Source organism: Paenibacillus sp. Soil522 (assembly GCF_001428245.1).
Lineage (GTDB): Bacteria > Bacillota > Bacilli > Paenibacillales > Paenibacillaceae > Pristimantibacillus.
In genome coordinates this window covers 115,344-173,014 of sequence record NZ_LMRV01000110.1, presented here as the reverse complement: position 1 = coordinate 173,014, position 57,671 = coordinate 115,344, and the positions used below count along the sequence as shown (strand labels likewise).

Genomic DNA, 57,671 nt, shown 5'->3' with positions numbered 1-57,671 from the left:
AGGTGGCGTTCACGCCGGGAAATGCCGGCAGCAGCGACGGATGAATATTAATCATCCTGCCGTAAAACGGCTCAACGAGCACCGACGTAATAATGCGCATATAGCCTGCAAGCACGATCAGCTCTACGCCCCGGCGCTGCAGTTCGTCAATTATTTCCGTCTCGTAAGCTTCGCGGGACGGATACTCCTTCGGCGTGAACAGGAACGTGTCCACGCCGGCCTTCCGGGCGCGCTCCACAACCGGAGCGGCAGGCTTGTCACAAACAAGAAGCTCGATGGTTACATCGAGCTTCCCCTCCTGCACCGCATCCACAATCGCTTGGAAGTTCGTACCTTGTCCCGAAGCGAAAACAGCGATGCGAAGTGCTCCCATTATACGTCCGCTCCCGTAAATGTCACGATGCGGCTTCCTTCCGTAACCGTTCCGATACGGTAAGCCTGCTCACCAAGCTCTGCTGCAACGCGAAGCGCCTCATTTGCTTGATCAGCCGGAACAACAACAACTAGTCCAATGCCCATATTGAAAGTCGTGAACATGTCACGATTCGTAATGCCGCCTTTATTTTGCATCAGCTCGAAGATCGGCAAAATCGGCCAAGAGCCATATTCCACGTCAACGTTTACGCCGTCAGGAAGAACCCGCGGAATGTTTTCGATAAAGCCGCCGCCCGTAATATGCGCCATGCCTTTCACTTCCACTTGCTCGATCAGCTTAAGCGCCGATTTCACATAGATGCGCGTTGGTTCGATCAATACGTCGCCAAGCTTCGCGCCGCCAAGCTCTTCAAGCTCTTGATCAAGCGAGTAGCCGGCTTCCTCCAGCAGCAAGCGGCGAACGAGCGAGAAGCCGTTGCTGTGAATACCGCTCGAAGCAAAGCCGATTACAGCGTCGCCAGCTGCGATGGTGGAACCGTCAATCATTTTTTTCTTATCCACAATACCAACCGTAAAGCCTGCAATATCGTATTCTCCGCCTTGATACATGCCCGGCATTTCAGCCGTCTCGCCGCCGATTAAGGAACAGCCTGCTTGTACGCAGCCTTCCGCAATACCTTTGACGATGGCTTCGATTTTCTCAGGCACAACTTTGTCGCATGCCAAGTAATCGAGAAAGAACAATGGCTCCGCGCCTTGCACGATGATATCGTTCACGCACATTGCAACGGCATCAATGCCGATCGTGTCATGCTTGTCCATTGCAAAAGCAAGCTTCAGCTTTGTTCCGACGCCGTCCGTTCCAGACACGAGCACAGGCTCATCGTACTTGTCCTTGTTTAGGCTGAACAGTCCGCCAAAGCCGCCAAGCTCTGCCAGCACCTCTGGACGGTAAGTCCGCTTTACGTGCTTCTTCATCCGTTCAACCGCTTCGTTGCCTGCCGCGATATCGACGCCGGCTTTTTTGTACGCTTCTGACACTCTCGGTCAACTCCTTAACTAATTTAGAGCAGCAATCGCTCCATAAGGTTAATCATTTATGCTGTTAACAGCTGCAGCTCTTATCCGATTCTTCATTAACCGGCGTTGGGTAATCGTTATCGAAGCAAGCTAAACACATGCCGCGATTATACGCACCGTCATTGCCGCCAACCGAATCAACAAAACCTTCGTTGCTTAAAAAAGATAAAGAATCCGCATTGATTTGTTTCCGTATTTCTTCGACAGTACGGTAAGAAGCGATGAGCTCCTTACGGTCTGGCGTATCTATGCCGTAGTAGCAAGGGTTTTTGAAAGGCGGCGATGTAATCCGCACATGCACCTCAGTCGCTCCCGCTTCACGAAGCAGGTTAACGATACGAAGCGACGTCGTGCCGCGTACGATCGAATCATCGATCATGACGACGCGCTTGCCTTCTACCACTTTACGAACGGCGGACAGCTTCATTTTTACGCCCTTCTCGCGAAGCTCTTGAGAAGGCTGGATGAACGTCCGGCCGGTATACTTGTTTTTGATCAAGCCAAGCTCGTACGGAATTCCGGTTTGCTCCGCATAACCGATCGCTGCCGAAATACTCGAATCGGGAACACCCGTTACAATATCGGCATCAACGAATGATTCCGACGCAAGCTGACGCCCCATCCGTTTGCGCGCCATATGAATGTTAGTGCCATTAATATCACTGTCCGGGCGGGCAAAATAAATATATTCCATCGCGCAGGTCGCGCGGCGTTCCACTTTGGCGTATTGATCCACACGCATGCCGTTTGCGTCCAAAATAAGGAGCTCTCCCGGTTGAACGTCGCGCTCATATACCGCGCCGATCGTCTCGAACGCACAGGATTCGGATGAGAATACGTAGCCGTCTCCGATGCGGCCCATTACGAGCGGACGCAAGCCGTGCGGATCAGACGCAACGAGCAGCTTGTCATTCGTCATAATAAGGAATGCAAAACCGCCGATAATACGCTGCAAAGCTTCCTTGGCAGCCGTCTCGAAATCCTTCGGCGAGCGTGCGATGAGATGCGCGATTACTTCCGTGTCGCTGGACGTTTGGAAGATCGAGCCCGACATCTCCAGCTCATTTCGAATTTCAGGAGCGTTTACGATATTGCCGTTCGTAGCAACCGCAAGGTCACCGTCACGGTAGCGGAAAATGAGCGGCTGCGCGTTTGCAAGCTTGCTCTCCCCTGCTGTCGAGTAACGAACGTGACCGATGGAACGGTCGCCGGCCAAAATGTCGAGCTTATCCTTATCAAACACTTCTTTCACGAGACCCATGCCGCGGTGATACGCAAACTTGTTGCCGTTCTTCGTATCAACCGTACAGATTCCCGCGCTTTCTTCACCGCGATGCTGAAGCGCATGAAGACCATAATAGGAAATGTTGGACGCTTCGGGGAGATTGAATACCCCGAACACGCCGCATTCTTCACGCAGTTTATCAAAAATATCGTCACGGCCAATGCCTTCGTTATAGTGATTTCCCGTCCACAGCAAAGGCTCCTGTCTTATTTCATCAGACATGGAATCGCATCCTTCCAGACCTTCTCCAGTTGTTGTACCGGCGCCTGAATGCCGGATTTTCCATTTACGCTTATGGTCAGGCTGCTGCCTTTAACATTACCGATTTGAGCATGAACAACGCCTTGCTCTGTAAGCCATGCTTGCAACGCTGCCGCTTGCTCCGGTTTAGCCGACAGCAAGATACGGGATTGCGATTCGCTGAACAAGAGGTGATCAGCGCGCAGATCAGAAGTTAAAGCGACTTCTGCGCCAAGACGTCCGCTGATGCAGGATTCTGCGACAGCAACCGCGATACCGCCCTCGGACAAGTCATGCGCCGATGCTACGAGACCTTTTTGAATAGCGCCAAGCACAGCATCAAGAACCTTCTTCTCTGTAGCCAGGTCAATCTCAGGAGGACGGCCGGCAGCAGCTCCTTGCAATACGTATTGCAGCTCGCTTCCGCCAAGCTCCGCTTTCGTCTCGCCAACGAGAATAATAACGTCGCCTTCTGCTTTAAAGCCTTGTGTTGTAATGTGATCGATGTCGTGTACGAGACCAACCATACCGATAACCGGCGTCGGGTAAATTGCACCCTTCGCATTTTCGTTGTACAAGCTCACATTACCGCCGATAACCGGGGTATTCAAAATCACGCAAGCTTCGGACATGCCGTCAGCCGACTTCTCAAGCTGCCAGAATACTTCCGGTTTCTCCGGATTACCAAAGTTCAGGTTATCCGTTACGGCAAGCGGCTCTGCGCCCGAGCAAACGATGTTACGTGCAGCTTCCGCAACTGCAATTCGTCCGCCTACTTCAGGATCAAGATATACGTAACGGCCGTTACAGTCCGTCGTCATCGCAAGCGCCTTGCGCGTGCCGCGAATCGTCACGACTGCCGCATCTGAGCCCGGTTGAACGGCTGTCGATGTACGGACCATGTAATCATACTGATTGTAAACCCACTCTTTGCTGGCAACCGTCGGGGAAGCCAAAACCTTCTCCAGAGCGCCAGTCAGATCGGTTACTTCGTCGTACGCCGCTGTGTCTACCGCTGCATTTTCGCTGTAGTAAGACGGCTCTTGCGAAGGCTTGTCGTATACAGGACACTCGTCAACGAGCGCTTTAACCGGCATATCGGCAACCTCTTGCCCTTGATGGAACAAGCGAAGACGTCCGTCATCCGTTACTTTACCTACTTTGGCGCAAATAATGCCCCATCGGTCGAAAATTTCTTTCGCCTGCGCTTCATGCTGCGGCTCTACGACGAAGAGCATACGCTCTTGCGACTCGGAAAGCATCATTTCATAAGGCGTCATGCCTGTTTCGCGCTGCGGCACCTCATCGAGGTAAAGCTCCAGGCCGTTACCTGCTTTGGAAGCCATCTCTGCGCTGGAGCAAGTAAGACCCGCCGCTCCCATATCTTGAATGCCAAGCACGATGCCGGAATCGATAAGCTCAAGAGTCGCTTCCATAACAAGCTTCTCCATGAACGGATCGCCGACCTGTACCGCCGTACGCTTCTCTTCGGATTCCTCGGAAAGCTCAACGGAAGCGAAGGTAGCGCCGTGAATACCGTCGCGGCCGGTTGCAGGACCTACGTAAAATACCGGGTTGCCTACACCTTTAGCGACACCTCGCTGAATTTTATCATGATCAATAAGACCGACACACATCGCGTTAACGAGCGGATTGCCCTCGTAGCTTTCGTCGAACATGACTTCGCCTGCTACCGTCGGAATTCCGATACAGTTACCGTAGCCTGCAATGCCGCTTACGACATGCTCGAACAAATATTTGACGCGTTCATTCTCAAGACGACCGAAGCGCAAGCTGTTCAGCAAAGCGATTGGACGGGCGCCCATGGAGAAAATGTCGCGAATGATGCCGCCCACGCCAGTAGCAGCGCCTTGGAAAGGCTCAACCGCAGATGGATGGTTATGCGATTCGATTTTGAATACAACCGCTTGGTTGTCGCCGATATCGACGATGCCCGCGCCTTCGCCCGGCCCCATCAGAACGCGAGGTCCTGTAATCGGGAATTTCTTCAGGATCGGCTTGGAGTTTTTGTAAGAGCAATGCTCTGACCACATGACGCTGAATACGCCAATCTCTGTGTAGTTAGGCTGACGGCCCAGGAAGCCGCAAATCAGCTCATATTCGTAATCGGATACGCCAAACTGGCTGTAAATCTTTTGCTCGGCAATTTGCTCTGCCGTCGGTTCCTTAGCCGTTAACTGCTGCGCCATGTTGTTCCCTCCATGCATTCAAAATCGATGTAAACATACGTTTGCCGTCTTCCGAGCCGAGCAATTGATCGATCGCGCGCTCCGGATGCGGCATCATTCCTACTACGTTACCCGCTTTGTTGCTAATCCCCGCGATGTTCTCTACGGAACCGTTCGGATTCGTGTCGCCCGCATAGCGGAAAACGATTTGGTTGTTCGCTTTTAGCTCAGCAAGCGTTGCGTCGTCGCAATAATAGTTGCCTTCGCCGTGAGCGATTGGTATATTGATCATTTCGCCTTGCGAATATTGGTTTGTAAATGCTGTGCTGCTGTTCACAACTTCAAGCTGCTCCTGCTGGCACACGAATTTAAGTCCGTTGTTGCGGATCAATGCGCCAGGCAGAAGGCCAGCTTCCGTCAAAATTTGGAACCCGTTGCAAATGCCCAAAATATACTTGCCGGCTGCAGCCGCTTTTTGCACTTCGCTCATAACGGCTGCGAATTGCGCGATCGCGCCGCAGCGGAGGTAGTCGCCGTAGGAGAAGCCTCCCGGAACTAGAATCGCGTCATATGCGGACAAGTCCGTAGCTGTATGCCATACATAGTCAACCGACTGGCCGATCGTGTCTTCGACAGCTTTATAGCAATCGATATCACAGTTGGAGCCAGGAAATACGAGTACCGCAAACTTCATCGCCTTATCCCTCCAGCTCAAAACGGTAATCTTCTACAACCGTGTTCGCGAACAGCTTCTCGCACATTGCTTTGATGCGTACTTCCGCTTCTGCGCGGTCAGTTGTATCAAGCTCAACTTCCAAATATTTGCCGATGCGTACTTTTTCGACTTCGGAGAAGCCGAGTGTGTGAAGCGCGCCTTGTACAGCTGTTCCTTGTGGATCCAAAACGTTTTGCTTGATGGTGACGTAGACGGTTGCCTTCATAATAGCCTCCTGAAAATGTGAGTTTTTCTCGCTGCAGATTTATGGAAATGTGATGGCCGCTCGGGCGCGGGGGTTATTGCCTTCGCCGCTTTCGAAGCCGGGAAATTTTGATTACACGCTATGCGGTAATTTCCCGGCTTCAAGAAGCGATCGCTGTCGCTCTGCGGCAACAACTCCCCGCTCTCTGAGCTCACACATTTTCATAAAACCCTACGCGAGGGTGGTCGGTGAAGCAATTTGGGGGCGGCCGCGCTATTGCTGGCCGCCTGTTGATTGTACAGCCTGTGCTTGCGCTGGCCGCTTTGAAATTTATGGGGTGCAGCAGCGCTCTCGCTGACTGCCTGCCTTGCTGCAAGCAATATGGCGCCCCTTTGTCAGCGCCGTCGCTTTCGCTTGACGTTGTTTATGTTGAACTCAGCCTGCTGTGCGAGCTAAACGTTCCTTGGTTGCCCATGTAGATTAGCGGTATATGTTGGCGTTATTTAAAGTGAAGTTGCTGATTAGCTGAGATTAGCGGTCATTTGAGGCGTTATATGGCTCGTTTCGGCGTCCTAGCTCGATTTTGTACCAAATAAGGCCGTTAATTACCGTTACTTCACTAATCGCATACGCTGCTTAAGGAATAGCGCCTTTATTTACCGCAATTCAAGCCGCTCATGCCGCTCAACGAGCGGCACGTGCTTTGAGAGCAGCCATTACGCCAGCTCAACGCCAGTCAGACGGCGGTAGATGTCACGGTAGCGGGCCGTCGTTTCGGCTACTACCGATTCAGGCAATGGCGCCGGCTTGCTGTCGCGGTCCCAGTCGGAGCCGAGCAGGTACGTGCGCACCGGTTCTTTGTCCATGCTGTCGATCTCGATGTCCAGGGCGTAGTTTCCTTCGGCCCAGAAACGAGAGGAATCCGGCGTAAAGATTTCGTCGATCAGGATGACTTTACCGTCAATTAGTCCGAATTCGAATTTACAATCGGCAAGAATAATTCCGTGCTCGGCGCAATAGCCGTGAGCAAATTCGTACAGCTTGATGCTGCGGTCGCGCAGCTCTTCAGCGAGCTCAGCGCCGACCATTTCCGCCATTTTCTCGAACGGGATGTCCTCGTCGTGGCCTACGTCGTTTTTCGCTGCCGGCGTGAAGATGGGCGCAGGAAAACGTTCGTTTTTGCGCAAGCCAGCCGGAAGCCCAATTCCGTTGATCGCAGACGTTTGCTGGTATTGTCTCCAACCGCCGCCCGTGATATAGCCTCGAACGACACATTCGATATCGATACGCTCCGCTTTGCGCGTAACCATAATACGATTTTTCAGCAGCTCGGGCTCCGTTACGAGGTCGCCAAGCTTCTCTACATCGGTATGAACGACGTGATTGACTTGAATATCGGCCGTTTGCTCGAACCAATAAGCGGATAGCCGGTTCAAAACGTTGCCTTTGTCGGGAACGGCCGGGTCAAGCACGTAGTCGAACGCGGAGATGCGGTCGGTTACGACGATCAGGAGATGCTCGCCCAGATCGTAAAGCTCACGGACCTTGCCTTTGTAAATTAGCGGAGCTTTAATATAATCGACAGCCGTCGATAGTGCTTGCGTTGGTGCAGTCATCAGGCCAGCCTCCCCTTAGATCAATCCCAAACGTGTGAAAATCGTATTGACATGCTTCAAATGCCATGCCGGATTGAAAGCATCATCGATTTCTTCGGCAGTCAGCACGCTCGTAATTTCCTCGGTCTCGCCGATGATATCGCGGAATTGGCGTTGGGTTTCCCAAGCCTGCATCGCGCGCGGCTGCACCGTGTCATAAGCTTTCTCACGGCTAAAGCCCTTATCGATCAGCTTTGTCAAAACGCGTCCCGAGAACGGTACGCCGTATGTCGCTTGCATGTTGCGCTTCATGTTTTCCGGGAACACAGTCAGGTTGTTGATGATATTGCCCAAACGGTTCAGCATGTAGTTAAGCAGCATCGTTGCATCCGGCAAAATAATACGTTCAACGGACGAGTGGCTAATATCGCGTTCATGCCAGAGTGTTACATTCTCATAAGCTGTGACCATATGTCCGCGAATAACGCGGGCCAAGCCGGAAATGTTCTCGCAGCCGATCGGGTTGCGCTTATGCGGCATTGCGGAAGAACCTTTTTGACCTTTCGCGAACGGCTCTTCGACTTCACGGAATTCACTCTTCTGCAAAGCGCGGATTTCGGTTGCGAATTTGTCGAGCGACGAAGCGACTAGCGCCAATGTCGCCATATATTCAGCATGACGGTCACGCTGAAGCGTTTGTGTCGAGATTGGAGCGGCGGAAATGCCGAGCTTCTTACAAACGAACTCTTCAACAAATGGATCGATGTCTGCGAAGGTTCCTACGGCGCCGGACATTTTACCGAACTGCACGCCCTGAGCGGCATGGTGGAAACGCTCCAGGTTACGCTTCATTTCCTCGTACCAAAGCGCCATTTTCAGACCGAAGGTCGTTGGCTGCGCATGCACGCCGTGCGTACGGCCCATCATTGGCGTATCTTTGTATTGCAGCGCTTTGTTTTTCAAAATTTCGATAAAACGCTCGATGTCTTTGACGAGAATTTCGTTCGCTTGAAGCAGCAGGTAGCCGATCGCTGTATCCACAACGTCTGTGGAAGTCAGGCCGTAATGCACCCATTTGCCCTCCGGGCCCGCTTTCTCCGATACAGCGCGCGTAAACGCGATTACGTCATGGCGGGTATCCTGCTCGATTTCGTAAATGCGGTCAATGTCGAAGTCAGCGGAAGCGCGAAGCGCCACTACGTCTTCCTTCGGTATAGCACCCAGCTCGGACCAAGCCTCGCATGCGCAAAGCTCAACCTCCAGCCATGCTCTAAATTTGTTTTCCTCTGTCCAAATCTCTCTCATTTCCGGTCTGCTGTAACGCTCTAACATTAATTATTCACACCTTCCAAATAGTTGTTTCTTCAATCCAGCTAAGTGCAGCGTCCGTATTCTCTGCCAGAACGTTGACATGTCCCATCTTCCGCTTCACAACTGCTTCCTTCTTCCCGTACAAATGCACCTTCGGCGACACCTTCAGTCGCTCAGCCGATTCATCAAGGCGTCCCATCCGCGCAAGAAGCGGTTCAACATGCTGGCCGAGCACATTGACCATTACGACCGGACTCATCAGCGTCGTATCGCCAAGCGGCAGATTGCATACGGCGCGAACATGCTGCTCAAACTGCGACGTCCGGCAAGCCTCCATCGTGTAGTGTCCGCTGTTATGCGGGCGAGGCGCAAGCTCGTTCACGAACAGCTCGCCTTCCGCTGTAACAAACAGCTCCACTGCAATCAAGCCGACTACCCCAAGTCCCTCAGCAATCCGCATCGCCAGCCGTTCCGCTTCACGCTGCAGATCCGTGCTGATTCTTGCGGGAACGATAGACAAATGCAATATATTATCGACGTGTATATTTTCCGCAACAGGGAAAGCTTTTATTTCACCCTGCGGATTTCTCGCCGCTATAACCGATAATTCCTTGTCGAAGCGGATAAACTGCTCGAGCACAAGCTGGACTTTCGCGCGCGAGAGCGTATCGTACGCTTCCTCGATTTCATCTGCGCTGCGGATGACCCACTGACCCTTGCCGTCATAGCCGCCCATAGCCGTCTTCAGCACGCATGGCATACCGAAGGCTGCGACGGCCTCCCGAAGCTCGTCCGTACTGCGAATTTCGCGATACGGAGCAACCCGCACCCCGGCCGCTTCGATTGCTCGCTTCTCGCGCAGCCGATGCTGCGTCGTATATAGCAGCTCGCTGCCTTGCGGCACATACGATTCAGCCATTAGCATCGCTGCCACGCCGGCGTCTACATTTTCAAATTCGTACGTAATGACATCCGAACGCTTTGCAAGCTCACGGGCCGCCTCGCGATTGTCGTAGGCCGCAACGATTTGCTCCGTCACCTGTCCTGCCGGCGAATCCGGCGTCGGGTCAAGCGCGATGAACCGGTAGCCCATCGCACTGCCCGCATTCGCCATCATCCGGCCAAGCTGGCCGCCGCCAAGGATGCCGATCGTGCCGCCCGGCAGCAGCGTCTTCGCCTGCTGCTTGTCCGAATCATTGCTCATAGCGTTTCACTGCTTTCCAGCACTTCCTGTTTGATGCGCTCGCGGCGCGCTTCCACGCGCGCTTGCACCTCCGGATCGAATGCTCCGAGCATTTGCGCTGCAAGCAGTCCCGCGTTCGTTCCGCCCGCATTGCCGATCGCAACCGTTGCTACCGGAATACCGCCCGGCATTTGAACGATGGAGAGCAGAGAATCAAGCCCGCTCAAATTCGATGATTTCACGGGAACGCCAATAACCGGCAAAATCGTCTTCGCAGCGACCATGCCGGGTAAATGTGCAGCTCCGCCAGCCCCGGCGATAATCACCTTAAGCCCGCGTTCTACTGCAGTTTCCGCGTATTCAAACATTAAATCCGGCGTCCGATGCGCCGAAACGACCTTTTTCTCATAAGGAATTTGCAATTCCTCCAGAACGTCGCAGGCTAGTTTCATTGTATCCCAATCCGATTTGCTGCCCATGATGACGCCCACCTTCGCAGACATGCGATCAAACCCACTTTCATATATAAGATGATAAACCATTTAAACCAGCTAAATGACTTAAAGCAACAAAAATAGAAAAAGCCCGCCAGCAACCATATTATGGAGGATGCCGCAGGACCGGAGCGGAAGCGTAAGGAACTGGCCTGCATTCTTGCGAATCCGAGGCCAATCAAGCTTCACTTCGATGAAACCTGCAAGCTGCGCCGCAATGCCCGGGAGACAACAGTAGGCTGCCCCGTAAGAGAGGCAACCTATGTCCAATTGAAAGGGCATCTATATGCTGAGAACTTGCTTTATGGAGATCCGAACCTTGCTATCGTCAGCCGATTCATGAGGCTCGGTCTCGCTTGTCGTTTCATCTTGCTCGTAGTCCGAAAATTAAGGTTTCCGGGTAGAAACATTCGGGCCTTATCCCAAATATATACGAGATGACTTTAAATGAAATTAATTAGAAAATAATCATTCCGTCTCAAACCTATTCTAGTTTATCTAATCCCCAAACTACTGTCAATGAAATACGAACATTAAAAGTGAATGTTCTATAAAGGTTCGTTTTTTTAAATAAAATAACCGGAAATTCAGTACTGTATACCCAAAATAAGGTGATTCACCTCTTGTCATTCGACTTACAAACCGTATTTTTTATGCGCGCCGCTATTCTTGCATGCTGCGAACCCGTTATTTCTTTCCTATTCCCGTATTATTCCCATTACTCGCCATTACTTCCCCTTCCTGCTGCATTTTTTTCTGCCCAAAATCCAGACGGCTTCAACCTGAAGCCGAAGGCTTGTGAAAGTGCTCTGGATCATAAGCCGTTCCTTATCATTTAACTGACTAGGAACAGTTCTTTTTGAATATGGTTATATTGGAGAGTTATTGGCATACGCAGCGAAAAGGCGACGAAGCCGTGCAGGCAATAGGTTTGGATTCGAAAAGGAGGTTCGGCAAGGGTGCAAATTCATGTCGTGCAAAAGGGCGATTCGCTTTATAAACTTGCTCAAAAATACGAAGTCTTCATAAATGATATCGCTGATGCGAACGAAATGGACGATCAGAATATGCTCGTCATCGGTCAATCGGTTATTATTCCGAGTGAAGTAAGCCGCCATAAGGTACGTGCAGGTGAAACGCTGTGGCTGATCGCCCAGCGATACGGCATTACGCTTCAGGAGCTGGTTGCGGCGAACCAGATCGCCAATCCCGCCCTCATCCACCCCGGACAGACGATCGAGATCCCGCAGGCTGCACGGCCAACGATCGAGGTCAATGCTTACACGGAGAAATTCGGGCCCGCCGGCATTGAAATCGTCGACGAATTCGGCCCATACTTAACGTATTTAAGCCCTTTCAGCTACCGCATACAGGCGGACGGCACCTTTGCGGTTTTAGATGATTCAGCCCTTATCCATAAAGCCTGCGAGAAGCGCGCGGCTCCGATGATGGTCATTTCAAATTTCGAAAATGGCAATTTCAACCCGGAAATCGCTCATGCCGTATTGGCTAATCCCGCTCTTCAGCAGCAGCTTATCGCAAACATTCTCGCGACGATGAAACAAAAAGGCTATCGGGCGCTCCATGTTGATTTCGAATACGTGCCTCCCGCCGACCGCGAGCTGTATAACGTTTTCTTGCAAAATCTCGTGGACAGCCTGCATCCGCAAAATTATCTCGTATCCACCTGCCTCGCCCCAAAGCTTAGCGCCGGTCAGAAAGGCACGCTCTACGAGGCGCATGATTATGCGGCACATGGCCGAATCGTTGATTTTGTCGTGTTGATGACCTACGAATGGGGCTGGGCCGGCGGCCATCCCATGGCCGTTGCCCCGCTCAATGAAGTCGTTAAAGTGGTGAGCTATGCCCTTAGTGTTATGCCGCCGCAAAAAATCATAATGGGCATGCCGTTATACGGCTATGATTGGACGCTGCCATATGTGCAAGGGGCGAAGTGGGCGTCAACCGTCAGTTCGAAAGCAGCGGTGAACCTTGCTAACCAATACGGTGCGAACATCAAATACGATGCCGAAAGCCAATCGCCCTATTTCAACTATTATGATAAGGAAGGCCGCGAGCATGTCGTCTGGTTCGAGGATGCCCGGAGCGTACAGGCCAAGTTCAACATCGTAAAAACATTCCATTTGCGCGGCGTCAGCTACTGGGTGCTCGGGGTTCCGTTCCCGCAAAACTGGTATGCGCTGCATGCAAACTTTACGATTAAAAAGCTTGTTTAAATTTCTCTATTTACATAAACAGGGATTCTGGTTATCACGGATAACCGGCATCCCTTTTTTCTGTTTTCTCTTATAGCAAACCTGACTGTCTTGCAACCCAAGCAATCGACAAAAAATATAAACAGCTTAAAGGATTTTCGGGAAATATGTCGAAATAAATCGTAATCATCGCAAGCTAGGAAAAATGACCTACTTTGGTTGGCAGTGGCATCCCCCGCAATTCATGGTCTGTGGGATACGGAGGACAGAGCTATTCTAGTCGATTGAGATATTTAGCAATACCCGCAGACATGCTCAAAGTACATACATGGGATAGGGGATGGTCATTCATGAAATACACCGGTAGAATAGGGCTGCCGATACTGGCATTCATCAGTTGGATGTTCTTAATCTTCTATTCAAATCTGGCCTATGGGAACATAGACAACATCTATATTGCATGTGCAATACTTTACATTACATTTGGTTGGTTTTTAGGCAAAAACTATGATATTGCGAAGTTTTATTCAGAGAAAGATTTTCTGACCCAGAGCTATACCCGGAGATATGCCTTGAATACATTGCCTAAGCTTCTAGCAAAGATGGACCAGAAAAAAAAGCAATTAAGTTTATTTGTCGTGGACGTAGACCGCTTTAAACAGATCAATGACAAATATGGGCATAATATGGGGGATAACGTTTTAAAAAGTATTGCTGCGCTTTTTAAAGGCTGTACAAAAAAACCGGTTTTTGTTACGCGTTGGGGCGGAGATGAATTTCTTATTGTTGCCCCCTATACAAATAAAATGGATGCTTATACGATTCAAAGTAAAATTGAGGCGCAATTGCTGGAATTGTCGATGAAATTTAATTTAGAGCTTTCTCTATCGATAGGCGCTTCTGTTTATCCGAATGATGCGCTGGAGATAGATGAATTGATAACGATAGCAGACAAAAATATGTATGTCATAAAACATGAAAAGTCATATCAACAAAAATCGGAATTAGTAACTACCGCTCCTATCCGATAACTGCTATAGCCGGCAAAGGGTGCCCCGGAAGTCATAACGACTTACTAGGCACCCCTTTTTTCATTTCCTACACCAGCCATACCGTCTTCGCAGTAGCTGGAATACGCTGCGGCTGTGGCGCTGTCATGTCCGGATAACCGATATAAATAAAGCCTACGATATGCTGCCCGCCGCTAAGCCCGAAATTTTCTTTCATAAGCGGATGATACATCGGATCACCGGATCGCCAAATCGCGCCAAGTCCATTCGCATGCGCTGCGAGCAGCAGATTTTGCACCGCTGCTTGAGCGGCGGCAAGCTCTTCTGCCAGCACCGCGCGCGGATCATCCGAAGGCGAGCATACGGCAGCAATGACGACCGGTGCCCGGTACGCTTTCATACGCTCCTTTGCCAAACGCTCCTCAAGCGTCTGGCCGCTCAGCTCAGGAACAGCTGCAGCGGCTACGCGCGCGTAGCCTTCACCAAGCCTTGCTCTTCCTTCACCTGTCATGACGATAAACGACCACGGCTGCGTATTATGATGACTGGGCGCCCAAGCCGCCGCGTCGAGCAGCCTTTCAATAAGAGCGCGATCAACCGGGTCCTTCTTCACTCTCCCTATCGTTCTCCGTGTGCGAATCGCTTCTTCAACGTTCATTTTCCGCATCTCCCCGATTCAACAACTTTATACCCCATCTCATCACTCCAAGCGTAAACGGCTGTCGCCGTCCTTTGGCGGCAACAGCTCGTTTCACGGTGAAATATAAGCTTATTTATAAATGTGAAACTTATAAATTCTTATATTTGAACAAATGCAGGTACTCGCCGTACCCTTCCCGCTCCAGATCAGCCTTGCCGACAAACCGCAGCGATGCGGAGTTAATGCAGTACCGGAGTCCTCCCGGCTTCGGTCCGTCATCGAACACATGGCCGAGATGGGAATCGCCCTCTTTGCTGCGAACCTCAACCCTTACCATATAATGCGAAGTGTCCGTGTGCTCTGAAACGGCCGATGCCTGCAGCGGCTTCGTGAAGCTCGGCCAGCCGCAGCCCGCATCGTATTTGTCGCGGGAGCTGAACAGCGGCTCTCCCGAAACGATGTCCACATAAATGCCGTCCTCGGTGTGATCCCAGTATTCGCCGGTGAACGGGCGCTCCGTCCCGTTGTTTTGCGTCACTTCGTACTGGACCTGTGTCAGGCGCTGTTTGAGCTCTTCCTTATCCTTCTTAATCGTCCAGTTTTGCGCTATAAATGCGTCGCGGCCCGAGCCTTTGCGGTACATTTTGTAACGATAAGGATTTGTTTTGTGGTACCCCTGATGATAGTCCTCTGCCGGATAAAAGGTTTGCGCAGGCTTAATTTCCGTCACGATCGGGCGGTCGAAGCGGCCGCTCGCCTCAAGCTCCTGCTTCGAAGCCTCGGCCAGCTCACGCTGCCTCTCATCATAATAGTAGATGCCGGTCCTGTACGATTCGCCACGGTCATGAAACTGACCGCCTGCATCGGTCGGATCGATTTGCCTCCAGAAAATATCCAGCAGCTTCTCGTAGGGGAATATTTGCGGATCATACGTAATTTGTACAGCCTCCGCATGACCCGTTGTCTCTGAGCAAACCTCCTGGTAGGTTGGGTTTACCGTGTGTCCGCCCGTGTAGCCGGATACGACAGAAATAATGCCGGGCATTTCTTCGAACGGTGTAACCATACACCAGAAGCAGCCTCCTGCGAACATGGCTTTTGACTCTATTCGGCTCGCGCCGTTATTGTTGATTGGTTGATCCATACTGATCCCCCTCCTAATTGGTTCGATTCATAATTAACATCTCTATTATACATGACGACGGACGCCGACAACAAAAAAAGGAGGACCGCCGCCCGTAAGCGGCGCATCCTCCATACGATTGTTAGTCAAAATTCGAGCCTGGAATAAATACGAATAATATCGGTAATGAGCTTGCTCCCGGTGATGTATATTTGATCGTCACCTCCGGCGGTGCCTGTAATCCTACAGCGCCCTCCGGCTTCTTCTGCGTATAAATCAATGCCCCTTCGCCAAGGTTCAAATGCCCTCCTGTCGGCACGGCTACAACCTTCCCGTTTACGGAAACCGCGCCTTGGAAAATGCCCGCGCGCGGGTTCAAAATAATCCGGGTTCCATATGCGACATCCTTGAGCCTGACCGTCGTAACAGCTCCGTATTCGCCTCCGTTGTAAGTCAGTCCGCCGGTCAGCGCATCCTCGCCTACCATGCTCGTTCCACGGCTGCCGATACGGAGCTTGCTCTCCTTAAGGCCAACCGTCTCCGTTACATCTATATACTGGTCCGTATCAAGAAATAAGCCGCGATTTCCGACCTTCTCCAGCTCCTCCAGCATAAACACGGAACTGAGCCCATCCGTCGTCTCTCTCAGGGCCATCGCCGAAAAGGTTAACGGGCCATCCATATCTACGTCCATCAAGCCGGAAAAACCTTCATCCGGATTCATAATGATTTTCTCCAGCTCAGGCAGCAGCACTGCTGATGTGCCCGGCTCCAAGATCAGCTCGCGCGGCGCGCTCCCCGTTAAGTATCTCGTCACCGCAGCGGAACCGAATTGCATCGCGTTTACGCTTGGCCCCGCCAAGCCCCGGTTGCCCAGCGTTAGCTTAACGGTTTCACTTTGTGTGTTCGTAACGATGACAGCCAGCTTCATCCTCTCTTGCGTACCATTCCGATGGTGAAGGAATATACGGCTCGGACTGTCCAGCACATCCTCATATAAGAGGCCTTCGCCGAAAAACCGCTCCGGCGCATTGGACATGTACAAGGTTGTGTGTCCCTTAGTCTCAAACGTAGCAACCTCTTTAAAGGTATTCATCAGCTTCGCGTCTAACGCGAACTTGTCGCCCGGATTACCGTAGCGCATGTAGTATTCATAAGGCGTATACATCACTTCGTCGATAACGTTAATTATTTGCTCTTTTTTCTCGCTCCAAGTGCCTTCATTATCGTAAACGGATTGCGTAACCGTATAAAAGCCCGGTTCAAAATACGCGCTCTTGCGTCCTGTCCATTCCGTCTTGATGATCTTGCCGTCCGGATCGTAGCTAAGATCCTCAAATTCCACTGGCTCGCCAAGCCTCACCTCAAGCGGCGCCTTAAAATCCGCTACCGGAGCAACGTTTGGATCCGGCTGAATCGTTATGCTTATTTGCTTAAGCTGCGCATTGAACACATAGCCTGCGTTCCACAGCTGCTTAACCGCGGACAAAGGCACGTGCATCGTATCGTTAATCCGCATCGCCGCTGCAGGCAGCAGAACGTAACTGCCGTTGCGGCGGGCGCCGCGCATATTGATGTTAAGCGTCACTTTATTAAAATAGGTATCGATATGAGTGCCCTTATTGTCATTATATACCCTTGCACCTACCGAGCTCGCAATCGTACGAACCGGAATCATCGTGACTCCTTTTACAATCGGCAGCGGCGTCGTCATATTCTGTACCTTGCCATTGAATGTCATTTGTTTCGAACCGTGAACAAATGCCAGATTTACAGGCTGACGCTCCGCTGCATATACCTCTTCCTTCGACCCAAATCCTGTGCCCACAAGTGAAACCAGCAAGCTTGCTGCGATTACTTGCCTGGCCGTTCGCTTAATCCATCTCTCTCTATTCATCCTGTTCTCCTTCCAATTTTGCAGCATGGTCTGCCGCATTCCGTAGGGTTAGACGCAGCAAAGGGAAAGAATGTTCCGCTGAAGTTCAAAATTTACAAGAAATTCCCACATGTCATGGGGGACATCCATTCCTCTCTTTGTTACAATAAGATGACATACGCAACTATTCAGCGTCGATTGATGTCTAAAGTTATGAACCCTAATGCTTGCAGTTCGTTCATCCGATCTTTCATGCAAGTGACCAACAAGAGAGGTGAATGGATAGAATGAATGATTTGATTTTAGAACAACGCACTGCAAGCCAATACGACAATAAGACACGAAAAAAGAAAGGAAATAGGACCTTCCTCCTTTTCGTCTTCGTATGGCTCATGATCATATGCTCAGGCATACTAGGGGCCAAATGGTATACGGACCGGATTCAGCAGACGTTGTCTGCGGATCTGGAGCGGCAAACCGCCAGTCAAATTTCGGCGATGCAGAAAGACTACGAGGCTCGCATGCTTGAGCTGGAGACGGGCTACACTTCCGGTCTTGCCGAGCTGAAGGCCAAGGTCGATGCGCTGAATGAGCTGCTTACGTTCACGAAGGATAACGCAGATTCCAAAACCGACAACAGCAATAAGCTGTACACGCAATTGAACGAAGTGAAGAAGCAGCTGAACGAGCTGCAGAAGAACTTGGATCTGCTCAAATGAACATCACCGTTAAAGCATTAAACCGTACAGCGCTGCTTGCCATTGCGCCTTTTCTCGGCATTATGATTTGGCTGCTGCTATCCGATATTGTCATCCAATTATCTGAAGAAGCGTTTCCGCTGCCTGTAACCGAACAGGCACGAATCCCTGAAGCCGATATTACACCTGCCGCATCAGGCCTTGATCACGCCCAGGAAACCGCGTCGCAAACTCGTGAATCCATTCAAAAGCAATTAAAGCTGTATAAGCAAACAAATGCCGAAATGGCGAAAATCTCGTCCATAGCCGCAACGCAAGCGGTGAGACCGCTGATCCTATACGACCGCAAGATCACCAGCAGGCTGGGCAATCCCGCGGCTGCACTCGAATCGGAAAAGCTGAGAGCTCAGCTTTTTTACATAAAAGCGGAAAACTTCTCGGCGTATGCGCTCAAGGTGAAGCTGAAGAGCAGTGACGCGATGACTATGTCGCTTGGCGGAGATGAGCTCGGCAAGGCGGAGACAACGCTCGCCGCCGTGAATCGTCACAACGCTGTCGCGGGCATTAATGCAGGCGGCTTTGCTGATGGCCGCGGCAAGAGATACCCGCTGAGCACGACCATCGTTGACGGCAGCTATGCCACAAGCTTTGAGCCGCCTCATGCGGATCTGTTTTTTGTCGGCCTAAACGATAAGAATAAGCTGATCGGCGGGAAATTCGCGAGCCGGCAGCAGCTCGATGCTCAAAATCCGAAGTTCGGAGCATCCTTTGTGCCCGTCTTGATGCGCGGCGGAGCTTTGCAGCCCATTCCGGCCAAATGGCAAACTAGCCCGAAGCGCGCTCCCCGAACCATTATCGCCAACTATAAGGATGACCAGCTGCTGTTTCTCGTGGCTGACGGGTACAACGAATCCGGAAGCTCCGGCGCTACGCTGGGCGAAATGCAGATCTTGCTGCAGCGCTATGGCGCCGTTGACGGCTACAACCTGGATGGCGGCGGCTCTTCCTCGCTCATTTTTAACGGCCGCGTCATTAATAAGCCTTCTGACGGACAGCTTCGCAAGCTGCCGACACACTTTCTGTTTTTTAAATAATCAGGCTTGCATAGCGCGATAACTATGATTTTTGAATATACTAATAATGGACACCTTGAATCAGACTCCTACTAACGCTTTTTGGAAAGGAGCAACTCTGATGGGCATCGGATCGAAGTGGTATCGCAAGTCATTATTGACGATTACAGGAATTCCGCTTATAGAGAAGCTTTCAACGACCTTTGGCAAAAGGCTCGCCAGCAGGTTTATTGCAGGGGAAACGCTTGAGGAGGCTTTAGCGGAAATCAAGGTGCTCGGCAAGCTCGGAATTATGGCTACGCTCGATCATCTTGGCGAAGGCATCCGGGATATAAGCGAGTCTGCCGCATACAAAGAGCAGTATTTAAAGCTTATCGAAGGCATTGCCGCCAGCAAAGCAAGCTCTAACGTATCGCTAAAGCCGACCCAAATGGGACTCGCTCTGGACCAAGAGGCGTGCTATGCAAATATTCGGGATGTGGTAAAGCATGCGAGACGCCACCGAAACTTCGTTCGGATCGACATGGAAAATACGCCTTACACGCAGGCGACGCTCGATATCGTAAAACGGCTTCATACCGAAGGATTAACGAATGTCGGAACCGTGCTGCAGGCTTATTTATTCCGGACAGAGCAGGACGTCAAGGATATGCTGCAAGCGCGCATAAGCCTTCGCCTCGTAAAGGGCGCCTATAAAGAATCGGACGAGGTCGCTTATCAGAAGGCGGACGAGGTCATAGCCAGCTTTAAAAGCATGATCAAGCTTCATTTGGACAAAGGCGTTTATACGGCGATCGCCTCGCATGACGATGCGATCATCAGCTGGGTGAAGGCTTATGCGCGTACGCATCGGATTTCTAAAAACGCATTCGAATTTCAGATGCTTTACGGTCTTCGGATGAATGAGCAGGTCCGGCTGGCCAAAGAGGGCTACCGCATCCGCTGCTACGTCCCTTACGGCGTCATGTGGTATCCTTATTTCACCCGCCGGCTTGCCGAGAAGCCTGCAAACCTGATGCTGGTGCTCAAAAATATGTCCGGTCTCAAGCGCTGAAGCCGCTCCTGCGGCGGCTCCGGCGCTTTTTTTTCATACGTATATCAGCCAGGCACATGTCCTCTGCTTACATCGCTAACCGGCAAGCAAATTGACGATGACCGTCGTTCCCTGATCTGTCTTGCTGCGGATTTCAATCGTTCCTTGGTGAACGTCTGCAATCCACTTGCACAAAGACAAACCCAATCCGCTTCCGCCTTGGCTCCTTGTTCGCGAATCATCTGCCCGGTAGAAACGTTGAAATATAAAGGGCAAATGCTCCTCGGGAATTCCGATCCCGTTATCCGTCACCTCAATCCGGATAAATTCATTTTTACTATATGCTTTTATTTCGACTGCTCCGCCTTCAGGAGAGTATTTAATTGCATTTTCAATTAAATTAATAAATAATCTTCGAAGCAGATCTTCATCTCCGTTTAGAGTAAATGAATCTGGGATCCGCACATGCAGCTCTATTTGTTTTTTTACTGTCAATGACCATAAATGATTGGTTACATATTGAAATAATTGCGTTCCGTCAATCTTTTTCAGCTCTATCTGGTTTGGATTTGACGTCTTTGATAAATATAAAAATTTCCCTACCATATCGGATAAATAGATAACCTCTTCCAAAACGGAATGAAGCACAAGCTTATATTTTTCTTCTGATCTATTTCTGATTAAAGCAACGTCCAATTCTCCACGGATAATCGTTAAGGAAGTGCGAAGCTCATGGGACACATCGGAGGTAAACCGCTGGATTTGGGCAAAAGAAGTTTCTAACCTATCGATCATGCCGTTTAACGTTTTCGACAGCACCTGCAATTCATCTTCCGGTCCTTCAATAGGCAACCGCTCATGCAGGTTTGTTGCCGTAATTTTATTGGTAGTAGTGATTATTTTTTGAATCGGCCGCAATGTTTTTTTCGAAATCAGCCATCCCATTACGATTGAAATTCCTACGAATCCGAAATTGCAGATGATAATAATGTTCCGCAACTGATCGATGGCAAAATGCCGTATCCCGTCGGATGTAGCAACCGTAATTCTGCAATTCAATTTATTTGTTGATATCAGCGGGAGGGACATCGCACGAAGCGGTATTCCATTCAGCTCGGGATCCCAGCTGAAAATATTTTCGCCAATCTTCTCCAAAGTTCCAGAGACGTCGATGCGTTGACCGTGCAGATTTTGTGAGGCTGCGATGACTTTTCCCTGGTCGTTTTCGATTTGCCAGTACATCTCTTCTTCGTTAATTGGTGCTGAAACAGGCAATCCATTCATATATTCTTCGATTTTAGAAGACGAATATCCATTCTCAATATAATACGAAATTCTGCCGCCCTCTCTGGCCAACTTCGAATCCACTTCTTTGGTTAACGAACTGGAAAATGTAAGATATAACAATACGCTAAATAGAGATAAAATCGAAATAAAGACAATAGAGTGCCAGGTTGCAACCTTCCGGCTCATACTCTTGGGAAAAATCATCGCTTTATTCTTCTCCTTTAATGACATAGCCGACACTATAAACCGTTTGGATTAGCTTCATATCAAAATCCTTGTCAATTTTATTTCTCAAATGATTAATGTAAACATCGACCACATTCGTTCCCGTATTGTAAGAATCCATCCATACATGCTCGAGAATTAACGTCCGGGACAAAATCCTGCCTACATTTCGCATCATAAATTCCAGGATGGTATATTCCTTATTTGTCGTAAAAATGTGGCGCCCGCCCCTAATCACTTCCCGCGTGGAAGGATTCAGCGTCAGGTCCGCAACTTGTAAACAAGGGGAGGCATTCTCTTGATTCCGCCGCAGCAGACAACGGATACGGGCAAGCAGCTCCGAAAAAGCAAACGGTTTTGTCATAAAATCGTCCGCTCCCGTATCGAGTCCCTCTACCTTATCCTCCACGGAATCTTTGGCGCTTAAAATGAGAACAGGAGTGTTTATTCCATTCGACCGTAATTCCCTAATAAACCGAATCCCATTTTTTTTTGGAATCATAATATCCACGATCAAAAGATCATAATCTTCCACATAAGTAAATTCGGATGCCATGTCACCATCACTCGCCACGTCTACAACATAATTATGCTCTTTTAACCCTTGTGATATAAAGCGTGCTACCTTTGCTTCATCCTCAACCAATAAAATTCGCATTCGATTAACCCCCATAAATCTGCATGCAAATTATAATGATAATCATTATCAGTTACATATATATATCTTAGATCAAACCTCTTGCCACGTCAATCCAGAGAAATAATTACCATATAGAATTGAACATAGCACAAGCCACCTCTTAGAGGCGGCTTGTGTGGCACATGCTATTATTGTTTTTTATATTCGGCCGTATATTTAAATTCTTGTTTTGCCCACCACTCATCCACATCATGATAAGCGAAATTTTCTGTATCGAGTTCCACCCAGAAGGTGAAATCATATGTTCCTTCGCTCGGCATTTTTACGTTTAAGCCGTAGTGCGGGCCATCTGCAGCCGTCATCGGATAGAGACGTCCCTCTATTTTGTCGCCTGTTTGCTGATTCACTGCTTCATAAGTAAGCTTCAAGCCTGGAATCCAGTCCCCGGGAGCAAATCCCCACTTATTGTCTTCAATGGCATGAAAGTCTCCTTCAAGATGAATATCCGCATCTTTGTTTCCTGGCATTCCATGATACATCGAAGGGTGAACATCCTTGGCCAAAGGAATATATACGAAGACAAATTCCGTTCCAAATTTGTTTTCCTTACCGATCGGCACATCCGCAGGACCTGCCGCAGCGTCAACAGGCTGCGCTTCCGTATTAGCGGCATCCGTCGCTGCCGCTTCTTCCGCCGGATGGTTGGAATGATCTTCCGCTTTCGAGCCGCAGCCGGCAAGCAGCAGCAATCCTAAAAACAATACGAGCGTGGATAACAAATATTTTTTATGAAGCATGTGTAGTTCCTCCTATTAATTTTTTACGTAAGCTGATAGTTAACCCTATAAATAGAACGATCAATAACCCCGCTTGAGCCGCCACCACTTCGATCGTCGGATAGATGCCCAGCAGACTCAAGTCAGGCATTCCGTCAATTTCCGTTGCGTCTAATGTTCCTGCGAATTGCAATTCGCGAATCCCGTACCCCAGAAAACGGAAAGCCATAATGTTCAGCAAAATGCTTGTAGCCAAAAAGTACTGCTTCATTGGGATTTTTACCGCATAGCGGTTGATCAGATAGTAAACTAACCCGAGTAAAGCCACACCCAATGCGAGTCCGCTTATGACGGCCGTTAAATGTGAACTGCCCATTGCAAATATCGCCTGATAAAAGAGAATGGTCTCGAAGCCTTCACGGTAGACGGCAAAAAAAGCGGTCAATCCAAGAGTGAATACACTTCCCGTTGTGATCGAGGCTTTCATTCTGCCCTCAACAAATTTTTTCCACCGCGAGCCTTTCGCTTTATTCACGAGCCAGAAGCTGATCCAAATCAGAATCGCCACAGCTACCAGCATCGTAGACCCCTCCAGCGTTTCCCGGCTTGCTCCGCTGATCTTAAAGACGGTTTGCAGTAGAATGGCTGTAATGACGCTGGCCGCAACTGCCGCGCCCGCTCCCCAATAAATGCTCTTCAGCTTGTCCCTATGATCGGATTTAATCAGGAATGACGTTAGAGCTCCGATAACGAGAATTGCTTCAAAGCCTTCCCGCAAAATAATCGTCAAGGAATCCAAAAAGGATGCGAACGGATGAGCCGGTGCCGTAAGCATTTGTTTAACGGTCTGCAAATCGGTTTTGATCGAATCAATTTCGCTTTGCACCGCTTCAGCGCCCGGTTTCGAAGAGCTGTAATCTCTTAATTTCGCAAACTTTTGTTCCATTTGAATGAGCAATTTCTGATCTTTGGCAGCGATACTGGATTCCAAAGGACCAAACAAAGCATAAGCGTTCATTGCCTCGGCCAAAGCTTCTTCCACATTGCCGCCCTGCTGCTTTTGGTAATAACTGTCCAAGGACTTATTGATCTCTTGAATGACCGTTTCCGTATCATTATTACTTTGCGATAGACCCACCACATTCAAAAGCTCGGTAGACAGATCCGCAGATAAGGCAGCGATTTGATCCGGTTCATGGCGGTCATTTATTTTCTGCGTAAGAACATCAAGACCCTCCTGTATGTTCTTTACGGCTTCCTTATCGATTTCCGACAATGAGCCGCTGATCGATTTGAATTCGGCTTTTGCTCTTCCCACATATATTTTCGCTTCCTTATATTCACCCCAATTGACTACTTCCCTGTCCTTACTAACCCCTAATGTGTATTCCACCGGGATCGTGTTAATAAAGCGGGCGGTCTGAACAACCTTTTCATTAAGTCCATCGTTCTCATTAGCGAATACTTCCTGTGAAAAAACGGGAACGAGCAAAAATAAAACAACAAGAATGCCGACTGATGCTTGTCTTATAAATAGCTTCATAACTACTGTTTCACCCCCCTGCATCTTAATTGATAATAATTATCTTTTTCATTCATTCACTTTAACAAGTCAATCTAAAGTATTAATTAAAAAATAATTAAGATGTTTTAATGATTAATTTCAGATTGGCCGAATAAATAACATTATTAATATATTTTAATCTTGTTTTAAATAGTTTTTAAAACTTTTTTTATATGATAGCCGTATCACCGAGCTATTGATAATGAATATCATTATTATATATTCCGGTTTCATCTATTCATTTTTGGGGGAGATTTTTATTTATGCAAAATGCAGCAGTTAAAACGATGTTCGGTTCATTAAACGGGAAGCGGCTTGGAAACTGGGGAGGGCAATCCATAGTTGTTTTCATTCGTATTCTTTTCGGTACGGGTTGGTTATTAGCGGGAATGACGAAAATTTTAGGAGAAGCCGGCTCTTCAGGACATTCATGGTTCACCCAGCCTGGCGTATTTATTACCGATTATTTGATTAAGGCACTGGATAAACCGAATGTCGCACTCTTTTATAAAGATTTTATTGAAGGCACGGCACTGCATCACATCACGTTTTTAAATTATACGATTCCGCTTGTTCAGGTTACGATCGGCGTGTTTCTTATCTTAGGCCTTTTTACGTTGCCTTCCATTTGCATTTGCCTCTTTATGCATATTAACTTTCTGCTGTCGGGCAATATCAATTTAATCAGCCTCACGCTTTATACGAGCGCATTTTTCCTGTTATTAAACGGAAGACGCATGTATACGTTAAGCTTAGACCGTCTTTTTAAATTAGAGAGATTGTTTACCCGAAGCAGCAAATCCAAAAACGCCGGTATGACGGATAAAAATGAAGCTTCACCTCAGGATAGCCTTATGAAGTTTTTACAAGAGAGCACAGAGCAAATCGCCAGCTCGGTTGAAAAGGCGCAGGCGTCCCAAAATGAGCGCATCGAGCAGTTCATCTCTTATCTTCAAGAAACCTACTTTAAAGAAAATGGCTATTTTGAACAAGAGCATAAAAACACGTCGACTATTCGAAAAGTTAAATAAGCTCCCTAGCACACTGTAGGAAGCTTCAACACATTGCCTCCTCGTTAGTTAGCAGAGTTAAATTTTAATGCTATTGCCGCTTCCAGCATTTTCAGGTCACGCTCGTTGTCCAAATAAAGCCGCTCCGCTTCATACTGCGGGATCGCTTCGAATCGGAAGCGGTCGCCGGGCTTCAGCTGGGCAAACACCGGGATATCCACCGAAGCGACCTGGGCAATCCTTGGATAACCTCCCGTCGTCTGCCTATCGGCCAGCAGCACGATTGGATTGCCGCCTGGAGGCACTTGGACGGTTCCATTTACGACTGCCTCCGATAGCAGCTCTAGAGGCGCAGCAAGCATCAGCTTCTGCGGGCCTTCAAGCCGGTAGCCCATCCGATCGGACTGTACGGCTATTTGAAAGGTTTGGCTGAACAGCCTCTCCTGACTCTCCGCTGTAAACCGCTCATAATGAGAGCCCGGCATTGCGCGAATAATCGGATCCGCCAAATTTCCCGCTACGGCAAAATGACTCGCATGCCAGCCCGGAACGGCAAAGCTGCCATTCCTATCTTTACCCAGGAAATGCTTTATGCGCTCTGATAGCCGTCCGGGAGTTCGTGCAGCCAGCACATCTCCTGACCTCAGCACTCTTCCCTTGAAGCCTCCAATGGCACCCCGCAAATAGGTGCTTTTGCTCCCCATAACCTCCGGCACGTCAAACCCGCCAGCAACGGCTAAATAAGACCGGCAGCCGGACCCGTAAGCTCCAAACTTGACGGACACGCCTGCGCGAACCAGCACCGGCCTCCATAAGGGCAGGCGCTCCCCATCTGCCGTTACGGACATATCCGCGCCACAAATGGAAAGCAGCGTATCCGTCTCTATAAGCAGCTCTGTTCCGGTAAGCGTCATTTCCAGCACCGCTTCATAATCTCCGTTGCCGACTAACAGGTTGGCTGCCCGCGCCGCTCCTATATCCATTGCACCGCCAGCCACAACGCCGTATTTTTGAAATCGATACCTGCCGAGGTCTTGAATCGTTGCCATCAAGCCCGGACGAACGACGAATATACTCATAGCGCACCTTCTCTATAAAGCTCGTATTGCTTACTGGATATCGGCTTGAACCGCACCGAATCACCTGGTTGGAGTAAGCTTGGAACAGCATCTTGAGGCCGGAACAGCAAGGCCGGAGATCTGCCGATCAGCTGCCAGCCGCCCGGCGTTGCAACCGAATAGATACCCGTCTGCCCGCCGGCAATGCCGACGCTTCCTTGCGGAATGCTCGTTCTCGGCGTCTGGTGTCTAGGCGCGGCAATCATCTCGGACATGCCTCCCAAATAAGGAAAGCCCGGCGCAAAGCCGAGCATATACACCAAATAAGAGCCGCCGGCATGAATAGCGATAACCTCTTCTTCCGTAAGTCCGTTATGCCCGGCTACAAAGCTAAGATCCGGACCATGCTTTCCGCCATAGCAAACAGGGATTTCTATCGTTCTTCCTTCCTTGTCCGCATCGCTCAGCTGCTCTGTTACGGCTAGGAACGGCTGCAGCCGCGAACATACCGTTTCAAAAATCGTTGTGTGCTGAAGCTCAGTGGAAATGCGGCTTCTCTTGACCAGCAGCGGGTCATAATGGATAGCCAGTGCCGCAAAGGATGGAATGCATTCGATGAATCCGGCAAATGGCCGCTCCTCTATATAACGGCTGAGGTTCCTTACGATTCGGTTCGTTTCTGCGTCGATGACATTCCCCAGACGAATGATGACGGCACAATCGCCGAGAGCTTGAAGCTCATGCTGAATGAGCGAACCGGTTGTCTGCTTCTCCATCCTCATCCACCTGCCTTCCTAACGGCAATGCCTTCTGCCTCTAACGCTGCGCGCAGCTGCCTGACATGCTCTACTGCGCCTGGCGTGTCCCCGTGCACGCATACCGTATCCGCTTTTAAAATATATCCGCTCCGCTGCCGCGTACGAACCTCGCCGCCCTTGATCATTTGGACCGCTTGCCCTACGGCAAGTGCAGGGTCCGCAATGACGGCCCCTTCCGTCCCGCGCGGCGTAAGCGTTCCGTCTTGTTCATAGGACCGGTCCGCAAATACTTCATTGACCGTATGCAGCCCGATCGCATCGCCTGCCCGGATGAGCTCGCTGCCCGCCAGACCGAATAGCATCAGACTCGGCTCAACCTTATAGACCGCTTCCGCTATCGCGTCAGCCAGCGGCCTGCTCTTCGCAGCCATATTATACAAAGCGCCATGCGGTTTCACATGCGCGACGCTGCCTCCTTCGGATTTGGCGAACGCATATACGGCTCCAAGCTGATAAACCGTCAGCTCATACGCCTCCTCCGGCGTAATCGCCATCTCCCGCCTGCCAAAGCCGGCCAAATCCGGCAGCCCGGGATGCGCGCCAATCGCGACTCCGTGGGCAAGCGCCAGCTTGACCGTGCGGCGAATCGTCGCAGCATCTCCGGCATGAAAGCCGCACGCAATATTCGCTGACGTAATATATTTCATCAGCTCGCTGTCCGGGCCCGTACGATAAACGCCGAAGCCCTCTCCCATATCGCAATTCAAATCTACGTGATGCATATTGCTCCCCTTCCCGCCTGCCGAAATTCCATTTCCAAAATTATAACAAATTAAAGCTGAAAATGATCTAACCGGTGAAAAGCATACGAATCAAGCGTAAACGGCTGTCGCCGTCCTTTGGCGGCAAAAGCCCGTTTCGCGGTGAAATATAAGCTTATTTATAAATGTGAAACTTATAAATTCTTATATTTTGCAAAAAAAAGAAGCAGCGCCGGTCCAGCGCTGCTTCTTCTACATTTGATAAAGACGGTATGACCTATTCCCCGCCCATGAATACGTAACGGCCAATAATCAGCACCGCTAATATCCACATGAGCCAGTGTACCTTATATTTGCCTTTCCCGGTCGCGTTAGCAATTGTTGCAAGCAGCACGAACGAAACGATACCGAACGAGATACCGTTCGCGATATTGTACGTAAGCGGCATTAAAGCCAGCGTCAGGAAAGAAGGAATCGCGTAAACCATATCCGAAAAATCGATATCTTTTACCGATTGCATCATCAATACGCCTACGATAATAAGTGCGGCAGCCGTTGCCGCACCCGGAACGAGCGCAACAACAGGCGATAAGAAGATGGCGAGCAGGAAGCAAATGCCTGTCGTTACGGCCGTTAGGCCCGTACGTCCGCCTTGCGCAATGCCTGCGGAGCTCTCTACGAATGCGGTAACCGTGCTCGTACCGAGCACCGCGCCGCCGCTGACGCCGATGGCATCCACAAACATCGCCTTACCTACCCGTTTTTTGCCCGCCTCCGGATCCTTCATATAACCGGCGCGGTTTGCCGTACCGACTAGCGTACCGAACGTATCGAACATTTCGACGAACGTGAACGTTAGAATGACGGTTACAAGTCCGACCTCGAACACGCCTGCAAAGTCAAAATGCCAGAAGTTCATTTTCGAGAAATCAGGCACCCAGGTTTGGCCTGTAAATGCAGCTTTTACGTCAACATGACCAATCAGAATCGCAATAATCGTTGTGCCAAGAATACCGAACAAAATCGCGCCCGGTACGCGAAGCACCATCAGCACGCCGATGAGAAGCAAAGCAATAATCGTAAGCACGACCGTTTCATTGTGGAAGCTGCCCAGCTGAATAACGGTTTCGGGTCCGCTAACCGGTGTAAATTGTCCCGCCTTGATATCCGTGAAGCTCGATACGGCGATCGTCATGATGCCGCTGTTCTTCAAGCCGATAATCGTAATAAACAAGCCGATACCGACTGTAATCGCATGCTTCAGGCTGTCAGGAACAGCGGTTATGAGCATTTGGCGAATTTGCGTCAGCGTCAAAATGATAAAGATAATACCTGAAATAAAGACCGCTGTCAGGCCCATTGCAGGTGAGATCGGCGTGTCCGTTGACGCCGATGCGATAACGACCGATGCAAAGTACGCGTTAAGCCCCATTCCCGGAGCAAGCGCGACAGGAAAGTTAACGAATAAGCCCATCGCGATCGTGAAAATGCCGGCGGCAAGCGCCGTTGCCAAAAACACGGCAGTCCAATCCAGCCCTGCTGGCGTAAGTATGATTGGATTGACGGCCAATATATATGCCATCGTCATGAAAGTCGTCAGCCCTGCCATAATCTCTGTTCTGACATTTGTTCCGTGTTCCTTTAATCGAAAGAAACGTTCCATTTTGATTACTAACCTCCCAAAAATGTGGTGGAACAAACAAAGATGCCCAGAAAAAAATGCAATAAAACACATTTCTCCTAGGCTCTGCAAAAAGGGGAAAAGTATACCCGCCGGACCGCTGCGAGCTTTTCCGCCATTTTCGTAGCCTGATCATTTACGGTGACCGAGTAGAGACTCTCAAGCCGATTCTTGAGATTATACGAAAAAATATGCTGTTGTTGTTTTCCGTATACAATATTAATGAGAATATATCCACTTTGTCAACAGCATTCAAAGAACATTAATGGCAATAAATACCTTGAATATTCGTCTCCCGTCCCACCAAAAAGCTGTCATATGGGGAACCGGCTTTATTTTTTGAAAAAATGAGGCAAATACGCTTTGTTCACCTCTAGCATTTCCTCAAGCAGCAGCTTCGCGACAGCGACGCCCGGAACGAGCGGATGATGCACCAGCGCCTGCAGCGCGATGCCTCTGTCTCCGCTGATGGCGGCCTCGATCGTCAGCGATTCGTACGTTTTCACGGCATGCAGGAGTCCTTTAATAGGCTCGGGAACACGCTGCAGCGGCAGCGGCACCGGACCTTGCGCCGTAACGACACAGTTGACCTCGATGCTCGCATCCTCCGGCAGGAAATCGATAATGCCGCCGTTTCTCACGTTCAACGTCTGAATGTCCCGCTTATCCGTGTACAGAGCATGCATCAAATGAACGGCTGCCTCGGAATAATAAGCACCGCCGCGCTTCTCCAGCTGCTTCGGCTTCTCGCTTAAATTAGCATCCTTATACAGCTCGAAAAGCTCCTCCTCTATCCGGCTTACAATATCCGCACGCGTGCCGTTTTTACCGAGCGACTCCTTCATATCCGCAAGCATCGCATCCGTCATATAGAAGTATCGAAGATAATACGTAGGCAGCGCGCCTAACGAGCTAAGAAATTCCTTGTCCCAATCCAAAGCCGCTACGTTCAAAGCCGAATAATCGCGGCCGCCGGCGATCATCTCCTGCAGCTTATCCTCACCATTCACATAGGCGGCCGTAATCCAGTGCAGGTGGTTGATGCCCACGAATTCAGGCAATACTTCACGTTCGCTGACACCGTATTCCTTGGCAAGAAACTTTTGAAAGTTAATGGGAGAATTACAGAGACCGACCGTCTTTACGCGGCTGTGCTTCTGTACCGCTTCCGTCACGATACCTGCCGGATTCGTAAAGTTAAGCATCCACGCATCCGGCGCCAGCTCCTCAATATCTCTGCAAATGCCGAGAATAACAGGCACCGTGCGCAGTGCCTTGAACATGCCGCCCGGTCCCGTCGTCTCCTGTCCGATTACGCCGTGAGAAATCGGGATATGCTCATCGCGGCGCCTTGCTTCAAGTAGACCAACCCGTATTTGCGTCGTTACGAAGTCTGCTCCGGCAATCGCTTCGCGGCGGTCTAGCGTCAGCTTCACTTCTATGGGCAATCCGGCTTTCCCGACCATCCGCCTCGCCAGCTCACCAACGATCGCCAGCTTATGGCGGCCCTCCTCGATATCAACGAGCCAAAGCTCGCGGATCGGCATTTCGTCGTATTTTTTGATGAAGCCTTCTACGATTTCAGGCGTGTATGAGGAACCGCCGCCGATAACGGCGACCTTTAATGGTTTTTGGGGCATCATGGATGGGGGGACCTCCTTTAATGTATTCGAGTCTAAAGCGGCAACTATGCAGTCAGGCCCTTAAAAGGTTATTTTCCTCAAGGCAGCATCCACGGTTTCGTTAATCGTAAAGCCGCTACTATCCATCGCGCTCATGACCGCTCCGACGACCGGGTCAACCGTTAGCTTAACGGTTTTCGCATGGGGAGCGACCGCTGCGAGTGCCTCTTGAACCGCGTCTGCCATATGCGGCGAGCTTCCACGGGACAGTACGCTGCCAGCCAGCACGACGTCGAAATGCTCTTGCTCCATGCCAAGACGCTTGATGAGCGCATTTGCCGCATTCGCGTGCTCTCTGCCTGCCTCCTGTAAAATACGAATCGCCACCGCATCTCCCTGCCCTGCCGCCTCAAACATCACCTTAGCAAGCGCATGGGATGGCCGTTTGCCGTTATAAAGCGCATCGTCGTACATATCTTGTATCGTATGATAACCAAGCCGCTGCGGAACGAGTTCGCTGAGCAGCGTCGCTTGCTCCCTGCCCTCTGAGGCGCGAATGGCCGTGCGAAAGGCGTGAATCGCAAGATCGGTGCCCGAGCCTTGCCCGTCTCCGAACAAATAGCCAAAGCCTCCATACTGAAGCTCATCTCCCCGCGGGCTGCGGGCCGCTGCGTTAAAGCCGGTGCCGCTAATGATTACCGCACCATACGGCCGGTTTGTTCCGGCACGCATTCCGATCATCGTATCGCATGCGATCGCATGTTGTTTGAAATCAAGCGATGCTATCATCGGACGCAAAATCGCATAGTCAGGCCCGCGGTCCGCTCCAGCGAGTCCGAAAAAAGCGAACGTCACCTGCTCCTTCGTCATGCCCGCTTCGTACAGCGCTTGCTGACATGCATCATCAATGCTGTTCCTCGCTGCTTCAAACGCTGTCTGGTGATTCCCATTTCCTCCGCGGCCTCTGCCAAGCACATGACCCGTCTCATCTACGAGCAGGGCATGCGTCTTGCTGCCTCCTGCGTCTACCCCAAGAAAAACCATATCGGTCACGCTCCTCAGTTATACTTTTAATATTTCAAGCGCAACCGGCTAGCGCCTTTGGAGCGGCTAAAGCTCGTTTCGCGCTGAAATAGAAGCATGGTGTAGGATTTGAATATATATTTTAAAATAAAAAACACCGCTCTTCTAATTAAAAAAGAACGATGTCATGGTACTATCTTGCCGTTTATTTAGTCGCGCAGCTCGCCCCGAATCGTATCCATTCCCCTCGTACGCTATGCTTTGCTTTCGTTAATTTGCTACCTTCACAAATTATAGCAGGTGAAGGCATATTGACAACATCTGTCAGCACGCGATAATATATAACCAACGGTTAGTAACCAATGGTTATAAGAGGAGGATTCCCCATCGCTACGAAAAAGGAAATGCGTTCTGAGGAAACGAAACGCTCGATTGTCGATGCAGCCGGAAAGCTGTTCGGCGAACGCGGCTACGAGGCGGTAACGATTAGAGAAATCGCGAGCGAAGCAGGCTGCTCCCATACGACGATCTATATATATTTCCAGGACAAGGTAGCCTTGCTTCACGCCCTGTCCATGCAGCCCTTGCAGCAGCTTAAAGCCGAGTTAGATACGATTGCCGATAATGCATTTTTGTCCTCGGACGAGAAGCTCCAACGCTTGAACGAACGGTTTATCCGGTTCTGCCTGGAAAATAGGAGCATGTACGCCATTTTTTTCGAGGTGAAATCCGTTCGCGTTGATGAGCTGGAGCCCGATCTCGAGATCAATCGCTTACGCAACCAGATGTTCAACATTATTTTGCAGCTATTGAAAACCAATCTTAATTTACCTGAGGGCGAGCAGCTCCTAAGCTTCTCGCGCATTTATTTCTATATGCTGCGCGGGATCGTCGGCACGTATACCCTGTCTGAAGAGACCGTCGATTCGATTATGAGCCGCCTCTCCTCCACCTTCGACGATGCTTTTGAGGCGTTGCTGTTCGGATTTGGCAAGCAGCTTAGCGAAAGAAGGGCTGAGAAATGACATTTTTATTATTCCTCTTTTTGTTTACCGTTGTATGCGGCTGGCTTGATGCGCGAATAAACCAGAAGGAGGCAAAATAGATGATTGCCGGACATTTTGGACTTGCGGCTGCAGTCAAAGCGATGGAACCAAAGGTACCCTTATGGGCAATAATGGTCAGTACGCAGCTGCTAGATATCGTGTTCATTCCGCTTCTGCTGACAGGCGTTGAAACCATTGAAACGATTGAGGAAGGCGGTTATGGCAAAGCAGTCATTCATGCTGACTACACGCATTCCCTCGTTGGAGCACTACTTATAGCAGCTATCGCCAGCTTCATCGCATGGCGCGTATGGAACGGGCGCAGCGCGATCGTTATTGGCTCGGTAACCTTTAGCCACTGGCTGCTTGATTTGCTTGTGCATCGAAGCGATCTGTCTATTTTGCCCGGAAATAGCGGAGATTGGCCTTTGCTCGGCCTCCGGCTGTGGGAGCATCCGGCCGCCAGCGGCGCCGTCGAGATAGCGATTGTTCTTCTTGGTGCTGTTATGTATTTCAGATCGGTCGTCACTAGATCCGCCGGGCAGACGGTGCATGGGACTGCGGATTTAAATATCAGAGCAGGCGTAAGTTTGAGGCGTGCGTATTTGACCGGTTCATTGATGGCTGCCTTGCTGGTATTATCGTTCGTTACCGATTTTTTTGGATAAGGATGAATGCACAGACCATGTTACTTGTTTTGAACAAGTTGGGCATGTTACCTTATGAGGTGAAAATCAAATGACTAAATTAATAACCATTTTTGCTTTATTTCTGTCTTTGAATATAGTTGGCATAGTTCATGCAAAGGAACAACCGCCTTTAATGGGCAATATTAAAACAATTCCTTCTCCCGAAGGTAATTGGGTATATATTCCTGAAGGTAATGGAGAAATGATAATTAATGTATCTACTGCTTATGCAAATACTTTTAAAGTATGGAGAGTTCCAACTGGAACACAACAATGGGAAAATCGAACCCTGATTTGTGAAAAAAGAGGAAACGAAGATGACTGGACTTGTACCTGGAGATACACCAAGGACGATAATATTCATGACCATTTCGTTGTTGAAGTTTCAGGAGAAGGTGGGAGTGCTACGGCTAGTATCAATGTGACTCGAAAACATGCAATAGACCATCCTCAATAGTAATACCCGACATGTTCGGGCGAATCACATGGGAATGCAAGTTCAAATTCAACATAATTCTCAGATTCACTTTTGGTTTTAAATCCGAGTTTGAATTGCAATCATATTATGATGAGATAAAGCCCTTAAAGCATCCATTGTCCAAATACTACTCCAGATTTTACCTGATTCTTCATCCTGAACAGTCCAGTTCAGTATAAAATCACCTTCTTTATCTTGTGTTATTATTTCATTTTCTAAACTTCGAATGACATGTTCTTTTATTGTTTCAAATAACGGACTGTCGGGTGAATGAGCAAAGAAAAATGGCTTGGCACTATATGTTGTTGCCCATTTATCTTGGTTGGTTTCGATAATTTGATAAATATCATTCTTAATTCGATTTAAGATTTCGGTTTTTAGCGGTTCATCAATTCTGACAGCCAAACGCAGTATACAAAGGGCTTCTAAAAAATAATATTCATGGTAAGGTTTTTGGGGATTACGAATAGATGACATTGCTGTTTCAGTTACAGCTTCAAGAAAATCATTTGGAACTAATTCACGATACTCATACAAATATCCAACTAACTCGGAATCAGGATTATCATGCCATCCGCTAATTTTTTCATTATGCCTTGGATGCCAGCATTTAAGGTCATGGTCGTATGTGTTTATCATGTATTTCATTGCTTTCTGAACGATTTCATCATTACTTGTAGCACCAATTTCACTTAGATATTGGAAAGCCATGCTTGTATCCATAGCATTTGTATAGTTGGAGTTTCCTTCTCCCATATTTCTAAATCCACCATCATCACCTTGGTATTTACTCATAACACTAATGAAACTCTGCGGAGAACCGTTTTCAAAATGAAATCTAAATAATTCTTGCTCCAAATCCCTGCCTTGTTTCATTAAGTAGTTCTTTGCCATTTGCAATTTTTCAAATGAGAGTTTTAATGCCATGCTGTCCTCCTTTAAATACTTCCTATTCAATAAGTTCTAAAATGTTGATTCAAAATCCTTTATCAATTATTACACCTTTAGAATCACATATAATCGTATCGCTTCAAATTTAGTTCGTAGTCGCTGAATTGGTGTGCTATGGGTATTTATTGTGTCAAGTAAGCAAACTGGAAATCCCCTATTAATATCATACTAATTGTTTTATTTGAATTATCAAAAAAGCTAAACGAAACTGAATATGCACCAGATAGTCTATCTTTTATTTTTTCTGTTGAGCCAACTTTAATAAGTTTATCGTTCTCTTTAGAAAACAGATAGGTTACTGCAACTTGATTGAATGATTCATCAACAATTCCATTTCCATAATTGCTTAATACTTCACTTAACTTATTACCTAATCCAAGGTTTTTGTTTGTACGATAACGGTTTGTATTATTTTCTCCTGCTTTTACAATCAATCCTGCTACTATATCATCTCTATAAAAAATCTCAAGACCATTATAATTATAAATTTCCTTAAAATTCACATCAATTGGTTTCCCAAGTTTCTGTTCTACTTCTTCTTTGGGCATCCCCAAACTGATTATTGAATTTGATAAAGTATCGGAAATGCTTAAATCATCCAGAACAAACTCACCAGGATTATCACTTACCCGAATAGTCCCAGTTTCACCGTTCCAGCTTACCTCTTTGTTTAATGACTCACTTATAAATCTTAATGGTACGTAAGTTGTTCCTTTGTATATAAAACCTTGTCCTGTTGAATCAGGTATCTTCTCAACACCATTAAATACATAATTTAGCTTCATAAAGTAAACTTCTATTTGGGAGGAATTAGTGGCGTATACGGTAGTGGCACTAATCATTGCACAAACAAAAAAACCTAAGACAAAGGATTTAATGTTATTTTTCATTGAATGTATTACCTCCTAGAGATGTAGATATTTCACAATTATGTTTAATAAACTCCATGTTTTATGCAAACTTATGTTCATACTGTAAAAAAAATCTCCTAATAGAATCTAATGAATATAAGTTAAATTCGAATCCACCACCGCTTAAAGTCAAAGTATGTCTTTCCCGACCTATAAAAATTGGTTTGGATATTTTATATTTCAGCGTCCCTGTTTCAGAATTGACTTTTTCAAAATACAACTCCATTTCATCAGGACTCATGCTCACCAAACAGGCGGTATAATTCGTTTTATATGTACTATCCTTTGTTTGTCTAATGAAGTTCTTCACATTATCCCACTCAATGTAAATGTCTGATATGTATCCATAAAAGCCTTCATTTTGAATCGAAACTGATATACACATACTTGGCAGCATTTCATTGTTATCTATTTCTACACAATCTAATTCAATATAAGACTTTTTGTCCAATGATATAATTTTCAAATCAGACACCACCTTACGATATAAAATTGCTCTTTTATAGCTGTTTGAAACTTTCATCGGTAATACACATTCCATTTTCATTAGCTGTATAGCAAAATTCTATTTCGCTGGCTTGCCATTTTGAAAAAGCCATTTTGCCTACGTATATTGCCCCTATTTTTCCATCACTGTGGCTCTTTATTAGCTTTTGTAAAGTCTTTTTCTTGGTTTAGCCTGAAATCCTAAGATTAGTTCTTTAATTATAGTCATAAAAAACTCCCTTCTATTTGCTAAACAACGCAGATAAAAGAGAGTAATTTTTTGCACTCTATTGTTGCAGGTGTACGTGGAATATTAATGCCGTCAACGCCGTAAACCCTTATGTATCAAGGCTTCCGAGCGATTGATGGCATTAATTATTTCCAACCTATTCCCACTCGATTGTTGCAGGCGGCTTCGATGTAACGTCATAGACGATACGGTTAACGTTGTCTACTTCGTTTACGATGCGCACCGAAATTTTTTCAAGCACATCCCAAGGGATACGCGCCCAGTCCGCTGTCATACCGTCAATCGAGGTTACAGCGCGGATGCCGACTGTGTACGAATACGTACGGGCATCGCCCATAACGCCTACACTCTTCATATTCGGAAGTGCAGTGAAGTATTGCCAAATCTCACGGTCAAGACCGGCTTTTGCAATTTCATCACGAAGAATCGCATCGGATTCACGGACGATATGGAGCTTGTCCTCCGTCACTTCGCCAAGGACACGGATCGCAAGACCCGGACCCGGGAATGGCTGACGCCATACGATTGCTTCCGGAAGGCCGCATTCTTCGCCGACTTTCCGAACCTCATCCTTGAACAATGCTTTAAGAGGCTCAACGAGCTTGAACTTAATGTCTTCAGGCAAGCCGCCGACGTTATGGTGAGATTTGATCGTTTGCGCCGTAGCCGTACCGCTTTCAACGATATCCGTATAAAGGGTGCCTTGCGCCAAAAATTCAAAGTCATCCAATTTATCAGACTCTTCTTGGAACGAGTAGATAAATTCATTACCGATAATTTTACGTTTTTGCTCAGGATCCTCTACACCCTTCAGCTTGCTGAGGAAACGCTCTTGCGCATCGATTTTTAGAACCTTCATATCGAATTTACCGACGAATGTTTCCATAACGCCTTCAGCTTCGCCTTTGCGCAGCATGCCGTGGTCGATAAACATACAAGTAAGCTGATCGCCGATCGCTTTGTGTAGAAGAATCGCTACAACGGAAGAGTCTACGCCACCGGAAAGCGCACACAGCACCTTTTTGTCGCCAACTTCGTTACGGATGTCGCGAATCGTATCTTCAATAAACGATTCCATCGTCCAAGTGCCGTCGCAGTCGCAAATGTTGTAAAGGAAGTTGCGGATCATCTCGTTACCGAATTCAGAATGGCGAACCTCTGGGTGGAACTGAACCGCATAAAATTGGCGATCCGGATGGCTCATTGCCGCAACTGGAGCATGCACCGTGCTAGCGTCAACCCGGAAGCCTGCAGGCAGCTCAACAACGTGGTCGCCATGGCTCATCCAAACCGATTGAACCTTGTCCAGACCAAAGCCGATTTGTGTGCCTTCCACAAATTCAACCTCTGCTTTGCCGTACTCGCGTTTGCCCGCGCGCTCAACCTTGCCTTCGAGCTGGTGCGACATCAGCTGCATACCATAGCAAATACCGAAAATTGGAATGTTCAAATCGTAAATAGCCGGATCTACCATTGGTGAATTTTCTTCATAAACGCTAGCCGGTCCTCCCGAGAATACGATACCCTTCGGCTGTAATTCGCGGATCCGTTCTACCGACGTGTTGTAAGGCAGCAGCTCGCTGTATACGCCCAAATCACGAATACGGCGTGCAATTAGTTGATTGTATTGTCCTCCAAAATCGAGAACAACGATGATTTCATTTTGCTTAGTCATTACCGAGCCTCCCTCAAATTATGTAGTAATTATATATAAGGCGGTTTGAGCGAGTCAAGGCGAATCAGCGTGACAATTCGTAGGAGAAGGCGCAGAGGTCAATCCGAGAGGCGGTAAACCCGCGCAAACAGAGCTTTATGTTGAATGACAGGGCATGCAGCATGGACAAAAATAACGAGGCGCTTCACACAATTGGAGCTAGCGGGAAGCGCCTCGGGAGATGTGACGGGCTAAATAAAATATACTCTGACCGGTACGTCCGGCGCTATTTTACTGGTAAAGCTCCATATAAACCGGTACACGTTTACTGGAAATGCTCCATTTAACCGGTACCTTTAACAGGAAATGCTCCATTTAATCCGGTACCTGTTTACAGGGTGTGCTTAATCCAAACCAGCGCCTGTTTACTGGAAAAACTCCATCTAATTTGCTCACATACAGGTTCGTGCATGATTTATCAGGAACTACTCCCTCTAATTCAACGCATCTTCACGTAAAGTAGCAGCTTTCTCCAAATAACATGGAGAAATTCCCGCTAAATGAGGCGCTGAGCGTATGGAGGTAAAATTAACTGGAGCTATTCCTGATAATCATGCAGCTCGTTTGTTTGTTTTGGTTGCTGTACGCCTTCGGCTCAGATAAATCGCGCAAAATTATTGGTTCAACTTCGATAGCTTTGCGGACAGCGGCTGTTAGAATGTTCGACGCTTGCCCATAGGCTGTAGCTAGTTGGGAGCTTTGACAGCGGAAGGCCGCTTCGCTTTGTGAACCGGCTGCTTATCCAATACGCGCAGGACGGTTCGCAGCGCGGCTGGCGTCGGCGCGCCCGGCCACGGTCCCGGAGCAGCGAACTGCGCTTCCTCGATCCAGATCGTAAGCTGGCGGAGCGCATCCTGCTGCTCGGCCGCGAGCATCGGTCCGGCGGCGATTGCGTATTCTCGCGCTGTCTGCCCCTGCGCATACCCGCCGAACCGGCGATGCAGCAGCGGCTCAAGCGCCTTGGTGACAGCGATAAAGCTGATGCGCAGCCGCCCTTCTTCGCCGCGCGGCGCGGTGGTCTCGCCGCGGCCGCGTACTTTGGCGCGGCGCACGCGGGCATTTGTGTCCGTCACAGGTTCATGTGACGGATAGGGCGCGGCTGCGCTGGCATGAGCCGCGCCATAGCGGCGCAGCGCAAGCGCAAGGCGGAGCCGCTGGCGCTGCGCCCCAGCAATGGCCGCGGCCGCAAGCGCTAGCGCGGCCGCGCCTGCAGCTGCTGCAGCGGCGGGCGATGCCGCCGCTGCGCCTTTGGCGGCGCTCTGCGCCGCATTCGCGAGGGCGTCTGCCCCTCGCGCCACTGCAGAGGCGGCTTGCTCTGCCGCAGCCTCGATCGAAGCGGCGAGGCCCGCAAAGCCCGCCTCGCCAAGCCCAAAGGCTTCGCTGCCTACTCCGCTTGCCAAAGCTGCTCCCATTACGGGAGCAGCGAGCGCGCCGTCCGCAGTGCCGGCGGACGCGACATTCACGACGCCGCTAAATCCCGGCGTCGGGTCGAACGGCACCCAGCCTGCGCCCGGGAAATAAACCTCAACCCAGGCATGAGCATCGGAGCCTCTAACCTCATAGTCCACCATTTCCAAGCTGTCCGCGCTTAGCGCATCACTCTCTCCAGTATTCACCGCGCCTAGCGCACCTCTGCTCGAGTTCGCCCCATCAGAGCTTCCCGCTCCTAGCACATCACTCTCTCCAGTATTCACCGCGCCTTGCGCACCTCTGCTCGAGTTCGCCCCATCAGAGCTTCCCGCTCCTAGCGCATCACTCTCTCCAGTATTCACCGCGCCTTGCGCACCTCTGCTCGAGTTCGCCCCATTAGAGCTTCCCACTCCTAGCACATCACTCTCTCCAGTATTCACCGCGCCTAGCGCACCTCTGCTCGAGTTCGCCCCATCAGAGCTTCCCGCTCCTAGCGCATCACTCTCTCCAGCATCCACCGCGCTCATCACACCACTACCGCCTGTATTTTCCGCGCTCATAGCACCACTCCCTGCATTTTCAGCAGCTAGCGCACCACTGCTCAAACTCTCCCCACTATGCGTAGCGCTGCCCGAACTCCCGCCGCCAGAGCTTCCAGCTCCTAACGCGTCACCGCTTGTGCTCTCACCCGCCGGAGTGCCGGGTGTAAAGCCCTTCACCCATCTGGCCGGGATCCCCTGCGTGCGAAGCAGCACGACCATCGCCGTTGAGAAATGCACGCAGTAGCCTTTGCGCTGCTCGAAGAGAAAGTGATCGACGAAGTCACTGCCTGCCGGCGGCGTCGCACTGCCCTCAAGCGTATAGGTATAGCTCTCTTTCAAAAAATCCTCAATCGATTTAACTTGATCATAACGGCTCGTTACGCCGCCGCCAGCTACCTCTGCGGCTAATGCCGTTACTCGGCTGGGCAGCGTCTGGGGCAGCTGCAAATAAAGCTCTAGCTCCGCTTCCGTTTCGCTGGCAGAAGCCCCTGCTCTTGATTCTTCCGCACCGTCGCCTGAAACCCCTGCTCTTGATTCTTCCGCACCGTCACCTGAAGCCTCTGCTCCGGATGCATCCGCTCCAACGCCAGAAGCCAGCTCGCCTTTCGTATCGCTGCCCAAAGCGCGCAATTGCTTCTCATCCGTTACTGCAAGCACACTTTCCACCGTGTAGCGCTCCACCTTCGCCGTATCCGATTGAGCGTACAAGGAGCTCTGCTCGGCATTGTATACGTAGCTTCCCAGCGTACGGCGAGGATCAGCCGCAATAAGCTCAGTCACGTGACCGAACAAGCCGGATGTAAAGAGCGGCATCCCCGCTGTTGGCTTGGACCATACGACCATTTGCTGGATGACCGCTCCAAGCTGCTTGTTCCCTGCCGCCATAGCTGCTGCTGTCGAAGCCGCTGCATCTGAGCCGCGCACCGGCAGCAGCACCGAGCTGCTGCCTTGATCGCTCCAGCCGCGTCCATCGTACAGACGCTTAGATTCACCGCGCCAATAGGCTTTTACGGGGGAGCTCCCCGTAAATATGACGCTGTTATCCTTCCGTACCGGTGCACCCAGCTCGCTATCGTCAAAGCCATAGCCCGTGAACGCGCCGCCTAATTGATCGAAGCCGGTTTGTCCCATCACGGTGACCGATCCTTGCTGATGACCAAGCGAATTTACGGCTTGCTCTATGCGATCGTTGAAGGAGGCTGTCCAGCCCGCGGGCGGCATCGAAGCTTCACGCCCGCCCGCAAACAGCAAGCCGCAGCCAGTGATCATCAGCACGACAAAAGCCGAGCCCGCCAGCCAGCGCATATCGATCCCCTTCAGCTTGCCGGCACCTGTATCAATGATCCTTTGAACACGAGGAACGGAGACGACCGCGCCAAGCAGCAGCCCTTCTGCAACCGTCCGCAGCAAGCCGCCCATCACATCCATGCCGAGCCATACATGCAGCGTAATTAAATAAACGAGGGTTATACACGCGATGCCAAGCGCAGTCTGACGCAGCCATAGTAACGCCTGCAGAGCGGGAACAAGCATCGCCCAGCCGATAAACAGCAACAGCGTCCGAAGCTCTCCCGACATGGCCCACAGGCCATTTTCCGCAATCAGCGCAATATTCTCCTTCAACGTAGACGGAAGACCGAGAAGCCATTGCAGACTGCTTTTATTAGCGCCCTTGTAAAGCCACATGAGACTTAATACGCACAATAAAACGTTTATAGGCAGTGTAACCGCTAGCGGCATACGAAACAGCCCCGCCAGCATAACGAAGCCGATAACAAGAAGAAGCGGCTCCGGGTTATAAATAACCGACCATTCGCCGGCATTCACCCAAGGCAGCAGCCATTCCGCTAGTAAGCCAAACAGCAGCAAGCTCGTAATCAACCGGTAACCAAAAGATTCTTCGGCATCTGCGCCGCGCGTAAGCTTACCGCTCTCCTGCAGCCCTTTTCCCGTTCTCCCTGCAACGTCGCTTTTATGCAAGCTCATGCGCAGCGCCTCCTTCCTCTGCATAAGGCAGAGTGTCCATCCTTGAAGGAACATGAAGCCACGTCACTTTAACGCCGCCGCTCTCCAGCCACTTCTGCTGCTCGCGCATAGCGAAGGACGGTACGGTGCTGCGCGTAACGATGAATAGCTCCAGCCTGCAGCCCTGCTCTGCGGCATACCCGGCCAGCTCGCCCCAGCTCCGTCCGCCTCTCCAGTCGGCGGTGAACACGAGTATCGTGCCGCCGCGGATAAGCGGATTCGCTCCTTTAGCAAGGCAGCCTGCAAGCGAGCCTTTTCCATCTGCACGGAGAAATGCCATGGCATGCAGCATGGCGGATAAGCTCGTCTGCTTATCCCCGTCAAAAGGAGATTGCAAAGCCTCCTGAGCCTGTCCGAGAAGCAGCGTAACGGCACTGCCGAACGAGGCAGCCTGCGTAACCGCAAGCGCCGCCCAGCCGATGCAAGCATCGAACAGCCTATCATCCCTTTCGTATGCGGAAGCCAGCGTATCGACGGCTATGACCGTTTTAACGGGCTGCTCAAGTGTGTGGACCTTCGTCTGCAGGCTGCGTCCTTTAGCCGCGCTGCGCCAGTCCAGGTGACGCAGCGAATCCCCCTCGCGGTAAGGACGGCTCTCCGGGCCGTTCCCCGCAGCTCTCACCGCTGCTTCGATTTCCGCCCGTCCCGCATCTCCGCGATAATCCGAAGCTGCACCAGCCAGCAGCGAAGGCGCTGCATGAGCGGCGGATCCTCCCGCGCGTTCAGCGTTATATACAATGTCCTCCTGCGGAAGTCCCGGCAGCACAACAAACTCCGCCTTGCTCTCGATTCGCTTTTGAACAGCCGTTAAGCCGAGCCAGTCTCCTACCGTAACGGATACATGCCCGAAGGGATGCCTTCCGCGCCGCAATTTGTGCAGCGTATAGCGGAAGCTCATCTCTTTGCTAAGCAAAGGGGTGAATACCGTACGAACGCTTATTCCGCGATTTGCCGCCGAGCTTTCATTTATCGTCTCGTCGTGCACGGCTAACCAGACCAAAGGGACGGGCATGGAGCGTCTGAGCGTTAAGCGTATGGCATGCTGTCCACCCTCACGCGTCTCTTCCCCGGACAGCACCCGCACGGCGCTTAAGCCGGAAGCAGCCATTATAGGCGCTATTCCGCTAACGGCAATAATCATAGTAAGTACCGCCGTCATAAACCACTCAACCGCGCCGCCCCGCAGCAGCACAGCTGCCAGACAGCCTGCCCAGCCCGCCGCGATGACAGCCCATGCGAGCCATCTCGTGCGGTACGTCCCCGCAGGAGCCTCATAATCCGAGTCCGCTGGGTCGGCTTTTTTCACGTGCTCTGCAGCCCCTTGCCCCCCGGCATGCAAATCGCCGGTCCGCTGCTCTCTGCTTCGCGCCTCCTGTGAAGATATACTTTCGTTCTCATCAGACTCCGGTATTCCGGCTTGCAGTATCCCATCCTGAAAAGGCGCATTCATCGGCGTTTCCCGCTTCCCGCCGATGACGGCACACTGCATTCCCGAATCGTCCGCCTAATGACAGCAGCCGCATCGGCGCCTGTCGCGGCGGCATTATATCGGAGCGACAGACGATGCGGCAGCACGGCGTCAGCTGTCGCCAGTAAATCGTCAGGAACCGCATAGCCCCGGCCTTCCATGTAAGCATTAGCCTGCGATGCCCGCAGCCAATCGCGAAGTGCGCGCGGACTTAACCCCAGCATGACCTCTGGCGCGCGGCGGGTCTCGTCGGCTACCTGCACCATATATTCAAACAGCGAAGGATGCATATGCGTTTGCCGCGCCTCCGCCTGCATCTGCAGCCATTCCTCCGTAGCAATGACGGGCCGCAGGCGCTCCGGCTCTATCCGATTACCGCCCGCATATTGCTCAAGCATCCGTTTCTCTTCCGCTAAGCCCGGATAACCGATTGTCAGCCGCATCATAAAACGATCCAGCTGCGCTTCCGGCAGCGTGTTCGTTCCTTCAAAGCTGAGCGGGTTCTGCGTCGCGATCAGCATGAATGGAACCGGCAGCTTCCGGGTCTTGCCCTCTACCGTGACACGCCTCTCCTCCATCGCTTCGAGAAGCGCAGACTGCGTGCGCGGCGACGTCCTATTAATCTCGTCAGCCAGCACCACGTTGCCCATGATCGGACCAGGCCGATAGACAAGCTCGCTCGTGCGGGAATCTAGTACGACACCGCCTACGATATCTGCAGGCAGCATGTCGGACGTAAACTGAATTCTTTTAAAATCTCCGCCGACCGCTCTCGCGAACGCCTGCGCGAGCAGCGTCTTGCCAACGCCGGGCACATCCTCTAACAGCACATGTCCGCCCGCCAGCAGCGCAATTAACGTATTTCGAATAACCTGCTGCTTGCCTAGCAGCACGCTCTCTACCTTTACTAGCAACCGGTGCAGCAGCACTTGCGGCGCTTCCGGCCAATGGCTGTCCCGCTCCTCTTTCGCTTCTTCTGAAAATTGGGGAGAAATCATCGTATAAATCGCCTCCTGAAAAATAAATCTATCTATTTTTCAGTGTCCCCAGCTTCCTCTCTCTTTAGACCTGCTAGAAGCCCTTTCCGTTACCCCGTTACCCAAATTTCACGCTGCTTATCGTTATAGACATAGCTTGTAATTTCGATTCCGAATTTTTGCAGCGTCGCACGTACCGGAGCAACGGCAGGCTCCGCCTTCCCATCAGTTGCTTTGCCGGCCGGACTCGGCCTCGGCAGCACCCGGCCTCCGCTCGCATAAGCAACACTTGCACCATCGTTCAGATCAGCTTCCGGCTTGCCCTCTACCCACTCGGTCAGTTTCAGCAGCGGCACCTTAATGGAGCCGTTGCTTAATTCATACTCGCCCTCTCCAAACACCAAACTTTCCTGTCCGCGGTGCAAAATAAGGTCTGGCATGTCTTTTTTCGTTTGCGCGGGCTGAACGCTCCGGCCCAGCTTCTCCGAGAATTGGACCAGCTTTAGCTTCTCCGGCCGCGATACCTGTGCCCTGCTCCACTTCAGCTTTTTGGCGACCTTGAATTGAACAGGCTTTACCTGATCGGTTATGGGAGCAAAAGCGTAGCCTTTGCTCTTGTAATATTTAATGACTGCCGGCAAAACCTTAACCGACTCCGCATGCCCTGCGCTGTCATGAAGCAGCACAACCAGCTTATCCGCAAGCTTAGAGCCTTTAACTGTCGTCAAAATCTCAGAGGCAGGCACGCCTTTCCGCTTCGAATCCCCGCTGTCCACATTCCAGTCAAACACCTGATAGCCTGCTGCGGCCATCGCATCAAAGTAGCTCTGGTCAAAGTTGCTGTAGGTGCCGCCAGGCGCCCGGAACAGCGTCGTTCTAACGCCGGTCGTGCGGAAAATAGCATCGTCGGTTTTCATCACCTGCGCAGAAAAATCGGCAAAGCTGCCGTATAAAATCTCATATTTATGATCAAACGTATGATTGCCGATCGAATGGCCTTCCGCAATGATACGCTTGGCGATTTCCGGCTTCTTCAGCACATGCTCCCCGAGCACAAAAAATGTCGCCAAAATCCCTTCCTGCTTTAAAATATTAAGCACCAGCTCCGTATTTTCACTCGGACCGTCATCGAACGTTAAATACAACAGCTTCTGCTTCGTCTCCGGCGGTGCTGCGGCAGCCTTAACAGGCTTGTCAAGCTTCAGCCGTTTTCCGGGTTCATAGGATGCCTGCTCAGCCGGAACCGGCTTGGTTTCATAATAAGCAGCGGATGCCGCTGCCCCGCTCGCCTGCACGATCTCTTGCTCTCCCGCAGCTCCGCCTTCGTACACAGCAAAGCCGCCAAACTCAAACAAGCCAAACCATACAACCATCGCACAAATCGCCGCCTGCAACATTCGCCGCATCCACTCTTCCACCCTTCTCTATCTTTGAATAGAAAATCTCGTTCAATCTGATAGAATATATGAGCGTCTTCTCTAGTAAATGACTGGGCCAATCTTTCGTATAGCAAAAAAAGCCAATCATAGCCGCTGCTTATCATGATTGACTTCAGTCTTATTTGTCTTGTCCCCGGATCAATTCTACTTACTATATTCAAGGTCCCCAACCAATTCCCTTCCGTAAAAAACGCACTGCAACATTTATTGAAATGATTGCGTTTATGTTTCATGCTAATACCAATTAATTGAAGATAAGGTAGGTGATTGAGAATGAAAATAAGATGGAGCATCACGGTCATTATTCTCGCATTGACGCTTATACTGCCGACTACAGCCGGTGCAGCCGCACATGCAAACTATCGGTTCAACTGGGATGGAGGCGGGAGCTTAGGCGGCAGCGCACTCGTAAAGAATGGAGTCTCATTCGTACCTATGACGCCTGTGAAAGATCAGGCGCAGCTTGATATGAAATGGGATACTGCCGGCAATCGCGCTCAATTCGACGGCTGGGAAAAATCGTTTGCTATTCGGGTGGGCAGCCTAACCGGCATGCTGGACGGAAAAATCGTTAAGCTCGAAGGCGCTCCGTTTATTTTCGAAAAAGAGCTTTACCTGCCTGCACGCTTCGTTGTACATGCGCTTAACGGAGGAACCATTGCATGGGATGCCCGCAGTCGTACCGTAAAGGCAGGGCATCTGCAAACGTTTAAAACATACACTTATGTCCATGATGGACTTCATTATTCCATTGAGCCAAAGAGCGGTACGCTCTATGTAACTGACGGAAAAGACGCCTGGCGCGAGCTGGCAAAGCTCGGAACCCCCATATACGATTACTTGTCATTCAGCTTTCAAAAAACTCCCCGTGGATTACTGATCCTTAACCTGCACGATAATTACGGTGAGCCGCATATCAATAACCAGTTATTCACGTTAATTATTAAAGACGGTAAGGTCATTGCGCAATCCAGCGTGTACTATTGGAAGAGATTCGAGCAAAATGTTACACAGGCAGACGGCCAGCTCATATTGAACGATGGTCATACTCTGCGGCTTATCGAGGACGGCACGGGGGAAGTGACAGAAACGCTGGATCTCCTGAAGCTTGGCGGAGAAGAAGATCTTTATTTCATCGAATATATCGACAAGGATGTGCTTCTCATACGTCCGGGCCAAAAGGGGCTGCTCATGCTTGTAGACAGGGAAACCGGAAGGCGCACTATGCTGTACAAGGAACTGTTAGATGCGAAGCATCAGGAGTATGCGGAGTTTAACGATACCCCTTACCACGGTGATTTTCTGAAGCTCGTCAAACGGGAAGGGGATATTTTGTATTTCAAAAATGAATATCCATACGATAAGGATAACAACATTTACAGCCTTACAATTTCCGAATAAGGATACGGATATTAGTTGCGACTGGTTATGCAAAATAAAAAATGAAGCGCCCCCAGCCGAGACGGCGGGGGCGCTTCTATTCTGCCGGCGCTTAAAATGCAGCTACGATTGCGCCTTTATACGTATCCTCAATAAATTTCTTTACTTCGGGCGAACGAAGCGCCGCCGCAAGCTTTTGCATCGCTTCGGAGTCTTTGTTATCCGGACGAGCCACAAGAATGTTCACATATGGCGAGTCGCTGCCTTCGATAAACAGCGCGTCTTTCGTTGGTACAAGATCGGCTTCAAGGGCATAGTTCGTATTGATAAGCGCAAGATCTACCTCGCCCAAGACGCGCGGCAGTGTCGCCGCTTCCACTTCCCTGATATCGAGCTTTTTCGGGTTTTCGGTAATATCCGCAACAGTGCCGTTAACGCCAACGCCGTCCTTCAGCGTCAGCAGGCCATTCTCTGCCATAAGCGCCAGCGCGCGTCCGCCATTTGACGGATCGTTCGGAATAACGACTTTCGCTCCTTCCTTCAGCTCATCGATCTTTGTGATTTTTTTTGAGTAAGCGCCGAAGGGCTCGATGTGAATGCCTGCCGCGCTTACAAGATCATAGCCCTTATCCTTGTTGAATTGCTCTAGGTAAGGCATATGCTGAAAGAAATTGGCATCGATCTGTTTTTCATACAGCTGCGTGTTCGGTTGGACATAGTCGTTGAACTCAATGATTTCCAGGTTCACGCCCTGCTCCTTCAGCATCGGCTTAACGACTTCCAGCAGCTTCGCATGCGGCACCGGAGACGCTCCTACCTTGAGCGTAACCTCTCCGGACGTTTCTGTTCCTGCTTCTGCGCCGTTCGTGCTGCCTTCATTATTTTTATCTTGTCCGCAAGCCGCTAACGCGAACATTAGCATCATAGCTACGATCATATAGCTTGTCTTTTTCATGTTTATTCCTCCATCATTGTCATTTCACTTTGAGTTGCACTGCCTTCTAATCACTTATTTTCTGCTGTAACGTCGTACTAACGAATCGCCGATCGTTTGCAGCACCTGAACGAGCACGATGAGCAGGGCTACAGTAACGAGCATTACATCGGTTTGAAACCGCTGATAGCCGTAGCGCAGCGCCAAGTCACCAAGCCCGCCGCCGCCGATGACGCCTGACATAGCCGTATAGGAGACGAGCGTAACCGCCGTTATCGTCACTGCGGCCAGCAGGCTTGGGCTCGATTCCCGAAGCAGCACGCGCCGAACGATATCCCATTTCGATGCGCCCATCGCCTGAGCCGCTTCAATGACGCCGCGGTCCACCTCGCGCAGCGACGTTTCCACAAGCCTTGCGAAGAAGGGCGTCGCCGCAACGACGAGCGGCGGAATCGAGCCTTCCACGCCAAGCGTCGTTCCCGTAATAAGCTTGGTGAGCGGCATGATCATAATCATGAGAATGACGAACGGAACCGAGCGAAGCACGTTCACGATTAAAGACAGCAAGCCGTAAACAACCGGCTGATGCAGCAGCTGCCTGCGGGAAGTTAGAAACAGGATAATGCCGATAATCAATCCGAAAATAATCGTAAACACCAGCGAAGCCGCCATCATATAGAGCGTATCCTTCGTCGCATCCCATATTTCCGGTAAACGTACGTTTTCGAAGCTCATCATATTGCCTCCACCTCCAGCCCTTCCTTACGCAGTACGGCAATGACCCGCTCAATCTCCGCATCGCTGCCGATCAGCTCCACGATAAGCTGGCCGTAAGGTGTTTGCTTCATTCGCGATACCGTTCCTTGCAAAATCGCAAACTGCACCGACGTCGGCTTGACCGCATTATAAAGAATCGGCTCATACGTCAAATCGCCGATATAGGACATACGCAAAAGACGCCCTGCGCGCTCGCGCAGCAGCTGGCCAATCCCGCCGCCGTCCGCCACTTGATCGACAAAGTCACGGGTTACGGGATGCTCGGGCTTCAGAAAGACGTGAAGCACATCGCCCATCTCGACGATTTCGCCCTGATCCACGACGGCCACGCGGTCGCAAATCGAACGAATGACGTTCATTTCATGCGTAATGAGCAATATCGTAATGCCGAGCTTCTCATTAATGTCGAGCAATAACGATAATATCGAATTCGTCGTTTGCGGATCCAGCGCCGACGTCGCCTCATCGCACAGCAGCACGTCCGGATTGTTGGCTAGCGCCCTGGCAATGCCGACGCGCTGCTTCTGACCGCCAGACAGCTGTGCCGGATATTTATCCGCATGCTCCTCGAGCTGAACGAGCTTTAGAAGCTCATCCACACGCTTATTCAATTCAGTCTTTGAAAGCTTTGCCAGCGCAAGCGGAAAAGCGATATTATCCCTAACCGTAGACATCGACAGCAGGTTAAAATGCTGAAAAATCATCCCAATGCGCCGCCGCTGCGTCTGCAGCTGTCTCCCGGACAGGCCGGTCAGCTCTACGCCGCCTACGGTCACCGTACCCGACGTCGGCTTTTCAAGCAAATTGACGCAGCGCAGCAGCGTGCTTTTTCCCGCACCGGAATGACCGATGATGCCGAATATTTCACCCTTCTGAACCGTCAAATTAACGTCCCGGACCGCTTCGACCGAAACCGCCCCTACCCGGTAAGATTTTCTGATGTTATTTAGCCTGATCAGTTGTATAACCCCCTATCGGACAAGCAAAACCATATTGTATAAATGTGTCAGCATCCCGTCAATAGATAATTATTCCCATATTTTAAAAAGCCGTCATTTTTATACGAATTGAGGATCATGAGCGAGCATCCCCGCTCCCGCATCATTCAAGCCGATAAAGATGGGATTCGTTCCTTCACCCTATATCATCGTTCTAACGGGCAGCTGCGGGCTGCAATTGCTGCACCGCTTCAAGCACCTGCTGCGTATGCCCCTTCACCCTCACCTTGCGCCACTCCTGCACCAGCTTGCCTTCGACATCAATCAGAAACGTCGACCGGACAAGCCCCATATACTCCCTGCCGTATAGCTTCTTTAACTGCCACACCCCGTACAGCTCGCACACAACGTGCTCTGTATCGGCTAATAACAGAAAGGGCAGCTCCTTCTTCTCAATAAAACGCTGATGCGACTTTACCGTGTCGATGCTGATGCCCAAAATAACCGTATGATGCTTTAGCATTTCCGCATTCGCATCGCGAAAGTCACACGATTCCTGCGTGCAGGCCGTCGTCATATCCTTTGGATAAAAATAAAGAACGACATTTCGCCCGCGGTACTCGCTGAGTGAAACATTTTCTCCGTTTGACGCCGGCAATACGAAATCCGGCGCCAAGTCTCCAACTCTAAGCTGTGTCATCTAACTTCCTCCGTAAACAGTTCATAATCGCGGCTCACATCATACTTTCATAGCGGGTATGCTATGAGCCCGCTCCACGGTATCGCTTAACCCCGTGGTTCCAAAGCAACAGCCCTAGTGAGAATACGAGCAATCCCATGACTGGCGTCAGAAGCGCCAGCTGAGACAGGTCATCCGTCTTCTTTTCGAGGAAATAAGAGGCTGGAATGACGCCAACGAAAGCAAATGGCAGCAGCCATGTCAGCACGAACCGAATCATTTTGTTATAAATGTTAATCGGATAGCGCCCATAGTTTTGAATATTATACATAAGCGGCACGATGCCGGTCGGCGCGTCGGAATAAAAGGAAATGGCGCTGAGCGCCGTATACAGACCCGCGTAAATCAGCACCGCGCCCAGTACGAGCAATAGAAGCATAAGTACGTCAAGCACCTGGAACGGCAGATCGAGCTGCGTCCAGCAGAGCGCCATAATGATTGCGCCGACGAAGGAGCCGATCAGTGACGGCGGATCTACATTTTCGAGCAGCACCTGAAACAAGCTGTGAGCCGGCCGCGTAAGCACGCGGTCCATCTCGCCTTTAACAATATAACGCTCGCTGAAATTCCAAATGCTGAATAAGGTGCTGAACACGCCATACGGAATCATGAAGAAGCCATAAACGAACACAACCTCGGCCTCCGACCAGCCGCCAAGCGATGGCGTATGCTGAAACACGATCAATATGAAGATCAGGTTCATCCCCTGGAACAATAAATCCGATAGCACTTCGATCCAGAAGTCAGCCCGGTAGGTAAGCCTGGTTTTCGCGTAGTTTTTAATGTATTCCCAGAACAATGTTGCATATCTCATTTCTATTAACCCCCCTGCACGAACAGCCGCTTACGGGCGGCACGCCATGTCAGCCAGATCGGCACCAGCAGCCCCGCGAACCATAACACTTGAATGCCGAACACATGCAGCACTTCGCTGCCCGGCGTCCGCCCCGTGAATACGGAGCTTGGCAAATAAGTGATCGCTTGGAACGGCAGCCAGTGCATAATAGCGGACAGCCAGCCCGGGAAGAAGGCGATCGGCACGACCACGCCTGAGAACAAGTCGACCATCACCCGCTTCATTCGCATCATGCCTTCGTTGTTTTCGACAAAAAAAGCGAACAAGCCGGTCAAAATATTAATTTGCGAATTGATAAGAAAGCTAAAGAACAGCATGACTAAATAAATAAGCCAAGTCACCGGATTTGTCGGAAGCGTGACCGGGAAAATGAGACAAACGATAATCATCCCCGGCACCATGAACAACAGCATCCGGAAAAGACCTTCGCCGAAGCCCTGCATCATTTTTACGAATAAATAGGAATAGGGTCTAATCAGCTGAACGGATACGCTGCCGTCCCGAATTTCATTCGCGATCTCGCGATCGAGGTTGTTAAAGTAAAAGGCACGCGCCATCCACGATACCGCAACATATGTCGTCATTTGGGTCACGGTAAAACCGGCGAGCGTTTCCTTGTCGCCGTAAATCGCCTGCCACAGAAAGTAGTAAGCGCCAATGTTAATGGCGTAAATAATAATACCGCTATAATAGTTAACGCGGTAGGCAAGCATCATAATAAACCGGATTCGAATAAAATCGATGTAAGCGCTCATCATGACTTAGCCGTCTCCTTCGTAGCAACCGCAGAGCCTGATGAATAAATGCTGCGAACGATATCGTCCGTGTTCGTTTCAATAATTTTGATATCGCGTATTTCAACGCCGCCCACCACGCAAGACAGCGCATCTGAGACATTAACGGCATGCGGCAGCCACATTTTCGCTGTCATTTCACTTTCCATCGTCCATGTTACAGCAAGCGACTCGGTCAGCTGCTGCAGCTTTGCAAGCGCCGTATGTCCCGCGAATTGGAACTGGATCTCACGACCCTTGCTCCACCTGTTTTTCAGCTCGTCGAGGCCTCCGTCATAAATGATGCGTCCGTCGTCGAGCATAATGACGCGCGAACAAAGCGCTTCGATATCTTGAAGATCATGCGTTGTCAGCAAAATCGTCGTTCCCTGCTCCCTGTTCATTTGCATAAGAAAGTCGCGAATTTCTGTCTTCACGACAATGTCGAGTCCGATTGTCGGCTCATCGAGAAAAAGGATCGACGGGTTATGGAGCAGCGAGGCAACAAGCTCACAGCGCATCCGCTGCCCAAGGCTCAGCTTGCGCACAGGCCGGTTAAGCAAATCGCCAAGCTGAAGCCGTTCGACTAGATCGTTCAGCCTTTTGCGGAAATCCGCCTCCGATACGCGGTATACTTTGCGCAGCAGCTGGAACGATTCGATAACGCCGATATCCCACCATAGCTGGGAGCGCTGTCCGAATACGACTCCTATGCCGTTTACGAACTTCTCGCGATCCTTAAAAGGCACGTACCCGTTTACCTTAAGCTCGCCTGACATAGGCACCAAAATGCCCGTCAGCATTTTTATCGTTGTCGACTTCCCGGCCCCGTTCTCTCCGATATAGCCGCATATTTCTCCCTCCGGAATTTGAAAGGAAATATCTTTGACGGCCACAACCTCATTGTACTCGCGTCTAAACAAGTCCTTGAGAGCGCCGGATAAGCCTTCACGGTTTTTCTGAACGCTGAATTGCTTGCGTAAATCCTTTACATCAATAGCTGGCATCTGGTTTTTATAGCTCCTCTCACTTCGACATTTCCTAGGAAATAGCGATCTTTTATTGCCTAAAACGATAAAACTTGCTTCTGCATGTCGTTCAGCTTTATAATTTTATGATATGTAATCATACATTAGTTCAAGCCTAGCGTAAACGGCTGGCTCTGCCGATGGCACCGCGGCTTTCGTTTGCTGATGAAATATAAGCTATGATAAAGCTCATCCTTATACGTTCTTATATTTCTAGCGTAAACAGCTCCGCTAACTTTTTTCTTTGAAGCGGACCATTCACTATGCCATCGTTGCTCATGCTTACATTTGAAATGTATCCTATCTGGTACAAAAAGATCCGGCAGCAACTGAAAGGAGCACGACTAACGAAATGCGTAAACAAACGAATAAGAAAAAAAGATGGAAATGGTTATTTGTCAGCCTCTCTGTAATTGTTGGCGCAACAGCAGCGTTTGTCATTTTCTGGAGCGTTGGCATATACAATGCACTGGACAACTTCAGCGACACGGGAGATTCTAAGACGCCCACCGAGGGCACAGAAGCAGCGCCTGTAGCTATTCCGGAATGGGAAGGCACGGAGCGCGTTAATATTTTGCTGCTTGGCGGCGATGCCCGTGGTGTTGATGAGGGGCAGGTTGCCCGTTCAGACTCCATATTGGTCGCCTCCTTCGATCCCGTTACAAAAAAAGCGCATTTATTCTCCGTTCTGCGGGATACGTACGTTAATATAGAAGGACATGGCAGAGGCCGTATTAATACGGCGCTTACACAGGGTGATTTTCCGCTAGCGATGAAAACAGTCGGCGATCTTCTTGGTCTTGACATCCAATATTATGTTTATACCGACTTCGAAGGCTTTAAAGCGATGATCGATACAATTGGCGGCATTTATTTCGACGTCGAGAAAGATATGGATTATGTAGATAACGCAGACGATAACCGCTATGATATTCATCTCAAAAAAGGCTATCAGCTGCTGGACGGCGACAAGGCGCTTCAATACGTCCGCTTCCGCCATGATGCCATGAGCGATTTCACGCGTACCGAGCGTCAGAGAAACTTCCTGCAGGCTGTGTCGAAAGAGCTGCAGTCCACTTGGAACATTATCCGCATGAAGAAAATTCTCGACAGCGTAGAACCTTATGTGAAAATGAATTTAAGCGTTACTGATATGCTGAAGCTCGGACAGCTTGGCGTCAAAAGCCATGTAGCCAGCACGACGCAAATCCCGCCGATGGAACTCATCGCGGAAGAGCGCGTCGGCGGCGCATCCGTCATTGGAATAAGCGACTATGACGAGCTGCGCTCCTACGTGCAAATGACGCTGCAGCAGGATGATTCTGTGCCTGAACCTGCCGAATCTGCTGTACCGGAAGACGGCGCAGCAAATAACGGCGAAACGGGCAATGCAGCTGCCGGCAATAATCAGCAGTAACTTAAATACACGCAACGGAGCTTTGATGTTGCGTGTATTTTGCTGCTAACTTACTACTACCATTCCTGTTGGAGGCCTCATTCCATGACGATACAACGACCAAATTCCGAACTGCTTTATAAAGAAGCGCTGCAGCATATTGTCGGCGGCGTGAACAGTCCCTCCCGTTCCTACAAAGCGGTTGGCGGCGGTGCTCCGGTGTTCATGAAACGCGGCGAAGGCGCTTATTTCTGGGATGTCGACGATAACCGTTACATCGACTATTTAGCCGCTTACGGCCCGATTATAACCGGACATGCCCACCCGCATATTACGGAAGCTATCGTACGCGCCGCACAAAACGGTACGCTGTACGGCACGCCTACGGAGCTTGAAATTAAGCTCGCCCGCATGCTGAAAGAAGCCATTCCATCGCTCGATAAGGTAAGGTTCGTCAACTCCGGCACAGAGGCAGTTATGACGACCATCCGTGTTGCGCGCGCCTATACAAAGAAAACCAAAATCATCAAATTCGCGGGCTGCTATCACGGCCATTCCGATCTTGTACTCGTCGCGGCAGGCTCCGGTCCATCTACGCTTGGCATTCCAGACAGCGCCGGCGTACCATCCAGCATCGCGAGCGAGGTCATTACGGTTCCGTTTAATGATCTGCCAGCATTGAAGGCCGCCTTGGAGCGCTGGGGTGACGAGACGGCCGCTGTCATGGTAGAGCCGATAGTCGGCAACTTCGGCATGGTGCTGCCGCACGAAGGCTTCCTGGAAGGGCTCTGCAAGCTCACTCGCGATGCAGGCGCACTTGTTATTTATGACGAGGTGATCAGTTCGTTCCGCTTCCACTACGGCGCGGCGCAGACGTATGCCGCTTTCCCTGATCATCAGGCGATCGAGCCGGATCTGACCGCGCTGGGCAAAATCATCGGCGGCGGACTTCCCATCGGCGCTTACGGCGGGCGCCGGCAAATAATGGAGCAGGTCGCACCGCTCGGCCCCGCGTATCAAGCGGGTACGATGGCCGGCAACCCTGCCTCCGTCTCAGCGGGCATCGCCTGCTTGGAGCTGCTGCAGGAGCCGGTTATTTACGACAGAATGAACGCACTTGCTGCTAAGCTTGGGGCAGGCTTACATGCTGCTGCGAAGCAAAACGGCATTCCGCTTACAATCAATCAGATCCGCGGCTCATTCTCGGCACATTTCTGCGATCACAAAGTGACGAACTATGATGAAGCGCAGGACACGGACGGCGAGCTGTTCGGCAGGTTTTTTAAAGCTATGCTGGATCAGGGCATCAATCTTGCTCCTTCCAAATACGAAGCTTGGTTCTTAACAACGGCACATACCGAAGCCGACATTGACGAAACGATTAATGCGATTAACCATGCCTTCGCCAATTTATAATTAATGGTCTAAAGGTGTCCCAGCAGCTGTAACGCTTCTGGGACACCTTCTTTTTTTCCACCCGCGACCATCTGATTTATCCGTTTATACGATTCAACAGCAGCAGACGGTCATCCGTCTCCGACGGAGTGCCTCTGCCATCGGTATTGTTCGTGATAACGTAGATGCGGCCGTCCTTTATTTTCACGTCGCGAAGTCTGCCTTCTCCTTCGAATACGACTGCCATTTCCTTCGTTACCGGATCATAACGGTAAAGCGCGCCACCCATCAAAGTCGCAAACAGCAAACGGTTGCGCTCATCG

At 50.2% G+C, this 57,671-nt stretch carries 52 protein-coding genes and 2 riboswitches (2 of these 54 cut by a window edge); of the genes, 13 read left to right on the top strand and 39 right to left on the bottom strand.

Annotated features, from left to right (window positions below):
* From purN to purS, 6 genes are all read right to left on the bottom strand, one after another.
* Positions 1-373: the 5' portion of a phosphoribosylglycinamide formyltransferase gene (gene purN / locus ASG81_RS29055; protein WP_056643172.1), read on the bottom strand. The gene continues 239 nt to the left of window position 1, outside the view; the window shows 373 of its 612 coding nt (coding positions 1-373); it begins with the start codon at positions 371-373; its stop codon lies beyond the left edge, outside the window.
* Positions 373-1,416 (bottom strand): phosphoribosylformylglycinamidine cyclo-ligase, encoded by a 1,044-nt coding sequence (gene purM / locus ASG81_RS29050; RefSeq protein WP_056643167.1) that lies wholly within the window; start codon positions 1,414-1,416, stop codon positions 373-375. Before purM ends, purN begins: the two co-directional genes overlap by 1 nt.
* A 64-nt stretch (positions 1,417-1,480) precedes the next feature.
* The gene (purF, locus tag ASG81_RS29045; protein WP_056643165.1) at positions 1,481-2,962 is read right to left on the bottom strand and encodes an amidophosphoribosyltransferase; all 1,482 of its coding nucleotides are present in this window, start codon (positions 2,960-2,962) and stop codon (positions 1,481-1,483) included.
* A complete protein-coding gene (purL, locus tag ASG81_RS29040) occupies positions 2,947-5,190 on the bottom strand; it encodes a phosphoribosylformylglycinamidine synthase subunit PurL (RefSeq protein WP_056643162.1) in 2,244 nt (747 codons plus the stop codon). The genes purF and purL overlap by 16 nt, the downstream gene beginning before the upstream one ends.
* The gene (gene purQ, locus ASG81_RS29035; RefSeq protein WP_056643159.1) at positions 5,168-5,863 is read right to left on the bottom strand and encodes a phosphoribosylformylglycinamidine synthase subunit PurQ; all 696 of its coding nucleotides are present in this window, start codon (positions 5,861-5,863) and stop codon (positions 5,168-5,170) included. The genes purL and purQ overlap by 23 nt, the downstream gene beginning before the upstream one ends.
* Before the next feature lie 4 nt (positions 5,864-5,867).
* Positions 5,868-6,113, bottom strand: a complete 246-nt coding sequence (gene purS / locus ASG81_RS29030) for a phosphoribosylformylglycinamidine synthase subunit PurS (protein ID WP_181426155.1) — start codon at positions 6,111-6,113, stop codon at positions 5,868-5,870.
* Between the two features lie 224 nt (positions 6,114-6,337).
* On the opposite strand from purS, the gene ASG81_RS29025 reads away from it, so the two are divergent.
* Entirely contained in the window at positions 6,338-6,568 is a 231-nt protein-coding gene (locus tag ASG81_RS29025) for a hypothetical protein (RefSeq protein WP_056643153.1), read from the top strand.
* 237 nt (positions 6,569-6,805) lie between these two features.
* Here the strand turns inward: ASG81_RS29025 and ASG81_RS29020 are convergent, their stop codons facing one another.
* Genes ASG81_RS29020 through purE form a run of 4 tightly spaced genes read right to left on the bottom strand, consistent with a single transcriptional unit; the run spans position 6,806 to position 10,681 of the window.
* Positions 6,806-7,705 (bottom strand): phosphoribosylaminoimidazolesuccinocarboxamide synthase, encoded by a 900-nt coding sequence (locus ASG81_RS29020; protein WP_056643151.1) that lies wholly within the window; start codon positions 7,703-7,705, stop codon positions 6,806-6,808.
* A gap of 15 nt (positions 7,706-7,720) precedes the next feature.
* Complete coding sequence (gene purB / locus ASG81_RS29015) at positions 7,721-9,016, bottom strand: adenylosuccinate lyase (RefSeq protein WP_056643147.1); 1,296 nt, start codon at positions 9,014-9,016, stop codon at positions 7,721-7,723.
* A gap of 7 nt (positions 9,017-9,023) precedes the next feature.
* Entirely contained in the window at positions 9,024-10,199 is a 1,176-nt protein-coding gene (gene purK / locus ASG81_RS29010) for a 5-(carboxyamino)imidazole ribonucleotide synthase (RefSeq protein ID WP_056643144.1), read from the bottom strand.
* On the bottom strand, positions 10,196-10,681 hold the full coding sequence (gene purE / locus ASG81_RS29005; protein WP_053377464.1) for a 5-(carboxyamino)imidazole ribonucleotide mutase: 486 nt from the start codon (positions 10,679-10,681) through the stop codon (positions 10,196-10,198). The genes purK and purE overlap by 4 nt, the downstream gene beginning before the upstream one ends.
* A 347-nt stretch (positions 10,682-11,028) precedes the next feature.
* Positions 11,029-11,128, bottom strand: a riboswitch (purine riboswitch).
* 503 nt (positions 11,129-11,631) lie between these two features.
* Between purE and ASG81_RS28995 the strand changes: the two genes are divergently transcribed.
* The gene (locus tag ASG81_RS28995) at positions 11,632-12,909 is read left to right on the top strand and encodes a LysM peptidoglycan-binding domain-containing protein (RefSeq protein ID WP_056643138.1); all 1,278 of its coding nucleotides are present in this window, start codon (positions 11,632-11,634) and stop codon (positions 12,907-12,909) included.
* A 329-nt stretch (positions 12,910-13,238) separates the two neighbouring features.
* Entirely contained in the window at positions 13,239-13,919 is a 681-nt protein-coding gene (locus tag ASG81_RS28990; protein ID WP_056643135.1) for a GGDEF domain-containing protein, read from the top strand.
* 67 nt (positions 13,920-13,986) lie between these two features.
* Here the strand turns inward: ASG81_RS28990 and ASG81_RS28985 are convergent, their stop codons facing one another.
* The 3 genes from ASG81_RS28985 to ASG81_RS28975 form a co-directional block, all read right to left on the bottom strand.
* Positions 13,987-14,556 carry a nitroreductase family protein gene (locus ASG81_RS28985; protein ID WP_056643132.1) on the bottom strand — a complete coding sequence of 190 codons (570 nt, stop codon included), beginning with the start codon at positions 14,554-14,556 and terminating at the stop codon, positions 13,987-13,989.
* Positions 14,557-14,686: 130 nt separating this feature from the next.
* Positions 14,687-15,682, bottom strand: coding sequence for a peptide-methionine (S)-S-oxide reductase MsrA (gene msrA, locus ASG81_RS28980; protein WP_056643129.1), 996 nt, complete (start codon positions 15,680-15,682; stop codon positions 14,687-14,689).
* 121 nt (positions 15,683-15,803) lie between these two features.
* Entirely contained in the window at positions 15,804-17,558 is a 1,755-nt protein-coding gene (locus ASG81_RS28975; RefSeq protein ID WP_056643126.1) for a stalk domain-containing protein, read from the bottom strand.
* Positions 17,559-17,824: 266 nt separating this feature from the next.
* Between ASG81_RS28975 and ASG81_RS28970 the strand changes: the two genes are divergently transcribed.
* From ASG81_RS28970 to ASG81_RS28960, 3 genes are all read left to right on the top strand, one after another.
* Positions 17,825-18,256, top strand: coding sequence for a hypothetical protein (locus tag ASG81_RS28970; protein WP_056643124.1), 432 nt, complete (start codon positions 17,825-17,827; stop codon positions 18,254-18,256).
* A complete protein-coding gene (locus ASG81_RS28965; RefSeq protein ID WP_056643121.1) occupies positions 18,253-19,329 on the top strand; it encodes a phosphodiester glycosidase family protein in 1,077 nt (358 codons plus the stop codon). Before ASG81_RS28970 ends, ASG81_RS28965 begins: the two co-directional genes overlap by 4 nt.
* A 100-nt stretch (positions 19,330-19,429) precedes the next feature.
* Complete coding sequence (locus ASG81_RS28960; RefSeq protein ID WP_056643118.1) at positions 19,430-20,362, top strand: proline dehydrogenase family protein; 933 nt, start codon at positions 19,430-19,432, stop codon at positions 20,360-20,362.
* Positions 20,363-20,437: 75 nt separating this feature from the next.
* Here ASG81_RS28960 and ASG81_RS28955 read toward each other — a convergent pair whose 3' ends face one another.
* The 4 genes from ASG81_RS28955 to ASG81_RS28940 all read right to left on the bottom strand — a co-directional run bounded on the left by ASG81_RS28955 (position 20,438) and on the right by ASG81_RS28940 (position 24,812).
* On the bottom strand, positions 20,438-21,832 hold the full coding sequence (locus ASG81_RS28955; protein ID WP_056643114.1) for a HAMP domain-containing sensor histidine kinase: 1,395 nt from the start codon (positions 21,830-21,832) through the stop codon (positions 20,438-20,440).
* A 4-nt stretch (positions 21,833-21,836) separates the two neighbouring features.
* A complete protein-coding gene (locus ASG81_RS28950) occupies positions 21,837-22,511 on the bottom strand; it encodes a response regulator transcription factor (RefSeq protein ID WP_056643112.1) in 675 nt (224 codons plus the stop codon).
* A 170-nt stretch (positions 22,512-22,681) separates the two neighbouring features.
* Entirely contained in the window at positions 22,682-23,290 is a 609-nt protein-coding gene (locus ASG81_RS28945; RefSeq protein ID WP_056643108.1) for an iron transporter, read from the bottom strand.
* Positions 23,280-24,812, bottom strand: a complete 1,533-nt coding sequence (locus ASG81_RS28940) for an FTR1 family protein (RefSeq protein ID WP_056643104.1) — start codon at positions 24,810-24,812, stop codon at positions 23,280-23,282. Before ASG81_RS28940 ends, ASG81_RS28945 begins: the two co-directional genes overlap by 11 nt.
* Positions 24,813-25,096: 284 nt before the next feature.
* Here ASG81_RS28940 and ASG81_RS28935 point away from each other — a divergent pair, with 284 nt between their 5' ends.
* Entirely contained in the window at positions 25,097-25,864 is a 768-nt protein-coding gene (locus tag ASG81_RS28935) for a hypothetical protein (protein ID WP_200961644.1), read from the top strand.
* Between the two features lie 44 nt (positions 25,865-25,908).
* On the opposite strand, the gene ASG81_RS28930 is transcribed toward ASG81_RS28935, so the two are convergent.
* From ASG81_RS28930 to ASG81_RS28905, 6 genes are all read right to left on the bottom strand, one after another.
* A complete protein-coding gene (locus tag ASG81_RS28930) occupies positions 25,909-26,922 on the bottom strand; it encodes a biotin-dependent carboxyltransferase family protein (RefSeq protein WP_056643101.1) in 1,014 nt (337 codons plus the stop codon).
* The gene (pxpB, locus tag ASG81_RS28925; protein ID WP_056643096.1) at positions 26,919-27,677 is read right to left on the bottom strand and encodes a 5-oxoprolinase subunit PxpB; all 759 of its coding nucleotides are present in this window, start codon (positions 27,675-27,677) and stop codon (positions 26,919-26,921) included. The genes ASG81_RS28930 and pxpB overlap by 4 nt, the downstream gene beginning before the upstream one ends.
* Positions 27,678-27,679: 2 nt before the next feature.
* Entirely contained in the window at positions 27,680-28,441 is a 762-nt protein-coding gene (locus ASG81_RS28920; RefSeq protein WP_056643094.1) for a 5-oxoprolinase subunit PxpA, read from the bottom strand.
* 256 nt (positions 28,442-28,697) lie between these two features.
* Positions 28,698-30,083 (bottom strand): NCS2 family permease, encoded by a 1,386-nt coding sequence (locus tag ASG81_RS28915; protein ID WP_056643091.1) that lies wholly within the window; start codon positions 30,081-30,083, stop codon positions 28,698-28,700.
* A 122-nt stretch (positions 30,084-30,205) separates the two neighbouring features.
* Positions 30,206-30,306: riboswitch (purine riboswitch) on the bottom strand.
* A 127-nt stretch (positions 30,307-30,433) separates the two neighbouring features.
* Positions 30,434-31,744, bottom strand: a complete 1,311-nt coding sequence (locus tag ASG81_RS28910; protein ID WP_056643088.1) for a 6-phospho-beta-glucosidase — start codon at positions 31,742-31,744, stop codon at positions 30,434-30,436.
* Between the two features lie 60 nt (positions 31,745-31,804).
* A complete protein-coding gene (locus ASG81_RS28905; RefSeq protein ID WP_056643085.1) occupies positions 31,805-32,767 on the bottom strand; it encodes an N-acetylglucosamine kinase in 963 nt (320 codons plus the stop codon).
* Between the two features lie 341 nt (positions 32,768-33,108).
* Here ASG81_RS28905 and ASG81_RS28900 point away from each other — a divergent pair, with 341 nt between their 5' ends.
* The 3 genes from ASG81_RS28900 (at position 33,109) to ASG81_RS28890 (ending at position 34,938) form a co-directional block, all read left to right on the top strand.
* Positions 33,109-33,771: a TetR/AcrR family transcriptional regulator gene (locus ASG81_RS28900; protein WP_235549078.1), complete on the top strand. Its 663-nt coding sequence runs from the start codon at positions 33,109-33,111 to the stop codon at positions 33,769-33,771.
* Positions 33,772-33,851: 80 nt separating this feature from the next.
* Positions 33,852-34,460 (top strand): hypothetical protein, encoded by a 609-nt coding sequence (locus tag ASG81_RS28895; protein ID WP_056643083.1) that lies wholly within the window; start codon positions 33,852-33,854, stop codon positions 34,458-34,460.
* Positions 34,461-34,530: 70 nt separating this feature from the next.
* A complete protein-coding gene (locus tag ASG81_RS28890; RefSeq protein ID WP_056643080.1) occupies positions 34,531-34,938 on the top strand; it encodes a hypothetical protein in 408 nt (135 codons plus the stop codon).
* A gap of 78 nt (positions 34,939-35,016) precedes the next feature.
* Here the strand turns inward: ASG81_RS28890 and ASG81_RS28885 are convergent, their stop codons facing one another.
* From ASG81_RS28885 to ASG81_RS28850, 8 genes are all read right to left on the bottom strand, one after another.
* Positions 35,017-35,886, bottom strand: a complete 870-nt coding sequence (locus ASG81_RS28885) for a hypothetical protein (RefSeq protein ID WP_056643076.1) — start codon at positions 35,884-35,886, stop codon at positions 35,017-35,019.
* A 146-nt stretch (positions 35,887-36,032) separates the two neighbouring features.
* Positions 36,033-36,800: a copper amine oxidase N-terminal domain-containing protein gene (locus ASG81_RS28880; protein ID WP_056643072.1), complete on the bottom strand. Its 768-nt coding sequence runs from the start codon at positions 36,798-36,800 to the stop codon at positions 36,033-36,035.
* Positions 36,801-36,861: 61 nt separating this feature from the next.
* Entirely contained in the window at positions 36,862-37,287 is a 426-nt protein-coding gene (locus ASG81_RS28875) for a hypothetical protein (protein ID WP_056643068.1), read from the bottom strand.
* Positions 37,288-37,693: 406 nt separating this feature from the next.
* A complete protein-coding gene (guaA, locus tag ASG81_RS28870) occupies positions 37,694-39,232 on the bottom strand; it encodes a glutamine-hydrolyzing GMP synthase (RefSeq protein ID WP_056643066.1) in 1,539 nt (512 codons plus the stop codon).
* A gap of 725 nt (positions 39,233-39,957) precedes the next feature.
* A complete protein-coding gene (locus ASG81_RS33390) occupies positions 39,958-43,209 on the bottom strand; it encodes a transglutaminase domain-containing protein (protein WP_056643063.1) in 3,252 nt (1,083 codons plus the stop codon).
* Positions 43,196-44,737, bottom strand: a complete 1,542-nt coding sequence (locus tag ASG81_RS28860) for a DUF58 domain-containing protein (protein WP_056643060.1) — start codon at positions 44,735-44,737, stop codon at positions 43,196-43,198. The genes ASG81_RS33390 and ASG81_RS28860 overlap by 14 nt, the downstream gene beginning before the upstream one ends.
* Complete coding sequence (locus ASG81_RS28855; protein WP_056643056.1) at positions 44,695-45,714, bottom strand: AAA family ATPase; 1,020 nt, start codon at positions 45,712-45,714, stop codon at positions 44,695-44,697. The genes ASG81_RS28860 and ASG81_RS28855 overlap by 43 nt, the downstream gene beginning before the upstream one ends.
* An 89-nt stretch (positions 45,715-45,803) precedes the next feature.
* Entirely contained in the window at positions 45,804-47,099 is a 1,296-nt protein-coding gene (locus ASG81_RS28850; protein WP_056643049.1) for a polysaccharide deacetylase family protein, read from the bottom strand.
* A gap of 306 nt (positions 47,100-47,405) precedes the next feature.
* Here ASG81_RS28850 and ASG81_RS28845 point away from each other — a divergent pair, with 306 nt between their 5' ends.
* A complete protein-coding gene (locus tag ASG81_RS28845) occupies positions 47,406-48,533 on the top strand; it encodes a copper amine oxidase N-terminal domain-containing protein (protein WP_056643046.1) in 1,128 nt (375 codons plus the stop codon).
* A gap of 91 nt (positions 48,534-48,624) precedes the next feature.
* Here ASG81_RS28845 and ASG81_RS28840 read toward each other — a convergent pair whose 3' ends face one another.
* The 7 genes from ASG81_RS28840 to ASG81_RS28810 form a co-directional block, all read right to left on the bottom strand.
* The gene (locus tag ASG81_RS28840) at positions 48,625-49,467 is read right to left on the bottom strand and encodes a MetQ/NlpA family ABC transporter substrate-binding protein (RefSeq protein ID WP_056643043.1); all 843 of its coding nucleotides are present in this window, start codon (positions 49,465-49,467) and stop codon (positions 48,625-48,627) included.
* A 54-nt stretch (positions 49,468-49,521) separates the two neighbouring features.
* Complete coding sequence (locus ASG81_RS28835) at positions 49,522-50,184, bottom strand: methionine ABC transporter permease (RefSeq protein WP_200961643.1); 663 nt, start codon at positions 50,182-50,184, stop codon at positions 49,522-49,524.
* Positions 50,181-51,182 carry a methionine ABC transporter ATP-binding protein gene (locus ASG81_RS28830; protein WP_056643036.1) on the bottom strand — a complete coding sequence of 334 codons (1,002 nt, stop codon included), beginning with the start codon at positions 51,180-51,182 and terminating at the stop codon, positions 50,181-50,183. Before ASG81_RS28830 ends, ASG81_RS28835 begins: the two co-directional genes overlap by 4 nt.
* A gap of 193 nt (positions 51,183-51,375) precedes the next feature.
* A complete protein-coding gene (bcp, locus tag ASG81_RS28825; RefSeq protein ID WP_056643034.1) occupies positions 51,376-51,861 on the bottom strand; it encodes a thioredoxin-dependent thiol peroxidase in 486 nt (161 codons plus the stop codon).
* 61 nt (positions 51,862-51,922) lie between these two features.
* Entirely contained in the window at positions 51,923-52,714 is a 792-nt protein-coding gene (locus tag ASG81_RS28820; RefSeq protein ID WP_056643030.1) for an ABC transporter permease, read from the bottom strand.
* Between the two features lie 5 nt (positions 52,715-52,719).
* Positions 52,720-53,514, bottom strand: coding sequence for an ABC transporter permease (locus ASG81_RS28815; RefSeq protein WP_056643028.1), 795 nt, complete (start codon positions 53,512-53,514; stop codon positions 52,720-52,722).
* Positions 53,511-54,536, bottom strand: a complete 1,026-nt coding sequence (locus ASG81_RS28810; RefSeq protein ID WP_056643024.1) for an ABC transporter ATP-binding protein — start codon at positions 54,534-54,536, stop codon at positions 53,511-53,513. The genes ASG81_RS28815 and ASG81_RS28810 overlap by 4 nt, the downstream gene beginning before the upstream one ends.
* Before the next feature lie 373 nt (positions 54,537-54,909).
* Here ASG81_RS28810 and ASG81_RS28805 point away from each other — a divergent pair, with 373 nt between their 5' ends.
* Complete coding sequence (locus ASG81_RS28805; protein WP_056643020.1) at positions 54,910-55,974, top strand: LCP family protein; 1,065 nt, start codon at positions 54,910-54,912, stop codon at positions 55,972-55,974.
* An 84-nt stretch (positions 55,975-56,058) separates the two neighbouring features.
* The gene (locus tag ASG81_RS28800) at positions 56,059-57,369 is read left to right on the top strand and encodes a glutamate-1-semialdehyde 2,1-aminomutase (protein WP_056643018.1); all 1,311 of its coding nucleotides are present in this window, start codon (positions 56,059-56,061) and stop codon (positions 57,367-57,369) included.
* Positions 57,370-57,445: 76 nt separating this feature from the next.
* Here ASG81_RS28800 and ASG81_RS28795 read toward each other — a convergent pair whose 3' ends face one another.
* Positions 57,446-57,671 carry the 3' end of a PQQ-dependent sugar dehydrogenase gene (locus ASG81_RS28795; protein WP_235549077.1) on the bottom strand. The gene runs 938 nt beyond the window's last position, so only the last 226 of its 1,164 coding nucleotides appear in the window; its start codon lies off the right edge, out of view; the stop codon is at positions 57,446-57,448.

Bases quoted from the DNA above. Each gene is read 5' to 3' on its own strand.
- purF (WP_056643165.1), bottom strand. From the start codon at position 2,962: ATGTCTGATGAAATAAGACAGGAGCCTTTGCTGTGGACGGGAAATCAC.
- purL (WP_056643162.1), bottom strand. From the start codon at position 5,190: ATGGCGCAGCAGTTAACGGCTAAGGAACCGACGGCAGAGCAAATTGCC.
- purQ (WP_056643159.1), bottom strand. From the start codon at position 5,863: ATGAAGTTTGCGGTACTCGTATTTCCTGGCTCCAACTGTGATATCGAT.
- ASG81_RS29020 (WP_056643151.1), bottom strand. From the start codon at position 7,705: ATGACTGCACCAACGCAAGCACTATCGACGGCTGTCGATTATATTAAA.
- purB (WP_056643147.1), bottom strand. From the start codon at position 9,016: ATGTTAGAGCGTTACAGCAGACCGGAAATGAGAGAGATTTGGACAGAG.
- purK (WP_056643144.1), bottom strand. From the start codon at position 10,199: ATGAGCAATGATTCGGACAAGCAGCAGGCGAAGACGCTGCTGCCGGGC.
- purE (WP_053377464.1), bottom strand. From the start codon at position 10,681: ATGTCTGCGAAGGTGGGCGTCATCATGGGCAGCAAATCGGATTGGGAT.
- ASG81_RS28990 (WP_056643135.1), top strand. From the start codon at position 13,239: ATGAAATACACCGGTAGAATAGGGCTGCCGATACTGGCATTCATCAGT.
- ASG81_RS28985 (WP_056643132.1), bottom strand. From the start codon at position 14,556: ATGAACGTTGAAGAAGCGATTCGCACACGGAGAACGATAGGGAGAGTG.
- msrA (WP_056643129.1), bottom strand. From the start codon at position 15,682: ATGGATCAACCAATCAACAATAACGGCGCGAGCCGAATAGAGTCAAAA.
- ASG81_RS28975 (WP_056643126.1), bottom strand. From the start codon at position 17,558: ATGAATAGAGAGAGATGGATTAAGCGAACGGCCAGGCAAGTAATCGCA.
- ASG81_RS28970 (WP_056643124.1), top strand. From the start codon at position 17,825: ATGAATGATTTGATTTTAGAACAACGCACTGCAAGCCAATACGACAAT.
- ASG81_RS28965 (WP_056643121.1), top strand. From the start codon at position 18,253: ATGAACATCACCGTTAAAGCATTAAACCGTACAGCGCTGCTTGCCATT.
- ASG81_RS28960 (WP_056643118.1), top strand. From the start codon at position 19,430: ATGGGCATCGGATCGAAGTGGTATCGCAAGTCATTATTGACGATTACA.
- ASG81_RS28955 (WP_056643114.1), bottom strand. From the start codon at position 21,832: ATGATTTTTCCCAAGAGTATGAGCCGGAAGGTTGCAACCTGGCACTCT.
- ASG81_RS28950 (WP_056643112.1), bottom strand. From the start codon at position 22,511: ATGCGAATTTTATTGGTTGAGGATGAAGCAAAGGTAGCACGCTTTATA.
- ASG81_RS28945 (WP_056643108.1), bottom strand. From the start codon at position 23,290: ATGCTTCATAAAAAATATTTGTTATCCACGCTCGTATTGTTTTTAGGA.
- ASG81_RS28940 (WP_056643104.1), bottom strand. From the start codon at position 24,812: ATGAAGCTATTTATAAGACAAGCATCAGTCGGCATTCTTGTTGTTTTA.
- ASG81_RS28935 (WP_200961644.1), top strand. From the start codon at position 25,097: ATGCAAAATGCAGCAGTTAAAACGATGTTCGGTTCATTAAACGGGAAG.
- ASG81_RS28930 (WP_056643101.1), bottom strand. From the start codon at position 26,922: ATGAGTATATTCGTCGTTCGTCCGGGCTTGATGGCAACGATTCAAGAC.
- pxpB (WP_056643096.1), bottom strand. From the start codon at position 27,677: ATGGAGAAGCAGACAACCGGTTCGCTCATTCAGCATGAGCTTCAAGCT.
- ASG81_RS28920 (WP_056643094.1), bottom strand. From the start codon at position 28,441: ATGCATCACGTAGATTTGAATTGCGATATGGGAGAGGGCTTCGGCGTT.
- ASG81_RS28915 (WP_056643091.1), bottom strand. From the start codon at position 30,083: ATGGAACGTTTCTTTCGATTAAAGGAACACGGAACAAATGTCAGAACA.
- ASG81_RS28910 (WP_056643088.1), bottom strand. From the start codon at position 31,744: ATGATGCCCCAAAAACCATTAAAGGTCGCCGTTATCGGCGGCGGTTCC.
- ASG81_RS28905 (WP_056643085.1), bottom strand. From the start codon at position 32,767: ATGGTTTTTCTTGGGGTAGACGCAGGAGGCAGCAAGACGCATGCCCTG.
- ASG81_RS28900 (WP_235549078.1), top strand. From the start codon at position 33,109: ATGGTTATAAGAGGAGGATTCCCCATCGCTACGAAAAAGGAAATGCGT.
- ASG81_RS28895 (WP_056643083.1), top strand. From the start codon at position 33,852: ATGATTGCCGGACATTTTGGACTTGCGGCTGCAGTCAAAGCGATGGAA.
- ASG81_RS28890 (WP_056643080.1), top strand. From the start codon at position 34,531: ATGACTAAATTAATAACCATTTTTGCTTTATTTCTGTCTTTGAATATA.
- ASG81_RS28885 (WP_056643076.1), bottom strand. From the start codon at position 35,886: ATGGCATTAAAACTCTCATTTGAAAAATTGCAAATGGCAAAGAACTAC.
- ASG81_RS28880 (WP_056643072.1), bottom strand. From the start codon at position 36,800: ATGAAAAATAACATTAAATCCTTTGTCTTAGGTTTTTTTGTTTGTGCA.
- guaA (WP_056643066.1), bottom strand. From the start codon at position 39,232: ATGACTAAGCAAAATGAAATCATCGTTGTTCTCGATTTTGGAGGACAA.
- ASG81_RS33390 (WP_056643063.1), bottom strand. From the start codon at position 43,209: ATGAGCTTGCATAAAAGCGACGTTGCAGGGAGAACGGGAAAAGGGCTG.
- ASG81_RS28860 (WP_056643060.1), bottom strand. From the start codon at position 44,737: ATGCAGTGTGCCGTCATCGGCGGGAAGCGGGAAACGCCGATGAATGCG.
- ASG81_RS28855 (WP_056643056.1), bottom strand. From the start codon at position 45,714: ATGATTTCTCCCCAATTTTCAGAAGAAGCGAAAGAGGAGCGGGACAGC.
- ASG81_RS28850 (WP_056643049.1), bottom strand. From the start codon at position 47,099: ATGCGGCGAATGTTGCAGGCGGCGATTTGTGCGATGGTTGTATGGTTT.
- ASG81_RS28845 (WP_056643046.1), top strand. From the start codon at position 47,406: ATGAAAATAAGATGGAGCATCACGGTCATTATTCTCGCATTGACGCTT.
- ASG81_RS28840 (WP_056643043.1), bottom strand. From the start codon at position 49,467: ATGAAAAAGACAAGCTATATGATCGTAGCTATGATGCTAATGTTCGCG.
- ASG81_RS28835 (WP_200961643.1), bottom strand. From the start codon at position 50,184: ATGATGAGCTTCGAAAACGTACGTTTACCGGAAATATGGGATGCGACG.
- bcp (WP_056643034.1), bottom strand. From the start codon at position 51,861: ATGACACAGCTTAGAGTTGGAGACTTGGCGCCGGATTTCGTATTGCCG.
- ASG81_RS28820 (WP_056643030.1), bottom strand. From the start codon at position 52,714: ATGAGATATGCAACATTGTTCTGGGAATACATTAAAAACTACGCGAAA.
- ASG81_RS28815 (WP_056643028.1), bottom strand. From the start codon at position 53,514: ATGATGAGCGCTTACATCGATTTTATTCGAATCCGGTTTATTATGATG.
- ASG81_RS28810 (WP_056643024.1), bottom strand. From the start codon at position 54,536: ATGCCAGCTATTGATGTAAAGGATTTACGCAAGCAATTCAGCGTTCAG.
- ASG81_RS28805 (WP_056643020.1), top strand. From the start codon at position 54,910: ATGCGTAAACAAACGAATAAGAAAAAAAGATGGAAATGGTTATTTGTC.
- ASG81_RS28800 (WP_056643018.1), top strand. From the start codon at position 56,059: ATGACGATACAACGACCAAATTCCGAACTGCTTTATAAAGAAGCGCTG.